Genomic DNA, 57,671 nt, shown 5'->3' on the forward strand with positions numbered 1-57,671 from the left:
ATCCCGGCCGAGCAGATCACCACGTACTTCCAGGCCGCCTCCACGGAGGCGCGCGTGTGGCGGTGGCCCACGAGGAAGGCGGTGACGATCGTGGTCGCCTCGACCGCAACCCACAGCACGCCCACGTTGGCGGTGACCACGGCCGGGCACATGGCGGCCAGGAACGCCTGCACGAGCACGTGGTAGTGCCGGACCGCACGGTCACTCGCCCGTCCGGCGGCGCGTTCGCCCGCCAGATACGCCGGGGCCGAGCCGCAGGCGATCAGGGCGATCGCACCGACGACCAGCAGCATCCAGGCGGTGAGCGCGTCCGCGCGCAGCAGCCCGGAGTACGCCCGCTGCGGTCCGTCGGCGACGACGGACATCGCGAGCAGGCTCCCGCAGACGAGGATCACGGCGGGCGAGACGAGTGCGGCCCAGTCCATGGGGTGCCGCCCCGGGACCGGCGGGGGCGGCGGTGCTTCGGCCACCAGGACCGCCACCCCACCCCCTCACCCGTCGCCGTAGGCCGGTGAGCCGCCGGCACCACAGCCGGCAGTGGTCGCCTGGTGCGTACTCCCGTCAGGGCATGCGCGCCGGCGACGAGCACCGGCGCGACGACGGGTGCGGTCAACAGCAGCGCGGCGCGGGCTCGCCGCCGGGCGACCGTCGCGGGCCGGGGCGCAGGGTTCGACGGCCGACGCTACGCCGGTGGCTTCGCCTCCGACTGGGTCGCTTTCAGGTCGGCGAGCAGCTCCGCCTGCCCCGCCAGCACGCCCGACAGGATCGAGCGTGCCACCCGCAGCAGCTCCGCCACCTCGGGACTGGTCAGCGAGTAGTACACGTTCGACCCCTCTTTGCGGGTCCGCACCAGGTTCGCCCGCCGGAGCACGGCCAGCTGCTGGGACAGGTGCGCGGGCTCGATACCCACCTCGGGCAGCATCTCCGCGACCGCGTGCTCGCGCTCGCTCAGCAGCTCCAGGACACGGATCCGGGCCGGGTGGCCCAGCGTCTTGAAGAACTCGGCCTTCAGCTGGTACAGCGGCGCGCTCATCGAGCCGCCTCCTTCTCGGCGCGCCACGGCCGCACGGGCCCGACCACACGGCGTCGCCTCCACCCACTCGTCACGTACATGCGACACATCCTCGCGCGTGGCACCGGCAGAACCGAACCCGCATCCAGGATTCAGGCCTCTTTGACCACGCCGGACATCAGCTGCATGGCGCCGAACCCGTCGGTCCTGCAGTCGATGTCGTGGCCGTCCACGCCGTCGACGCGCCGGATGCGCACCTTGGTGCCCGCCTTGACACCGGCGACCACAGTGGCGTGCTGATCCGCGCCCGCACCACTCGGGCCGACAGAGATCTCTTACTTCTGCGTGTGCTCCAGCAGGGCGGCGGAACCTACGAGTGGCCGCCGGGAAGATGCGGGGGAGGCGGTTTCGGGGCACGGTAGGGAACGAGGGGGGCGGGGCCGCTTTGGCCCGATGTCATGCGAGCATCGCCCTATCCGAAGGAAACGTGATGGCCGTAGCCACAGACATGCTCGTTCCTGCGCTGCGCGAGGTCCGTGAGTCCCAAGCCGCGCTGGCCGACCGATTCAAAGCCGACCTCGCGGTCACGCCCTCTGGGGAGTACCGGGAGATCCTGGAGCGCCGCGCCGGCGACGCCCGAGGGCACGTGTACGTCATCGACGAGCGTCTGGCCGCGTTGAAGCCACGCCGGCGCGTGCAGAACGTTCTCGGCAATGCCTGGGACATCACCAGGCAGGCGGTCCGGTTGCCCTTGGACGCGGCCATGGTCGCACCGGGCGCCCTGTTGCGGAGCCAGCAGGGCAAGGCGACGGAACAACGGCTGCTGAAGAACGTCGAGGAGGAGTACGCGGCCACCGCCTTCGCCGTGGCCATCTGCCGGGCCGCCGAGCGCATCGCCCAGGAGGCGGAGGACGCCGCCACCGCGGACCTGCTCAGCGCCGTCCGCAGTGATGGCGAGGAGACGCTGGAGGAACTCGCCGGCTGCCTCGAGCAGCAGGCCGAGGCAGCGGTGCTGGCCGCCCAGGCGGCGCTGGTCACTGATGGAGTGAGCGTCGGCGGCGCCGGCCAGACGGTCCGCGACTGGAGCACCTGGCTGAGGGAGACGGCCGAGCGCATGCCCGGCGTGGACCTGCTCCAGGGCGTGCCGGAGGGGGCCCTCATCTCGGCCGATGCGCTGCCGATCGCCGACTACCGCAGGCTCAGCGCCAGGATGATCCTCGATCGGCTCCCGCAGCTGTCGCAGACGGAACTCGCCATGGTCGGCGCGTACGAGCGTTCCCACGCGGCCCGTCCCGCGGTCCTGAGCAGGATCGCGGACCTGCTCGGGCCCGAGCCCTGGCCCGGCTACGACAGCATGAACGCGAGCGACATCCGCAAGCGGCTCGCCGATGCCGGAGAGGGCCTCACCCGCCGGGTGCTGGACTACGAGCGCCGTCATCAGGCGCGTTCCACCATCCTCGCGGCCGCCGAACGAGTGCACGCCTGAGCGCCGACGGTCCGGGCGGGGCCGGCCGCCGGACCCTCGGGCTCACGTGTCGGCGTCAGGCCGCGGCGGGCCGGAGTGTCGGTGCTGGTAGGTCCACAGCTCGTCCACGACGGCGAAGCCGAAGGAACGGAAGAGCCGGGTGGCGGCCTGCTCCTCGGAGCTGGGCCGCCGGGCGTCGTCGAGGACGAGCGCGACCTCGCCGGCGCCCTGCTCGGCCAACAGGACCAGGGCCTGACGGAGCACCTTGCGGCCCAGGCCGCGGCGCCGGCGGGCGGGCGTGGTCTCGAGCCAGTAGAGCGTCGCGGTGCGGTCGGGACCCATGCTGACCACTGCTTCGGCGACCGGTTCACCGTCCTCACGGATGATCAGCCGGTGGCCCGGGGGAAAGTCGCAGGGCAGGACGTCGGCGAACACTTTGCCCGGCGGCGGTTCGGCAGGAAGCCCGAGGTGCATGTAGCAGCCCTGGCAGCAGCCTGTGAAACCGGTCTGCACCAAGGCGTCGTGCGTGGCCCGGCGCCGAGTGCGGGGCAGACCGCCCGGCCCCAGGGCACCCGGCGGAGCGCTCACGAACGCCTCGATCCGCGGGCAGTGGGCCAGAGCGGACAGAGCGTGCCCGAGCAGGGCGCGAAGACTCGACCGGTCCTCGTGCGCGTGGATCCAGCAGATGAGACCGGTCCGCGCATCGGCCCAGGACAGATACGCGATGGTCCCGCAGGGGCGGTCCCGGGCATCGGTGAGAACGCTGATCTGCGGCCTGGCCGTCATCTCCCGCCCGACCAGGGGGAGGGGCCGCTGCCATGCCACGGCCAGCTTCTCGGGGACGCAGTGCGGTTGCCCGGGAAGCCGGTCGGCGTCGATGAGTTCTCGTACCCCCGGTACGTCCTGGGGGCGAAGGGGGCGTACGGTCGTCCCGTTCTCGGGGCTGGGCGAGGAGGTCATGCTGTCCGTCCGCGCTCGTGCTGACGTTCCTACCGGCTCCCTTTCAGCGTCCTCCGTTTGGGACGGGCTGTCACGGGAACGTCTGCGGTGCTTCGGGGCTGCCCGTTCTTCCTCGGACCGTGGCCGTGCGGAAGGGATGCGGCGGCAGAGGTCTGCCGAGCCGCGGTCAGCAGCGAGCGCACCTGGTCGATGACCGGCTGGTGCAGCGGCAGCGTCAGATGGCCGACGCCGGGCACGAGCACATTGCGGGCCTTGAGGTCGGGGTGGTCGATGCGGCCCCTGGACGCCGGAATCACGACCTCGTCGAAGTCGCTGTAGAAAGCCACGAACCGGGTGCGGCATCCCGGGGCCGGCTCGGCGAGCTCCTCCAGCAGCCCGCTTCCGGGCCGTAGCTGGCGCAGCAGCGGATGCGGCGGTGCCAGCAGGGCCGCAGCCGTCCCGCCGTGCGGTGTCGCCAGCGTGATCACCAGTGGCACATGTACGTCACCGCCCAGCGCCTGCACGTAGTACCGGGCGATCAGCCCTCCGAGGCTGTACCCGATCACGACGGCGCTCCGCCCGGGGCTGCGGGCACTCGCCAGCTCCACCTGCTCGCCCAGGACTCGTGCGGCGGCGCGGATGTCCGGGCTGAAGGCGTGGTAGCTCACCGTGACGAACGGCCCGGCGCTGAGACCGTCCAGCCCCCGCCGCAGCGGCGCGACGATCGACTCCCCGTCGCCGAGACCATGGACCAGCAGCACGGGGATGTCCCCCTGCGGCGACGGCGGTTCGTCGCTGCCGGTGCCCGGCTCGGACAGGGCGCGCACGAAGTGCCCGGCCAGCTGTCCGACGCCTCCCGCGGCGATGTCGAGCGGGAGCCGTACCAGCCGCCCGGCGGCTCTGCTTGCCTCGATACCCACGCCGCGTACCGGTGACATCCCCGGCACCGACAGATGGGGTCCGAAAGGAATAGCCGTGGCCGTTCACCTTCTCCGGCTGACCCCCCGTTTGCCCTACATAGGAAACATTGTGCGCGTGAACATCATTCCCTGACCACCGCAGCGGCTTCCCCGCAGGTCACACCCGACGCTCCGGTTCATCGGTGTCCCGGGAAGGGTGCGGGAGCGGCGGCCGCCGTGGGTTCCGGCGGGAGCGGTCGATGTCGTGCGCCGTGATGATCCCGCAGAGCCGGCCGTCGTCCATGACGAGGATGGGCAGTCCGCCCCCGTTGGCGAGGCGCTCCAGCACGGAGATCAGCAGCTCCTCCCGTGCGGCCAGCGTGCACTGGGACAGGGGCGTCGCGAGGTCTCGTACCCGCAGTGACTCGTGCCGGTCGGCCGGTACGGCGGCCAGCCGGCTCAGCTGGACGACACCACTGGGACGGCCGCCGAAGTCCACCAGCGGCACTACGGAGTGCCGCGTCCGGGCGGTCACCTCGGACAGAAAGCGGTCCACGGTCAGCCAGTCGGGACCGGTGACCACCGGAGTGGTCATGGCCTGCTCAGCCCGTACCCCACGCAGGGCCGTGACCAACTCGGCCCACCGCCGCTCGGCCGCGGCTGCGGCCGCCACGAACAGGCCGATGACCATCAGCCACAGTCCGCCGGTCATCCCCCTCAGGAACGCCAGCCAACCCACCACGCCCAGCGCCGTACCCAGGACCTGTCCGGCCCGCCCGGCCGCCCGCTGGGCTCGATCGCGATCCCCGGTACGCCACCACAGCACGGCCAGCAGCAGCCGGCCTCCGTCCAGGGGCGCGGCCGGCAGCAGGTTGAAGACGCCCAGCAGCAGGTTGGTGCCACCCAGCCAGCCCAGTACGGCAACGCCGATCCGCCAGCCCAGTACGGCTTCCACCGCGTACGCCGCGCCCACTCCGAGGCCGCCGAGGAACAGGCTGGCGAGCGGCCCGCTGACCGCGACGGTGAACGCGGCCCGTGCGGTCGTCGGCCGCTCCATCCGGGTCATTCCACCGAGCGCCCACAGCGTGACGTCCCGCACGGAGAGCCCTGCCCTGCGGGCCGTCAGCGCATGGGCCATCTCGTGCGCCACGAGGCTCACCAGCAGCAGTGCGGCGCCGGCGACCCCGGCGACCGCGTACAGGACCGGCGCCTGGCCCGGCGCGTAACCGGGGAGCGTCCGGGTGGCCAGGCCGTAGGCGAAGAGCAGCATGATCAGCGGCACACTCCAGTGCGCCCGCACTGCCAGTCCCCGGACAGTCCCGAGCAAGATCGAACCCCTCATCGCCATCACCGCCGATGGGCCGCCCTTTCGCCGCCGGCTCCCCTCCCTCCCATGGTCCGTCACCGGCCCGGACGACCGGAAACGCCCCGCCGCGCGGGGCGCAGGTCCAGTCGCAGCAGGTGTACGGTCGGCGGTCTGACCGGCCGGACGATCGCCGCCGGGCTGGTCACACGTCACGTCGACCCGGCCGACCACCGTGTCTCGGTCGTCGCCACCACTCGTGCGGGACGGGCCAGGCCGTTCTCGTCAGTGAGCGGGCCGGGTGCCGTCGGCGGATCCGTAACCGCCTCCGCCGGGCGTGCGGATCATCAGCACGTCGCCCTCCGTGACGTCCGACGTGTCGCAGCCGCGCAGCCGATGGACGCTGCCGTCGGCGCGTTCGATCAGGTTCTCGCCGAGGGCGCCGGGTTCGCCGCCGGCCATGCCGTAGGGCGGGACCCGGCGGTGACCGGAGACAACCGCGACCGTCATCGGCTCGGCGAACCGGAGCCGTCGCTCCACTCCGCACCCGCCGTGCCAGCGGCCGTTGCCGCCACTGCCCTCGCGGATGCGGAACTCCTCCACACGCACCGGGTAGCGCCACTCCAGGATCTCGGGGTCGGTCAGGCGGGAGTTGGTCATGTGGGTCTGCACGGCATCCGCGCCGTCGAAACCCTCGCCCGCACCGGCGCCGGAGGCGACCGTCTCGTAGTACTGGAAGCGCTCGTTGCCGAAGGAGACGTTGTTCATCGTGCCGGAGCCCTCGGCCTGGGCGCCCAGGACGGCGTACAGGGCGCCGGTGACGGCCTGGGAGGTCTCGACGTTTCCGGCGACGGTCGCGGCCGGACAGGCGGGCGAGAGCATGGAGCCGGCGGGGATGCGCACGTCGAGGGGCTTCAGGCAGCCGCTGTTGAGCGGGATGTCATCGGCGACGAGGGTGCGGAAGACGTACAGCACGGCTGCCATGACGACGGAGGTGGGGGCGTTCAGGTTGCCGGGCTGCTGGGGCGAGGTGCCGTTGAAGTCCAGGACGGCGCTGCGCCGTTCGCGGTCGATGCGCAGGGCGACCTGGATGACGGCGCCGTTGTCGGTCTCGTAGCGGTGCTCGCCGTCCTCGAGGGTGGCGATGATGCGGCGTACGCATTCCTCGGCGTTGTCCTGGACGTGGCGCATATAGGCGTGGACGACATCGAGGCCGAACTGGTCGATGATGCGGCGCAGTTCGTGGATGCCCTTCTCGTTGGCGGCGATCTGGGCGCGCAGGTCGGCGAGGTTGGTGTCGGGGTCTCGTGAGGGATAGCGGGCCGTGGTCAGCAGATGGCGGGTCTCGTCCTCGCGGAAGTGCCCGTCGCGCACCAGCAGCCAGTTGTCGAAGAGCACACCCTCCTCGTCGATGACGGTGCTGAACGCGGGCATGGATCCGGGGCTGATGCCGCCGATCTCGGCGTGGTGGCCGCGCGAGGCGACCAGGAAGAGGAGCCGCTCGCCCCCCGTGTCGAAGACCGGGGTGACGACGGTGATGTCGGGCAGGTGGGTGCCGCCGTGGTACGGGTCGTTGATGGCATAGACGTCGCCGGGCCGGATCGACCCCCGGTTGCGGCGCAGGACCTCCTTGATGGACTCGCCCATGGACCCCAGGTGCACGGGGATGTGGGGCGCGTTGGCGATGAGGTTGCCGTCGGGGTCGAAGAGCGCGCACGAGAAGTCGAGGCGTTCCTTGATGTTGACCGAGTGGGCGGTGCTCTCCAGCCGTACACCCATCTGCTCGGCGATGGACATGAACAGGTTGTTGAAGACCTCCAGCATCACCGGGTCGACGGTGGTGCCGACCGCCGTACGGGACGGGCGGGGGCGGGAGCGGGTGAGGACGAGGTCGCCGTGCTCGTCGGCCGTGGCCCGCCAACCGGGGTCCACGACCGTGGTCGCATCCGCCTCGGCGATGATCGCCGGACCCTCTACGCCGTCACCGGGGCGCAGGTCCTGACGTCGGTAGAGCCGGGTGGGCTGCCAGCGGCCCTCGGTGAACATCCTTACAATGTCGGCCACTTGCAGTGCGCCGGTCCGCGGCGGCAGGACGGTCGTCGTGGCGGTGCGCGGGCCGGAGGAACCGGTGGCCTCGACGGCGATGGCCTCGACGACCAGCGGCTTGTCCATGGTGAAGCCATAGCGGTCGCGGTGGTCGTGCGCGAAGTGGCCCCGCATCTCCTCGGCCGGGCCCAGCGGCACGGGCAGCGAGAAGTCGGTGCCCTCGTAGCGCAGCAGGGCGCGGGCGGCCGTGCGGACGGTGGCGTCCGGCACGCCGTCCTCGCGCAGTTGGCGGCGTGCCTGCTCCTGAAGCTCCGCGCGGACGGCCTCGACGCGGGCTGCCGTGTCCGGATGGTCGAGGGCGGCCTCGAGGGAGCGTTCGCGCAGCGCGACCGCGTCCGCCACCCCGATGCCGTAGGCGGACAGCACCCCGGCGAGCGGCGGGATCACGACGGTGTCGATGCCGAGCCGGTCGGCGACCGCGCAGGCGTGCTGGCCGCCCGCGCCACCGAAGGCGACCAGCGCGTAGCGGGTGATGTCGCGGCCGCGCTGGACGGAGATCCTCTTGACCGCGTTCGCGATGTTGAGCACGGCGATGTCGAGGAATCCCGCCGCGACCTCCTCCGGGCTGCGACGCCGCCCGGTCGCGGCGGCGGTTTGCTCGGCCAGCTCGGTGAAGCGGGCCCGGACCGCGGCCCCGTCCAGCGGCTGGTCGCCGCCCTTGCCGAACACCCGGGGGAAGAAACCGGGTTGGATGCGGCCGACCATGACGTTGGCGTCGGTGACGGTCAGCGGCCCGCCGCGCCGGTAGCAGACCGGGCCGGGGTCGGCGCCGGCCGAGTCGGGGCCGACGCGGTAGCGCATCCCGTCGAAGTGCAGGATCGAGCCACCGCCCGCGGCGACGGTGTGGATGTCGGTCATCGGCGCCCGCATCCGCACTCCGGCCACCTGGGTGCCCAGGACCCGCTCGATCTCGCCCGCGTAGTGGGACACGTCGGTCGAGGTGCCGCCCATGTCGAAGCCGATCGCCCTGTCATGGCCCGCGCCGGTGGCGGCGCGCGCCATGCCCACGACCCCACCCGCCGGGCCGGACAGCACGGCGTCCTTGCCCCGGAAGTGGCCTGCCTCGCGCAGGCCGCCCCCGGACTGCATGAACATCAGCCGCACACCGTGCAGCTCGGCGGCCACCTGGTCCACGTACTGGCGCAGGATGGGGGAGAGGTAGGCGTCGACCACGGTCGTGTCGCCCCGCGGTACCAGCTTGATCAGCGGGCTGACCTCGTGCGAGCAGCTGACCTGCGAAAAGCCGATGGCGCGGGCCGCTTTGGCGACGGCGGCCTCGTGCGCGGAATGGCGGTAGCCGTGCAGGAGGACGACCGCGGCACTGCGGAACCCGTCGGCATACGCCGCGGCCAACGCCTCCGCTGCGGCGTCCAGGCCGAGCGGGCGGATGAGTTCGCCGCGCGCGCCCACCCGCTCGTCCACCTCGATCACCCGGGCGTACAGGGCCTCCGGAAGCAGGATGCGCCGGTCGAAGATGCGGGGGCGGTTCTGGTAGGCGATGCGCAGGGCGTCCCTGAAGCCCCGGGTGACGACCAGGACGGTCGGCTCGCCGGTGTGTGTCAGCAGTGCGTTGGTGGCGACGGTGGTGCCCATCTTCACCACCTCGATCCGGTCGCCCGGAATCGGCTCGTCCGCCTCCAGGCCCAGCATGAGACGGATCCCGGCGACCGCCGCGTCCCGGTAAGCCTCCGGCTGCTCCGACAGCAGCTTGCGGCTGACCACCTCGGAATCCGGCGTCACCGCCACGACGTCGGTGAACGTGCCACCACGGTCGATCCAGAACTGCCAGCGACCACTCATGCACCCATTGTCCGCCGTCGACCGGTGACCGGCCGGTCAGTGACAGGCCTCTTACGAGGTATTTCTGACGAAATGTGATCAAATAAATGCGTATGGTGACGCACGCGCGGTCTGCAGGCAAGGAGCACCGGAGAGTGAAGCTTCAGCAGAAGGGCGGACTGTCCACCCTGGCGGTGGGCTCGGCGCTCGTCTCCGGCGCGCTGGTCCTGACGGCCTGCGGCTCGAAGGGCAGCCCACAGCCCTCCGGGAGATCGTCCACGGCTGCCTCACCCGCCGCCACGGCTGCCATCGGTGTCAAGTGCGGCACGGCGGCCGCTGTGTCGGCCTCCGGTTCGACGGCGCAGGAGTTCGCGATGCAGTTCTGGATCAGGAACTACACGCGGGTCTGCCCCGGCACCCGGATCAGCTACGACGGCAACGGCTCCGGCGCCGGCCAGAACGACTTCCTCAACGGAAAGACCGCCTTCGCCGGTTCCGACTCCGCACTGAGCGCCGCCCAGATCAACCAGTCCAAGAGCGTCTGCTCCCACGGTGGCCACGCCATCGATCTGCCCGTGGTCGGCGCACCGATCGCGATCGGCTACAACCTGCCGGGGATCAGGAAACTGGTCCTGGACGCCCCCGCCCTCGCCAAGATCTTCGACTCGCAGGTAACCACGTGGAACGATCCGGCGATCGCGAAGCTCAACCCCGGCACCAAACTGCCGTCCACGCCGATCCAGGCCTTGCACCGCTCGGATTCCTCCGGCACGACGGACAACTTCACTTCCTACCTGAGCGCCGCCGCCGCGAGCGCCTGGCCGTACGGACACAACAAGGAGTGGGCGGCCAAGGGCGGTCGGTCCGCGAAGGGTTCCTCGGGTCTCGCCGAACAGGTGAAGAAGACGGTGGGCGCCATCGGCTATGTCGAGCTGACCCATGCGGTCACCCGCAACATTCCCATGGTGTCGATCGCCACCGGAGCCTCCACCCCGGTCGCCCCCAGTGTCCTCACGGCGTCCAAGGCGATCGCCGATGCCAAGATCACGGACTCCGGCGCCGATCTGGTGCTGAAATTCGACTACACGACCAAGGCCCCGGGCGCCTACCCCATCGACATGGTCACGTACGAGATCGTCTGCGACAAGGGCAACAAGCCGGCCACCTTGTCCGCCACCAAGGCGTTCCTGACGTACATCGCCGACTCCCAGGGCCAACAGGACCTGAGCTTCCAGGGCTACGCGACGCTCCCGGCCACCATCGTGGAGAAGGTGCGCAACGAGATCAGCACCTTGTCCTGACCGCGACGTGGTCGCACCCCACGTCGGCCTCGGCGACCATGCGCGCGCGAACAGCAGGGTTCATGGAGCAACCGGCTCGTGGGCCGGCACGGCCATCGTCGTACCTGACATCAGTACGGCGAGCCCGCGTCCCTTCCGGCGAACGCGGACCCCAGCGCCTTCCAGTACTGCTTGGCCAACCTCCGGGCCGGTCTTTCCCTCTTCCTCAGTGAGTGAGAGGGGGGCACCATGAGGGCGAGCTGGCAGCGGGTGGTGGCCGTCGGTGTATGTGGGGGAGTGCTCGGATGCGGGGGCCTGACGCAGTCGGCCGTGGCCGGGCAAGACCCTCCGACGATCAGCCAGGCGTATGCGAACCCACGCCCCGGTGAGGCCATCGGGATCGATCTGCTCAACTACGAACGGAAACCGGGCGTGCACCTGGTGGCCGAATCGCCGGTCTTCGCGGCCCCGGTCCCGATGGACGACCGCGCGGGGGACACCGGTGGCGAGGGCGTCAAGGCGCCCATCCCGGTGTCGGCCAAGCCCGGATCGTATCCGCTCGTCGTCAAGGCCGGTCGCAAGGTCGTCGCCCGTGACACCATCAACGTCAAGCCGCCGAGGCGTCCGTCCATCGAAGTGGACGGAGTCGGCGCGGTGCGCCCGGGTACCAAGGTGAACCTGTTCTTCGACGACCTGTTCCCCGGAGAGACCGGCACGTCCTTCACGGCCCATTCCACGGCGTTCGCCACGCCCGTCCGCCTCGCCCACGACAAGGAGTCCTGGAACAACACCCGTTCGTTCAACGCTTTTGGCGTGCAGCTGCGGCACGCCCTGCGCGATGGGTCGTACCCGGTGTGGGTGACCGGTGCGGGCGGGACGCGGAAGGCGGAGACCCGGCTGGACGTCCGCTCGGCCCGTCCGGGCGACGACGACTATCTGGGCAAGGCCAGGGGCCCGGCCTTCTTCGGGCAGCAGGGATATGTGTTCAGCGCCCGGCTCAGGGGCTTCACGGTCGGGGCGGGCCGGACGGTGTATGTCAGGTGGCAGGACGCGCATCCGGACCCCGGGGAGGAGCAACTGACCGCGACCTCACCGGCGTTCCGTTCCCCTGCCAAGCTGGCGCCCGACGTCGTCAAGGGCCATGAGGGCGAAGACCCGCTCTTCTGGGGCCCGGCGCGGATCAAGCCCGACCTGGCGCCCGGCGCGTATCCCGTCACTGTCGTCAGCCACCACGGGCGCGTGACGAAGACCAGCTACCTCACCGTCACCCAGGACCCTGCTCGCCGCGGCGGCGAGGACGGACCGCCTGCCTCCGTGTGGCTGGGCGCGGGCATCGGAGCCGTCGCGGTGGGCGCCGCCGCTGCCGTGCTGCTGGTCAGGAGGCGCGGTAGGACGTCCCTGTCCTGACCCGGCGAACGGGGGACGGCCACCGACGACAACCACCACTGCGGCATGGTGCACAGCGGCGCCACCAGCGCAGTCATCGGTATGTCAACGGGATGTGAACACCGGTGCCTAGCGTCTGATGCGTTCGTTGCCCGGCAGGTTCACAACCCCAGGGGGAATTCACGCAATGTCGAAAACGAGCAGGATCGCACGGGTCGTTCGCACCGCCGCCGTAGCTGCCGCGATGAGCGCCGGCACCGCCGTCGCGTTCCCCTCCGCCGCGCACGCGGCCGACGCAGAGCACTACTACATCGAGATCGGCGGTACCGGCCCCACGTCGCACGTGCCGGAATGCGCCACCACGACGACCTCCTACGACAACGCGAACAACGCTCTCCAGCTCGGCGACCACGCGATCAAGGTGTGCTACCCGGCCACCGCCGGCCCCTTCATCGGCCCCAACGGCCCCCTCGTCGACCTCACGAACCTACAGTTCCACCCCGACAGCGCCACCGCACCGAACTACGACTCCAGCGTCCAGCAGGGCTACCAGGAGGGGTTGCGCGTGGCGGAGGGGACCCACCGCGACCACCCTGAGGCCACCATCACGATCACCGGCTATTCGCAAGGCGCCCAGGCGGCCGACGAAGTCCTCCGGACCATCGCGAACGGAGGCACGAGCATCCCGCTCTCGCAGGTCGACGGCATGCTCTACGCCGACCCGATGCAGCCCGGCACGGGCTTCACCGCACAGGTCCCGAAGGGGTGGGGCGTGCCGGGGTTCACCTCGCCCGGCGCCGGGCCGGCCGAGTTCAACGGCATCCCCGTCACGCGGTACTGCATCCACGGCGACCCGGTCTGCGACGCGTCCCTGCTGAACGCGCCCGGGTACTTCAGCCTGCACCCGAAGTACCCGGAGGCCGGTAACGTCATCGCCCAGACCCTCGCCGATCACGGTGGCGACGGGATCCAGTGGCGGAACGCCGACGGGAACCCCGCGTAGGGCTCCTGACGCAGGGGGCCACGGGGAGAGCCGGGGGGAGAGGGAGCGTGGTCCGGCCGGGGGTGCCCCGGCCGGACCGGCTTCGCTCGGGACGCTATGACTCGTCGGCTCCCGGTTGTCGTTCCTGCCGGCGGCGGTCGAGGTCGTCCAGAGCGCGGGAGATGCGCGCGCGGTGGGCATCGCCGACCGGCAGGTCGGTGGCGCGCTCGAAGAAGTCGCGCGCCCCGGCGAGTTCTTCCGCCACGGCGCCGTGCCAGATCAGCCGATGGCGTATCGCGATCTCCGAGGCGGTGCCGGTCTGCTCGTCCAGTACCGCGTGTGACCGGCGACGGAGTTCGGCGGCCGCCTCCGGGTGGCCCAGGTCGGCTTCCGCCGCGGACAGCCTGCCCAGGACCGCGGAGTACAGGGGGATGTCGCCAAGCCGCCTGGCCAGGTCCTCGGCCTTCCCTAGGGTGCCGACGGCCTCGGCCGGCCGCCCGAGGTCGAGTTGGAGACGACCGAGGCGGAGCAGCGTCTTGCCGAGGAGCCTGGGACTGCCCCCCTTCTCGGCAAGGGCGATCGCCTCCAGGTAGCGGTTGTAGGCCTTGTCGTACTCTCCGAGCTGGTGGTGTACGTCGCCGACGCGCGTCATGACCGAACCGGTGAGCCAGTCGTCGTGCGTCAACTCCCCTGCCAGTCGGAGGACTTCGGCGAAATGGCCCATGGACTCGGCGATCCGCCCCTCGAGATTGGCGAATGTTCCGAGACCGGCCGCGGCTCTGGCCTGCTCATGCCGGTCACCGGTCCGGCGACTGATGTCCAGCGCTTGCGTGAACCAGGTGCGGGCCTGCCGGTAACGGCCCTGCAGCCCGTTCAGGATGCCCAGAGCCGTGCGCAGCGCGGAGTCCATCCGCCGGTCGGTGGCCTGACCGGCCATCGGCAGCAGCATCTCCAGCGCGGTGCGGCACTCGTGGAACCGGCCCTGGCGGGTCAGGTAGTCGACCAGGCCCTCGGCGATCCAACAGGCCTCGTCCAGCCGGCCCACGGCCGCGGCCTGTCCGATCACGTCGACCAGTTCACCGCCCGCCTCGTCCAGCCAGGCCGTGGCCTCCTCCCAGTCCGCGAAGGGTCCGATGTCCTGCGGGCCGGTCGGAAAGGACGAGGTGCCCCAGTCGCTGGCGCGGCGGGCGGCTGCCACGTACAGCCGGAACACACCGCCCTGGGCCGCCGGGACCTCGTCGGGCGATGCGGTGGCGACGCGTCGGGCATAGACCGCCATCAAGTCGTGCAGCCGGTAGCGGTCGGCGGTCACCCGCTGCACCAGACTCGCCTCGGCCAGGCTCTCCAGGGCGCGCTCGGCGTCGGAGGGCGTCCAGTCGAGCAGGGCGGCCAGCGTCAGCCGGTCCAGCCGCACGGTGGGTGACAGGCCCAGGGCACGGAAGGCACGCCGCTCGGCGGCCGGAAGCTGCTCGTAGGAGATCCGGAACGCGGCTTCCACGCTGCGGTCCTCCACCGCCAACTCGTCGAGCCGGCGCTCGTCGTCGGCCAGTCGCACCGCCAGGGCGTCCACCGCCCACGACGGGCGGTCCTGTATCCGTGCCCCGACGATACGCAACGCCAGCGGAAGCCGACCGCACAACGTGGCGAGTTCGCGTGCGGCCGCACGCTCGTGGTCGGATGCGGCGACCCCCTCCTCGCCGCCGACGATCCGGGTCAGCAGGTCCGCCGCCTCGTCGACACCGAGAGGGGACAGCGAGACCCTGCGGTCCGCGTCCAGCCCCGTCAGGCGTCGGCGGCTCGTCACCATCACCATGCTGCCGGAACCAGCGGGCAACAGCGGTCGTACCTGCTCGGCGCGGGAGGCGTCGTCGAGTACGAGCAGCAGCCGAAGGGAAGCGGTCGCCGCCCGCCACGAGGCGGCCAACTCGTCCAGGTCCTCGGAGTCCTCCCCGTCACCGGCACCCACCGCCCGCAGCAACCGGCGCAGTACGCGTTGCCGCCCCATCGCCTCACGGTCCTCACGGTGGCCGTGCAGGTCCACGAACAGGCAGCCGTCGGGATACCGGTCCCGCAGCGCTCGCGCCGCGCGCACCACCAGAGCGGTCTTCCCGACTCCGGCCATGCCGTCCACCGCCCGGACGGTGACCGCCCGCGCGTCGGCAGGCGCGACGAGAAGTCGAAGCTCTCGGTCCCGGCCAGTGAAGTTGCCTGTTTCAACGGGCAGTTCATGCCGCATCCGGCGCTTCTGGCGAGCCTGATCCGGACGCCGAGGCCCGGTCGGCCGATGGGGCATGTGTTCCGTCGTCCGCCCCTGCCGTGGCGCGGTGTCGCCGAGCAGCAACGAGTCGTCGCCACGGAGGACCGCCTCGTGCACCCGTCGCAGTTCGACGCCGGGCTCCACCCCCTGCCCGTCCACCAGACGGCGCCGCACCGCGGCGTAGACGTCCAGCGCGTCGGCCTGCCGGTTGCCGGCATGCAGGGCACGCATGAGCAGGGCGGCCAGCGCCTCGTTGTAGGGGTGGGCCGTCGTCAGGGAGAAGAGTTCCCCCACGGCCCGGGCGTGGTGTCCCGCTCGGAGCTGGCAGTCCGCCTTGTCCTGGAGCAACAGGAGCCGCTGTTCCGTCAGCCGCAACCGCTCCCCTTCCGCGAAGGGCCCCACGATCCCGGCCAGGGGCTCGCCGCGAAACAGTGCCAGCGCCCGGGACCACGCGTCCACCGCCGCGTCCAGGTCTCCGGAATCCCGCGCCGCGCGCCCTTCGGCCGCGATCTCCTCGCACCGCGCCACATCCGTGCACGCACTTCTCGGGGCGAAGCGGTAGCCGCCGCGGACGGTGTCGATCACGGAATTCGCCGAGCCGTTTCCACGAGCATCCAGGCGCCGTCTCAACCGGTGGACGTAGACCGGGATCACTCTGCTGCCCGTGCCGGGGGGCTCGCCACCCCACACCCCGTCGAGCAGCTGCTGCCTGCTGACCGTCCTGCCTGGCCGAAGCAGCAGGGCGATCAGGAGCGCCTGTTCACGCACCGGCCCGAGCTCCAGACTCGCGTCGCCACGCCAGGCCTGGAGCGGCCCGAGCAGAGCGAATCGAAGTTGCTGATTTGCATCCGTGGATAACTCGCGCGGAATCGGCACGCGGCGAGTCTATCCAGCCTCCACCCACCCCACGGCCACCCCCACAAGACCTGCGCCTATCGGATACGACGGCACCACACGGCTTCTGTGCAACAGAGCAAGAACTCCTTTGCTGTCAGGGCGACTTGCTCTCCCTCCACGGCCACGGGAGGGGCGGACGTCAGCGAGCCCGTCCCGAACAGGTGCCACAGCGCGTCACGGAACGCCGTCGCCACACTGATCGCGACGTACGAGCAGCCGCAGCCCGATCGCCAGCGCGAGCATCGGCACTCCGAACTGGGCCAGGGGCATCGTCACTCATGCTACCTGCCGCGTACTACGTGACAAGTAGTATCGCGGCTCGTATCATGAGAGGCCGGAGGCAAGGAGACCCATGCACAGCAACGATGCCCAGATGCTCGTGCTCACCGTCCTCGCGGACGGTCCGCTGCACGGATACGCCATCAACACCGCTATCGAAGAACTCACCGGTCACAAACTCGGCCCCGGCAGCCTCTACGGCGCGCTCTCCCGGCTGGAGGCACGCGAACTGATCCGGCCCGCGGAGCAGGGGCCCGAGACCCAGGAACGACACCGCACCATGCAGATCACCGATGCGGGCCGTGACCAACTGCGCGCCGAGCTCGAGCAGATGGCCCGCATCTCCGCCGCCGGCCTGCGCGCACTGGGGATCACCCCGGCATGAGCGCGGGCGTGCTGCTGACCCGGCTCTACCCGCCGGCCGTACGCGAGCGATGGGGCGAGGACATCAGCCACGAGGTGTCCGCCGCCGGAATCCGCTCCTGGCCCGACACCCTCGCGGGGGCCGCGCGGCTGTGGCTGCGCCCCGGCGACTGGCCGGAGACGTCCGCCGGCCAGACCCGCCGCGTGCTGACCGTCGCGCTGTTCGCGCTCACCGCGGCCACCGGGCTGCTGCTGCGCTCTGCCGAGCCCTCCACCACCCTCACGGCCGACATCCACCACCCCGCCACCAGCCTGTGGCTCGCCCCGCTCCTGCTCGGCATCGGCCTTGCCGTACCGCTCCCACCTCTGCGCGGCGCAGCACTGCGCACCCTGACCGCCACGGCGACGCGCACTCTGGCAGCCCCTGCCCTCGTCGTGGCGGCCCTGTGTCTGATGGCGTGGAGCGGCATGGCCGAACACCTCACCGGTCTCGCCGACGCCGCCGCGGTCACCTACTACTGGCTCTCGCTCGGATTCGTCGCACTGCGCCTGTGCGTCCTCGTCGCCCGCATCGCCGGAACCGCTCACCTGCCGACGACGCGCCGGCTGTCCACGGCCCTGCTGTACATCGGGACCGGACTGGCCCTCTCCGCGAGCCAGAATCTCCTCGCTGCCCTCCGGACCGCTCCTCGCCCCGGTTCCCTCGCCGAGGGCGTGGCGCTGGGCCTCCTGGCCGCCGCAGCCCTCAGCATCGGCCACGACCTGCGGCGCAGGAAGGCGTAGCCCCCGGCAGAAGCCCGATGTTGCAGTCTGCCCCGCATTGTTCCGGGGCGTCTCACCCCACCTGTCCATGGCTGATCGAGGAGCCGCAGATGGCCGTCGTAGCCCCGAAGGTCGTTGTCGTGGTGCCGACCTACAACGAGCGGGACAACCTGCCCGTCCTGGCCGGCCTGCTCGCGGAACTGCCCGTGCCGAACCTGCATCTGCTCGTGGTCGACGACAACTCACCCGACGGCACGGGCGAGGTCGCCGACGAACTCGCCGCTGGGGCACCGGACACCGTCGGCGTGCTCCACCGCACCGCCAAAGACGGGCTCGGGCGCGCCTACGTCGCAGGGATGGCCCGTGCCCTGGACGAGGCCGCCGATGTGGTGGTCCAGATGGACGCCGATCTCTCGCACCCGGTCTCGGCGATCCCCGCCATGGTCGACACGCTGCGGACGAAGGACGCCGCCGTCGTGCTCGGCTCCCGGTACGTGGCAGGCGGCTGCGTCGCCACCGATTGGCCGTGGCGCCGCAAGGCCCTGTCCGCCTGGGCCAACCTCTACGTCAACGCGATCCTGCGACTGCACGTGAGGGACGCCACCGCCGGATTCAAGGCGTGGCGGGCCGATACCCTGCGAGCGATCGACCTCTCGTCCGTCCACAGCAACGGGTACTCGTTCCAGGTCGAGATGAACTACCGCACCGTCAAGCGGGGCCTGACCATCCTCGAGGTGCCGATCCGTTTCGAGGAACGCACGCGAGGCGCGTCGAAGATGAGCCTCGGTGTGCAGCTCGAATCCGCACTCACCCCGTGGAGACTACGCTTCGGAACCACGCCGGGCTGAGACCTCCTGCAGGCCAGGCGGGCCCGGCCGACCGCCCCGGCCGCCGCTCTCGCCCCTCGTCACGGCCTACCCCGCGCGATCATGCCTGACGTGAGAGAGGCCGGGATCGGTGTGAGACTGGGCACGGAAGGGGTGATCTCCGTGCCGGACCCACCGCACGCGTCCGCCGGTCCCGTCACCGCTGTCGACGAGAATCGGCTGGCAGCGCTGATCACCGAGGCGCAGACGGCTCTGCCGGTCGAACTGCCCGACCTGGCGAACCGGTGCGCCGCGGCCCTCGGCCTGGACAGCGCGCTGATCTACCTCGTCGACCTCCGGCAACGGCTGCTCATCCCCCTCGACGAGGCCTTGGAGCCGCTGCCGGTGGAGGGCTCGTCGGGCGGCTGGGCGTACCGCACACTCTCCCCGCAGGTGGCCGACGCCCACGACGGCTCGATCGTCTGGGTGCCTCTGGTCGACGGTGCGGAGCGGCTCGGTGTGGTGGCGGTGGGAACCACCCTGCCCGACGAGGCGCGGATGCGCCGCAGCCGGATGCTGGCCGATGTGTTCGCCATGCTGATCACCTCCAAGCGCGCCTACAGCGACTGGCTCGCCGCCCGCACCCGCACCGCGACCATGGCGCTGCCCGCCGAGATGCTGCGGGCCTTCCTGCCGCCCCACACGGTCGGCAGCAGAAGGTGCGTCTCTACGGCGGTCCTGGAACCGGCGTACGACATCGCAGGCGACGCCTTCGACCACTCGGTGGTCAAGAACATCCTGCACACCATGATCCTCGACGGCATGGGTCACGATCTGACCGCCGGCCTGACCACGTCGGTGGCCATGGCGGCGGTGCGCAACGCCCGCCGCAGCGGTGGCGACCTCGCTGACATCGTCGGCTCCGTCGACCAGGCGCTCGCCCACTGGCTGCCCGATCACTTCTGCACAGGTGTGGTGTGCCGGCTCGACGCGGAAACCGGGGTACTGCGCTGGGTCAACTGCGGTCACCCGCCGCCCCTGCTGATCCGCGCCGAGCGAGTGCTCGAGGGGGCGCTGGACAGCCCCCCGCAGCCACCGATCGGCCTGGCTGGGGAACTCCCCGGAGCGCGGCACGTCCACGAGGTGGTACTGGAACCGGGCGACTGCGTCCTGCTCTACACCGACGGTGTCGTGGAGGCTCGCGATGCGGCCGGCGCGGAGTTCGGCCTCGACCGGTTCACCGACTTCATCATCCGCTCCTCCGCCGCCGGACAACGCCCGGCAGAGGTCCTGCGGTTGCTCATCCACGCCATCCTCGGCCACCAGCGCAACCAACTGCGGGACGACGTGACCATCCTGCTCTTCGAATGGCGCCCGCAGCTGTGACGCCGTACGGCGCCCACCGGCTGCCATTCGAGCGACCACGCTGAGCCGATCGGCGGCTCCTCGCGGCCACTCGCGAGTGGTGGCCTGATCACGCGCGTGGACGAGGGCGGGCGGGTGACGGAGCGGGGCCGTCCTGCGCAGGAGATATGCGGCTGGGCGGCCGAGGAAACCGTCGGCCGGTCCGTTGTGGTCCGGTGGCTGTCGCCGGTGCGGGCGAGGAGCGACCCTCGTGTCGTCACCGGTCGCTTTTGCGATGCAAGGGCCGTCGTACGGCGAGGAAGCGGCCGTTGCGCCGTCGATGACATCGGCGACTCCTCAACCTCATCGGCGTAGTGGAACGCAGCTGCGGGCAGCGCCTTGAAGTGCCGGGCCGGGCCGACCTGTTGGCCGTGTCGCCGGGGAGGCTGGGAAGCAACTCTGCTGTTGCCGCGCCGCGTTGGCGGGTGCGGGCCGTGAAGCCGTGGCCCGGGGGGTGGAACCTGGCGCTCGCCTGTGTCCGTGCTGGTGCACGCCCGCAACGGCGGGCGCGGAAGGAGTCTGGCGCCGAAGGGGCGCAACTGCGTCAGGGCTCAGTCCGGTTCCTAGTCGGCCCTCGACACCGGGCGCGAACGCTCCACCGGCCTCGTGGCCCCGCGTGAAGTCTGGATGGGACCGTCCTCCCCCGGATCCTCCGGGGGCCCGTGACCGCTTGCCGATACCCGCGGCGCGCTGCCGCAGGAATCCCGGCTGCGAACTTCGCACTCAGAAAGCTCTGTTGGCCTCGTTGACATGCCGTGAGCCCACGCGTTTCACTCGACACTCGTGAATGGCAACGTTGTCAGGCCGTCGCTCGAGGCGGTCGGCACCGTTGCCTGTCATGACGTCCCTGCCCTTCGGCACGTCAGCACCTGTGCGAAGCACGAACCGCTGCGGAGGCAACCGATGGTCCGACCCCGACGTTCAGCTGCGCCACGTAACCGAAAAAGACTCCGTCAACGCCTGGCCGTGATCTGCGTCCTGGGAATCGCCGCGCTCCCGCTCCCGGCGATCGGGGACGCCCATGCCGCGAGCGCCGCAACACCGGCCCTGGTGCAAGACCCGGCGTCCCTCGTCCACCCTCTGGTCGGCACTTCCGGAGAGGTGGACACCTTCCCCGGCCCCGACATGCCGGCCGGCATGGTGCAGTGGGGTCCCGACACGACGCCCGACCGCCCGGACGGTGGTGGCTACGAGTACAACGACAACAAGATCTCGGGCTTCAGCCTCACCCACCTTTCCGGACCCGGCTGCCCCGTCGCGGGCGACCTGCCCATCCTGCCGGTGACCGGCACGCTGTCGGGCGACCTCGGCAATGCGTCCGTCGGCTTCAGCCACGACGACGAGCAGACCGGCATCGGGTACTACAAGGTCACCGACGCGGGCGGGGTCACGACCCGGCTGACCGACACCGCCCGCGTCGGCCTGGGCACCTTCACCTTCCCCGCCGGCCGGCAGGCGAACCTGCTGTTCAAGCTCAGCGGCGGCGCCACACAGGTGGACGGCACCCGGGTCCAGGTGGTGAACAAACAGGAGATCAGCGGCTCGATCGACAGTGGTCACTTCTGTGGCGCGAACAACCGTTACACGGTGCACTTCGACATCAAGTTCGACCGGCCGTTCACCGGCAGTGGCACCTGGGTCGGCAGCACGATCAACCCCGGCGAGACGTCGCTGAAAGCGGGCAGGGTTCGACGGAACCCGCAGGCACGTCCGTCAAAGCCGCTGAAGGAAAGGCACTTCACCGTTCCCGCAGCTCCGTCCCCGACGGTGCACGGGAGTGCCGGCACGTCCTCCGGCACGCCATCTTCGGGCCCGAGCGCCGGCGCGGCGCCCCGGACGTCAGGCGCGGGCAGAACCGCCGCGAGCACGTCCGCCGAGCCGCCCACAACGGGCGCGAACGGGATGTACCTCACCTTCGACACCTCGTCCGACCCGACGGTGAAGGCAAAGGTCGGCATCTCCTACACGAGTGACGCCGGCGCGGCGAACAACCTCGCCACCGAGATCAGGAACTGGAACTTCGACGCCGTCCAGCAGGCGAACCACGACGCCTGGAACGCGGTGCTGAACAAGATCCAGATCGGCGGCGGCTCCTCGGACCAGCAGGTGCAGTTCTACACGGCGCTCTACCACGCGCTCCTGCACCCGAACGTCTTCTCGGACGACAACGGCCAGTACATGGGCATGGACAACCAGATCCACAAGCTGGCCAGGGGCCAGCAGGCCCAGTACGCCAACTACTCGGGCTGGGACACCTACCGCTCCCAGACCCAGCTCATGGCCATGGTCGAGCCCAAGGTCACCAGCGACGTCGTCACCTCGATGCTCAACGGCTACGACCAGACCGGCCTGCTGCCCAAGTGGGCCTCGAACAACGGCGAGAGCTACGTGATGGTCGGTGACCCGGCCGCCGGCATCATCGCCGACGCGTACGCCTTCGGCGCCCGGGGCTTCGACACGGACAAGGCGCTCGCCGCCCTCCAGCACGAGGCCACCGTCCCGAACAACGACCGCCCCGGCGAGTCGGTGCGGGACATCAAGGGCTACCTGCCGCTCGACGAGAACGACTACGGCTGCTGCAACTTCTACGGCCCGGTCTCCACGCAGCTGGAGTACGACTCCGCCGACTACGCCCTTGCCGCCTTCGCGAAGTCGCTGGGCAGGACGGACGTCTACACGAAGTTCGCCACCCGCGCCCAGGACTGGATGAACGTCTTCAACCCGCAGACCGGTTACCTGCAGGCGAAGAACAAGGACGGCCAGTTCGCGGGCGGCTTCACCCCGGGCACCTCCAACGGCTTCGTGGAAGGCACGTCGGCCCAGTACACGCCGATGGTCCCGTTCAACCTGGCGCAGCTCATCCAGGCGCGCGGCGGTGCCAAGGCGTACTCGTCCTTCCTGGACAGCCTCCTCGCCAACATCACCGACCCCGGCAACACCAACGCCAACCTGAGCAACGAGCCCAGCGTGGAGATCCCCTGGGAGTACGACTACACGGGCCAGCCGTGGAAGACCCAGGAAGCCGTCCGCCAGGCCCAGCAGAAGCTGTACTTCAACGCTCCGGTCGGCTCGTTCGGCAACGACGACCTCGGCGCCATGAGCTCCTGGTACGTCTGGTCCGAGCTGGGCATGTACCCCGAGACCCCGGGCACGGACACCCTGGCGCTCGGCAGCCCGGTGTTCCCGGTGGCCAAGGTGACCTTCGCGGGCGGCAGGACGGTGCAGATCAACGCGCCGCAGGCGGCACCCGACGCCCCGTACGTGCAGTCCGTCGGCGTCAAGGGCAAGGCGTGGACGACCTCCTGGCTGACGTACCAGCAGCTCAAGGGCGCCGGCACGGTCGACTTCACCCTCGGCACCCAGCCCGACACGTCCTGGGCGTCCGACCCGTCGGCCGTGCCGCCGTCGGACACCACCGGCGGAGACCGGGTGCTGGCCGCGACCGGTCCCTCCAGCGACGGCCTGGTGCTCCCGCCGAACGCGTCCGGTGACGCCACGCTCGACCTCACCAACCTCGGCAGCAAGGACGTCACCGTCGACTGGAAGACGACGGCGCCCTCCGGCGTCACCCTCGACCCCTCCTCCGGCTCGGTGAACGTGTCGGCCTCGGGCAGCGCCGAGGCGAAGGTCCATGTGACAGCGGGCGGGGCCGAAGGAACGTTTCCGGTCACCTTCGCACTCACCGACCACGGCACCGGGGCGGCACTGAGCGGCGCCGCCCTCCGTGTGGCCGTGGCGAAGGCCGGCGAGCTGTGGCCCTACGACACCAACGAAGGCATCTACCCCGACGGCACGAAGTTCTCGGGCGGCTTCGACAGCGACGGTTGGGCCTTCTCGCAGAACGCGCTGTCGGCGGCCGGCGTCACCAGCGGCTCCACCGTCACGGTCGACGGCATCTCCTACACCTGGCCAACCGTGACGTCCGGTCAGCTGGACAACCTGGAGATGGCCGGCCAGACCATCCCGATGCCGGCCGGCACGTCCGGTGCGTCACTGGGCCTGCTGGGCGCGGCGACCAACGCGCCGACCGACGGCAGCGGGGTCTCGGGCACGGTGACCGTCACCTACACCGACGGCACCACGTCCAGGGCGACGGTCGGCTTCTCGGACTGGACGCTGAACGGCGGGTCGGGCAAGCCGCTCGCGGGTGACACCACGGCCGTCACGACGGGCTACCGGAACACCGGAAGCGGGGGCCGGGACGGCGTGAAGACCTACGTCTTCGCCACGAAGGTCCCGCTCGACGCGTCCAAGCAGGTGGCGTCGATCACCCTGCCGGTGACGGGCTCCACAGGCACGGACCATCTGTTCGCCTACGGCTTCGGCCAGTGAGACACGGCGGAAACTGACGACGGCTTGGCCGGTCCCGGGAAGCACAAGCCCCGGGACCGGCCTGTCCGCTGGGCAGGACGCTGTGAGTGTGTGGTGGTGTCCCGGAGCACCCGAAGATGTTTCGACGGCTTGGAGATGCATCTGGCGCGGGCGGCCGGGGCCACCCATGCGACGGTCGCCTGCCTGGGTGCGCCGGGGTATCCCAAGGCGCGTGGGCTGTTCTACGGCGTCGGATTCCGCGAGCTGTCACGGGACGCGCCGCTCATCGAGGTCGCCTGACACGCCACGTCCTGAGGCCCGGCAGGCCTACGACAGTGCGTGCCACGCCTTGGACAGTGCCTGGCGGAACTGGTCGGCCTGGTGCGGTGTGAGGTCGCGGATCATCCGCTCCTCCAGATCCCGTACCGGACCCGCGAACCGGTCGAGCAGTTCGCGCCCGGCGTCGGTCAGCAGGATCAGCAGTTCGCGGCGGTTGCGCGGGTTGCGCTCCCGCCGTACGAGCCCCCGCGCCTCCAGCGACCGCACGAGATCCGCCATGGACTGCGCCGTGACGAACGAGTCCCGGGCGAGCTGGGCCGCCGACAGCCCGTCATGACGTTCCAGCACCGTGAGGGCCGTGTACTGCAGAGCCGTGATCCCCGCCGGCTTGACCAGCTCGTCCAGGTGCGAGCGCACGACGAGTTCCACCTGCTTGACCATGTAGAGCAACGACGGGCGTGTCCGTGTACCGACCATGCGTGCACCCTAGACCATTGACAGGAATCCTGTCCGTATCCAGACTGCAGAACCATCAGGAAACCTGTTGGTTGAACGTTTGGTGAACGATGCTGGGGAGTCGGCCATGGCCACCACCTTCGACACCGGTCCGGGGCAGCTGTTCATCGGCGGTCAGTGGCGCGAAGCTGCGGACGGCGCCCGCATGGACGTCCTCGACCCGTCCACCGGCCGGGTGATCACGACCGTCGCGGAGGCCGACGCCAGTGACGTCGACGCCGCCGTACGCGCGGCCAGGGACGCCTTCGACTCCGGGCCGTGGCCGCGGATGAGCGGGCGCGAGCGCGGGCGCGTGCTGCACCGGGTGGCGGAGCTGATCCGGGCGAACGCCGAGGAGATCGCGGCCCTGGAGAGTCTCGATGTCGGCAAGCCGATCTCCCTGTGCACCGCGGTCGACGTGACGAACGCGGCCAACGACTACGAGTACTACGCCTGCCTCGCGCAGAGCCAGGACGGCGCCACCCGCGACACCCCCCTCAACGCCTTCGCCTACACCAGGCGCGAGCCGCTCGGCGTCGTCGCCGCCATCACACCGTTCAACTTCCCCCTGATTCTTGCCGGTTCGAAGCTCGCACCGGCCCTCGCGGCCGGCAACACCGTCGTCCACAAGCCCGCCGAGGAGACTCCCCTCAGCGCCCTCCTCATGGCCCGCCTGCTGAAGGAGGCGGGCGTCCCCGACGGTGTGGTCAACGTCGTCACCGGCACGGGTCCGGTGGCGGGCGAGGCTCTGCTGCGCAACCCCGGCATTGACAAGGTCGCCTTCACCGGATCCACCGCGGTCGGCCGGCACGTGGCGAGCGTGGCGGGTGCGGGGCTCAAGGCCGTCATGATGGAACTGGGCGGCAACGCGGCGCACATCGTCTTCGAGGACGCCGACCTGGAGAAATCGGTCGGCGCGATCATCAAGGCGTTCGTCTTCAACACCGGCCAGTTCTGCATGGCCGGCCCTCGACTGCTGGTCGCCCGCCCGGTGCACGACACCCTGGTCGGCATCCTCGCCGAGGCCGTCGCGCAGGTGCCCGTGGGTGATCCGCGCGATCCGGGTACCGTCGTCGGGCCGATGGCGGGCCACAAGCACCTGGAAAAGGTCGAGGAGCACGTCGAACTGGCCCGCAAGGAGGGCGCCAGGGTGGTCGTCGGCGGCGAGCGGCTCGACCTGGGCGGCGGCTACTACTACAAGCCCACCGTGATCACCGGCCTGGCCGACGACTCCCGCGTCGTCCGGGAGGAGATCTTCGGCCCCGTCCTCACGGTCCAGCCCTTCGACACCGAGGACGAGGCGGTAGCTCTCGCCAACTCCACGCCGTACGGCCTCGCCGCAGGCATCCAGACCACCGGCCTCGCCCGCGCCCACCGGGTCGCCGAGCGGCTGCAGGCGGGCATCGTCTGGATCAACGACTGGGCCATGCTCGACCCGGCGGTCCCCTTCGGCGGCGTCAAGGACTCGGGCTTCGGCCGCGAGTACGGCCCCGAGGCTCTCGCCGCCTACACCAAGGTCAAATCCGTCGTCGTCTCGCTCGACTGAGCGGCTGCGCAAAGGAGTTCACCGCATGACCACCATCACGCGCGCCGCCGTGGTCGAATCCGGGGGAGCGCCCTTCACCCTCTGCGACGTCGAACTCGACGCCCCGGGACCGGGGGAGGCCCTCGTCCGCATGGTCGCCGCCGGCCTGTGCCACACCGACCTCGGCGTGGCGAGCGGCGGCCTGCCCTTCCCGCTGCCAGGCGTGCTCGGCCACGAAGGTGCCGGTGTCGTCGAGGCCGTCGGCCCGGACGTGACCGGCGTCGAACCCGGCGACCACGTCGTGCTGTCCTTCACCTCCTGTGGCAGCTGCCGCAACTGCCGCGAAGGCCACCCGGCGTACTGCGCCACCTGGCTGCCACGGAACCTCATCGGCGGCCGGCGCGCCGATGGCACCAGCACCATCAGGCGCGACGGCAGCCCGCTCGGCGGGCACTTCTTCGGCCAGTCCTCCTTCGCCGAACGCGCTTTGGTGGACCGGCGGAGCCTGGTGAAGGTCGACCCCGATGTGCGGCTCGACCTGATCGCCCCGCTCGGCTGCGGTGTGCAGACCGGGGTCGGTGCCGTGTGGAACGTCCTCGCTCCCCGGGCCGGCAGCACGCTCGTCGTCCTCGGCGCCGGAGCCGTCGGCCTGTCCGCGGTGATGGCCGCCGCCCTCACCCCGGGTGCCCGGATCATCGCCGTGGACCGGTTCGCCGAACGGCTCGCCCTTGCCGAGGAGTTGGGCGCCACGCACACCGTCAACGCCGCCGAGTCCGACCTCGGCGACACGCTCGCCGCGCTGACCGACGGGCAGGGAGCCGACGGCGTCGTGGAGACCACGGGCAACGTCGCCGTGCTGCGCCAGGGCGCCGACGCGCTCGCCGCGCGCGGCACCCTGGTCGTCGTCGGCGCCCCGCCCTTCGGCACCGAAGTGGCCCTGGACGTCAACGGGTTGCTGCCGGGCAAGCGGATCGTCGGTCTCACCCTGGGCGACAGCGAGACCCAGACCTTCATCCCCGCCCTCGTCCAGCTGGTCAAGGAGGGGCGGCTGCCGCTGGACCGCCTGATCAGTACGTATCCGTTCCCGGACATCGACCGGGCGGTGCGGGACATGAATGAGGGCAAGACGATCAAGCCAGTGCTCACTTTCTGAGCGGGTGTGGTAGGCGCCACACATCTCGTCCGGAACTCGGGTCCCTCCGGCCCCGACTCCTGAAGCGCTACGGATCGATCCGAGCGACTCCGTACGACGTGATCTGGAGACGCGGTTGATGAACGAGCCCCGGCAATTCTCCTCCGGCGCGGAAGCGGTGCCGCGAAAGCCGGCGCCCCCGCCTGCCCTGTGCGGATTCCTTCTCCTGCTGGCGCTGGTGTTCGCGGTGTCGTACGCCGTCGGTGCCGCCGCGGGACCCGTCGCGCCCGGCATGCACGGCACCGGCACGAGCCGGGGCGACGGCGATCCCGGCGGCAGCGGTGGCAGCGGTGGCATGGGGGACATGCACGGGGTCGGCCACTGATGGGCGCGGAACCCGTGATCGCACTGGTGACGACCGATCTGAACGTCGGCGGGATGACCTGCGCGGCCTGCGTGAAGCGGGTCGAGAAGAAGCTCGCCAAGCTGGAGGGGGTGACCGCCACCGTCAATCTGGCCACCGGGCGGGCCCGGGTCAGCCATCCGGCGCAGATCAGTCCTGAGGAACTCGTCGAGACGGTCGAGCAGGCCGGTTACACCGCCGCCCTCCCCGAGCCGCCCAGCAAGCAGCAGCCCGAGCACGGCGGCGAAGCCGAGGCCGCGACGGGGGAGCGGCACCGGCTCCTGGTCACGGCACTGCTCGCGGTGCCGGTGCTCCTGCTGTCGATGGTGCCCGGCCTGCAGTTCCGCTCCTGGCAGTGGCTGTGCTTCGCGCTGGCCGCGCCGGTCGCCGTGTGGGGTGCGTGGCCGTTCCACGCGCGGGCGGTACGCGGGCTGCGGCATTCGGCGGCGACCATGGACACCCTGGTGTCGCTGGGCGTGGTTGCCTCGTTCGCCTGGTCGGCGTACGCCTTGTTCCTCGGCGGCGCCGGAGAGCCGGGGATGCGCATGCCCTTCTCTCCCGTCCCGTCCGCGTCCGACGGCGCCGCGCACCTCTACCTCGAAGCGGCCGTCGGCGTACCGCTGTTCGTCCTCGCCGGGCGGTACCTGGAGGCCCGGGCCCGGCGCGGCACCGGCGCGGCGCTCAGGTCGCTGGCCCGACTTGCCGTCAAAGAGGTGGCGGTCCGCGAGGACGGCTCCGAACGGCTCGTTCGCGGCGAGCAGTTGAGCCGGGGGCAGGTGTTCGTCGTGCGGCCGGGAGAGCGGGTGGCCACCGACGGCGAAGTGGTCGAGGGCAGTTCCGCGGTGGATCTGTCCCTGGTCACCGGGGAGAGCGAGCCGGTGGAGGTCGGGCCGGGCTCGGCGGTGGTCGGCGGCGCCGTCAACGCCGGCGGGCTGCTGCTGGTGAAGGCCTCGGCCATCGGCGCCGACACCCAGCTCGCCCGGATCACCCGGCTGGTGACCGAGGCACAGGCCGGCAAGGCGAGGGCGCAGCGACTGGCCGACGCGGTGGCGGGTGTCTTCGTGCCCGTCGTGCTGGCGCTGGCCGTCACGGCGCTCGGATTCTGGCTCGGCGCCGGAGCCGACCCGCAGGCCGCGGTCACCGCGTGCGTGGCGGTTCTGGTCGTGGCCTGCCCGTGCGCGCTGGGCCTGGCGACGCCGACCGCCTTGATGGCGGCGACCGGGCGGGGCGCCCAGCTCGGTGTGCTCGTCAGCGGGCCGCAGGCGTTGGAAGGCCTGCAGCACATCGACGCCGTCGTGCTGGACAAGACCGGCACGCTCACCTCGGGGCACATGACCGTCGCCCGGGTCACGGCCGTGCCCGACGGGCTGGGAAAGGAGGCGGTGCTGCGGCTGGCCGGCGCGGTCGAGCGGGGCTCGGAGCACCCCCTGGGCCGGGCCATCGCCGCGTACGCCGGGCGAGCAGCGACGGAACGGCCGTTGCCGGAGGTGAGCGAGTTCAGCGCGCTGCCGGGGCGGGGCGTGCGCGGACGGGCCGAGGGACGACAGGTGGAAATCGTCGCGCCGGACGGTGAGTTGCCCGCCGCCCTCGCCGACGCCATGCTCGCGGCCGAGACCGCCGCCCACACACCCGTCCTGGTCCGCGTGGACGCCGTACCCGAGGCCCTGGTCGAGGTCGGGGACGTCGTACGACCCGGAAGCTACCGTGCCGTGGACCGTCTGCGGCGCCTCGGTGTCCGGCCGGTACTCGCCACGGGTGACCGGGAGGCACCCGCGCAGGCGGTGGCGTCGGCCCTGGGGATCCGGGAGGTGCACGCCCGCTGCACACCCGAGGACAAGGCCGACCTCGTACGGAAACTCCAGGAGCAGGGCCACCGGGTCGCGGTCATCGGCGACGGTGTCAACGACGCCGCCGCGCTCGCCGGTGCCGATCTGGGCATCGCCATGAGCAGCGGCACGGACGTGGCCATCGGAGCGGCCGACGTGACCTTGGTGCGCGGGGACATCGAGGCGCTGGCGGACGCGGTCCGGCTCGCCCGGCGCACGCTGGGCACGATACGCGCCAACCTCGTCTGGGCCTTCGGATACAACGTCGTGACCGTGCCGCTCGCCATGGTCGGCCTGCTCAACCCCATGCTCGCAGGGGCAGCCATGTCGGCCAGTTCCCTGCTGGTCGTCGGCAACAGCCTGCGGCTGCGCGCATGGCGGCCCTCGCCCGCGCGGAGGCGCACCCGATGAGCGAGCAGAAGCTCTGGCGGCCCACTCGCCGTCGGCTGACCGAAACCCTCCTTGCCGCGCTCGCGCCCGTGGCCGCGTGCGGCGTCGCACTGGGCGGGCTGACGACCTGGGCCGGGACCGGGAAGGCGGGCAGCCCGGCCCGCATCTCCGTCACATCCGGGCGCGTCTACCTGCCGTACGGAGACACCACGGAGACCGCCGCGTTCTTCGACGTCTCCAACCTCGGCGGCGCGGACGACCGGCTGGTGAAGGTGACCTCGTCCGCCACCGGTGGCGAGATCACCCTCAGCCGTCACCGTATGACCAGGGGCGGAGCCGGCCCAAAGGCCGGCGTGGCATCGGCGACCGTCCCGGCAGGTGGCGAGCTGTCCATGTCGCCGCACGGTATGGACGTGACCCTGCGGGCCCGGGCGGGATGGCAGGCGGGCGACCTCGTGCCGTTCACCCTGCACTTCGCGCACAGTGCACCGATCGAGACGGTCGCCCTGGTGATCCGCCCGGCCGACAGCGGCTGGTGACCCCCCGCTTTCCGTACCCCTGCACGACGGCCGAAGCCCGGATGCGAGGATGAGGCGTCATGACAGCAGGGTGGTGTGCTCGCACGATACGGGCCGCGGTGTTCGCGGCCTTGTGCGTGCTGCTCGCGGCCCTGGGCCACGTCCTGATGTCCGGCAGCGACGTGCCCGGCTGGGCGCTGGCCGCCGGCGTGGCCGTGACCGGTGCCGTGGGCTGGTGCCTGGCGGGGCGTGAGCGCGGACCGGCGTCGATCGTGACCGTCGTGGTCGCCGCCCAGGCCCTGCTGCACGAGGCGTTCTCCTCCGCACAATCGGCGTCCGGGGCGTCCGATCACTCGGCCTCCATGGACATGAGCGGCATGGACGCCATGGACATGAGCTCCATGGACATGGGCTCCACGCACATGAGCCACATGAGCATGAGTCACATGAGCATGAGTCACATGGGCATGGACCACATGGACCACATGGACCACATGGGGCACTCCATGGACGGCGGATTCCCGTCGTTCGGCATGCTCGTCGCCCACCTGCTCGCCGCGGTGCTGTGCGGTCTGTGGCTCGCGTACGGCGAGAGGGCCGCCTTCCGGATCCTGCGGGCGATGGCCGGACGGCTGGCAGCCCCGCTGCGGCTGCTGCTCGCCCTGCCCGTCACCCCCGACCGCCCGCGCGTCCACATGCGGCGCCGCCGCTCGGACCGGGCGCCACGCCTCCTCCTCCTCGTCCACGCGATCACCTCTCGGGGCCCGCCCGTGGGAACGGCTGTCGTCTGAAGACAGCTGGTTTCCCGAGGCTGCCCGCCGGCGCCTCGGGCCACGGCCGTACGACCGCACGGGCGTCGTAGCGCCACGGTGGCGACGTAGGGCCGTCTGCCCACTTCACCGGACCGCCCGTGTCTTGGCGCGCGCCGGTCCGGATCACGGTTGACCCGAGAAGGACATCAGGTGATGACCTCTGCCCTGCCCACCTCGCGCGCCACACGCGAGACGACGAGCCGCACAACGTCGGCACTCGACGAATCGATCACCGCATGGGCGCTGGCCGCCCGAGGCGGTGACGCGGATGCCGTCGACCAGTTCGTGGGCGCCCTGCACCGGGACGTGCAGCGCTATGTCGCCCATCTGTGCGGCGATCCGCAGGCCGTGGACGATCTGGCGCAGGACACGTTCCTGCGTGCGCTCGGCAGCCTGCACCGGTTCGAGGGGCGTTCCTCGGCCCGGGCCTGGCTGCTGTCCATCGCGCGCCGCGCGGTGATCGACAGCTACCGGTACGCCGCCGCCCGGCCGCGCCTGACCGACGTACCGGACTGGCAGCTCGCCGTCGAGCTGGCCCAGCCCTGCGACCTGCCCGGCTTCGACGACGGCATCGCGTTGCTGGATCTGCTGGCCGCACTCCCCGACGACCGCCGGGAGGCGTTCGTCCTCACACAGCTGCTCGGCCTGCCGTATGCGGAGGCTGCCGAGATGAGCGGCTGCCCGATCGGCACGGTCCGCTCTCGCGTGGCCCGCGCCCGCGCGGCGCTGGTGGACCTGCTGGACGAGGCGGAAGAGTCCGCCGCGCTGGTGGGCTGACGAATCCGGGAGGGTGTCGGTGCCGACCGGAGATGCGGGACCGACACCCTCCGATGCCGCGAGTGGTTCACCTGAGCCGGACAGCCGACTGGCGGGAACTCAGAGGACCTTCGCTCCGACTACTGGACCGGGCGACGGAGGTTCGCCCGTGGTACCGAGTGGATCCGGGAGTTGTTCGATGCGTTCTCGTGTGTGGGGCTCTGCGGCGGCCGTCGCGCTGGGCGGCCTGCTCGTGGCGGGCTGCGGAGGCGGGGAGAGGAGCACGGCGGACGACAACGCGGGCCGGAGCGGCAAGGGTGCCTACCCGGTGTCCGTCAGCGACTGCACGGGCGCCCGGACCACGTTCTCCGCCGCCCCGAAGAGAATCGTCACCAGCAACGCCTCCGGCCTGGAGCTGCTGCTCCGCCTCGGCGTCGGCGACAAGGTGATCGGCACGGGCTTCCCACCCGGCAGGGGCACCCTGCCCGGCGCGTTCGACGCACAGGCGCAGAAGGTCAAGGTGCTCAGCCGGACGGTGATCCCGAAGGAGAAGCTGCTCGGCTCCGGGGCCGACCTGTACATCGACACCTTTGCCTCGATGGGAAGCATGGGCGGCGGCGGGACGGGCGACGCGCCGACGCCGGAAGAGTTCCACGCGGCCGGGATCAAGCACATCTTCCTGAAGTCCACCGCCTGCGCGGCACAGCGCAAGAGCCCGGTGACCGACCTGTCCGCGGTCGAGGCCGACATCACCTCCCTCGGCGCGGTCACCGACACAAGCGCGCGGGCGAAGGAACTGGTCGCGGGGATGCAGGAGAAGGTGGACGCCGTGCAGCGGGCGGTCGGCGGTACGGCCGAGAACGCGCGGCCGACGTACTTCTTCTTCGACTACGACGCCGGTACCAAGCAGCCCACTGTCATCTGCAACCGCCAGGTCGCCAACGCCGTGATCACCCTGGCCGGTGCGCGCAACGTCTTCGCCGACTGCGACGGCGACTACAAGCAGGTCGGCTGGGAGGACGTCATCGCCAGGAATCCCGACTGGATCCAGCTCGGCGTCCGCAACCGCGGCAGCGAGGCGGGCAACAAGAAGGCGTTCGACGAGGCCGAGCAGTGGCTGAGGTCCAACCCGGCGACCAAGGGCCTGAAGGCGGTGAAGGAGGGCCACTTCCTGCGCGTCGGCTCCGAGCAGACCACCATCGCGGGGGTGGAGAACGCCGACACGGTCGAACAGATCGCCAGGACCCTCCACCCGGGCAAGGTCGGCTGATCGTGGCCTTCACACGGGTGCGCCGGAAAACCGCGGTGCCGGAGGAACGCGGGAGCGTGCCCGCCGGCCCTCTGTCGGCAGTCCTGGCCGTGGTGCTGCTGGCCGCGCTGACGGCGGCCGTGGCCCGGGGCTCGACGTCCATCCCGCCCGGCGAGGTGTGGAGCGTGGTGTGGCGGCGGCTGTCCGGCGAGGCGCCGCGCCCCGGCACGGACGACCTCATCGTCTGGCAGCTGCGCGTTCCCCGTGCCCTGCTCGCCGCCCTCGTCGGCGCCGGCCTCGGGCTCGTCGGTACGGCCGTACAGGCGCTGGTGCGCAACCCGCTGGCCGATCCCTACCTGCTGGGCATCTCCAACGGCGCCTCCCTCGGCGCGGTCGCCGCGATCGTCCTCGGCCTGGGCGCGGGCGGGGCGCTGGGACTGGGCCTGTCCGGCGCAGCCTTCGCCGGCGCGCTGGGCACGCTTGCGCTGGTCTGGGCGGTGGCCCGGCGCGGCGGCGGATTCGCCCCGCTGCGGCTGGTGCTGGCCGGGGTGGCGATCGGCCAGTTCCTGTCCGGGTTCACCAGCTACCTGGTGTTGCAGGCCGGGGACGAGCAGCAGACCCACAGTGTCCTGTTCTGGCTCATGGGCAGTCTCGGCGGAGCGACCTGGGAACTGCTCGCCGTGCCCGCGACGGCCGTTCCGCTCGCCACGCTGTGGCTCCAGGCACGCGCCCGCGGCCTGAACGCCCTTCTGATGGGCGACGAGACGGCCGCCGGACTGGGCATCGACGTCACCCGGCTGCGCCGCGAACTGTTCACCGTCACCAGCGTGCTCACCGGTGTCCTGGTGGCCGTCTCCGGCGCCATCGCGTTCGTCGCCCTGATGGTGCCGCACGCCTGCCGCCTGGTCGTCGGCGGCGACCACCGGCGCCTCCTGCCGGTCTCCGCACTGTTCGGCGCGGTGCTGCTGGTGGTGGTCGACATCGTGTGCCGTACGGCGATGGACACGCAGGAGCTGCCGGTCGGCGTGGTGACCTCGCTGCTGGGAGCGCCGGCCCTGCTGTACCTGCTGGACCAGCGCCTGGGGAGCGGCAGTTGAGGATCGACATCGAAGACCTGGACGTCGCCTACGCCGGCCGCACGGTCGTCGCGGGCGCCCGGCTCGTCGCGGCCGAGGGCGAGATCACGGGCCTGGTCGGCCCGAACGGCAGCGGAAAGTCCACGCTCCTGCGCACCGTCTACCGGCACCTGAAGCCCACCGCGGGGCGAGTGCTGGTGGCCGGCACCGACCTGCGTGAGCTGACCCCGGTTCAGTCCGCGCGGCACGTGGCGGCCCTGCCCCAGGAGCGGGGTAGTGACTTCGAGCTGACCGTGCGCGAGGTGGTCGCCATGGGCCGCACTCCCTACAAGCGGGCCTTCGCCCGAGAGGACTCCGCCGACCGGGACATCGTCGCGCAGGCGCTCACGGATGCCGGTGTGGCGGAGCATGCCGGGCGCCGCTTCACGGCCCTGTCCGGCGGAGAACGCCAACGCGTGCTGCTGGCCAGGGCGTTCGCCCAGAACCCCGACGTCCTCGTGCTGGACGAGCCGACCAACCACCTCGACGTCCGTCACCAGGTCGACCTGCTCGCCCTGCTCCGCACCCGGCGTCGTACGACCCTGGTGTCGCTGCACGATCTCAACGCCGCCGCCTCCGTCTGCGACCGTCTCCACGTCCTGCACGCCGGATCGGTCGTGGCCTCCGGCCCGCCGCGCGAGGTCCTCACACCCACCCTGATGGCGGAGGTGTTCGGCGTGCGCGCGGCGGTCGTCGACCATCCCCTCACCGGTGACCCCCTGATCGCGTTCGACCACCGGGCGCCGGTGGACGGGACGGCGCGGGCGGCTGCGGAGTCTCGCGCGCGGGGATGAACGCGGTCGGGCAGGACGGTGGTCGCGTCCTGCCCGCTCAGCCGTCGGTCCGGCTTCCTCGATGCGGTGCAGGCATGCCCGAACGCGCATGTCGAGGCCGACGCCGTCGCCTCGGGGTCGGCCCACGATTTCTGGCCGCACCCGGGAACTCGCCTGCGATCCCTCCCGACTTGTGGGACGAGGCTGCCGTCCGGCAGCCCATCCACGACCGTGAGGGGCGCCAACGGTGACACGCCACAGTCCCGGTCCGGGACAGCCCGGGCCCATACCCGTCGGCGAGGACCGCTGGCTGCTCGTTGCCGTGGCCGGCCTGTTGTCGTTCGTGGCGATGCTCGACATGAACATCGTCAACGTGGCCCTGGCGGACATCGCCGACGGTCTGCACGTCTCCGCCGCGACCGCCCAGTGGGCCGTCCTGGGCTACCAACTGCCCGTGGTAGCACTGCTGTTGCCGGTCGGGCGCTGGCTGGACGAGACCGGTGTGCGCTCCGCCCTACTGGTCGCGACCACCGGATTCGGCGTGTGCAGCGCGCTGGCGGCCGCCGCACCCTGGGCGTCCTGGCTGATCGCCGCCCGCCTCGCGCAGGGCGCGTTCGGGGCCGTGCTCTTCGTGCTGATGCCGGTTCTCGCCCTGCGTTCGGTACGGCCGGAACTTCGCGGGCGGGCCATGAGCGTGCCCGCGACACTGGGCCCGCTGGGCGCGGTGACCGGCCCGGCGGCGGGCGGACTGCTGCTGGACCACCTCGGCTGGCGCGCCGTCTTCCTGGTCAAGATCCCTTTCTGCCTGCTCGCCCTGGTCGTGGCATGGAGGGCGATGCCGAGGGACGGGGGCCTGCGCCTACCCGACCGGCGGGCGGTGGCGGATGCCCTGCTGGTGGGTTCCGGAGTGGCCGCCTTGCTGCTGGCGCTGACCTTGGCGTCGGCAAGCCCGGGGTGGCTGGTGCTCGTGCTTGCCGCCGTGCCGCCGCTGTGGTGGTGGCTGCGGGGGCCGGGCGGCCGTCCCGTGCTCGGCGTACTGCGGGCAACGGCACTGGTCCGGGCGCACACGGCGGTGCTGGCGCTGGCGGCCGGGTTCGCCGCGACGCACTATGTCGTCGCCCTGCACCTCCAGCGCGACGACGGCGTCAGCGCGACCACGACCGGGCTGACCGTGCTCGCCTTCCCCCTGGGCATGGGACTGGCCGGACCGGTCGGCGGTCGCCTCGCCGACCTCCCGCACGCTCGGCTTCGCAGGAGCGGGCGGGGCTCCCAGCGCGGGAGCACCCCCACCGGGGCCCGGCCGGTCGCGGTCACCGGTGCCGCGCTGACCGCTGTCGGACTCACCCTGCTCATCCCGCTGGGCGACAGCTGGACACCACTCGACGTGGCCTGGCGGCTGGCGCTGGCCGGTCTCGGCATGGGCCTGAACGGTGGCCCCACCCAGGCCCTGGTCATGGGCGCCGCCCCACCCGACCGCACGGCGACCGTGGGCTCGTCGGTTCAGCTGGCCCGCGGCCTCGGCTTCACCCTCGGCCCGGCCCTGGCCACCGCCGCCTGGGGCCTGGCCGGAGGCGACAGCAGAGTGACAGCCGGCCTGGCCCTCGCGGCGACCGCCGCCTGTCTGGCCGTACCGCTGCTCGCCCTGCACGGACGCAGGAGCGCGCCCACGCCCGAGAAGACCGCCGACGCGGCACCCGCCGCCCACCACCCCTGACCGAGGAGTCGTCCCCATGTGCGGAATCACCGGCTGGGCGTCCTTCCACCACGACGCCCGTACCCAGGCCGCCGTCATCGAGGCCATGACCGCCACCCTCACCCCGCGCGGCCCCGACGCCGGAGGCGTCTGGCTGGGCGAGCGGGCCGCGATCGGCCACCGCCGACTGGCCGTCCTCGACCTCGAAGGCGGCGTCCAGCCGATGACCGACCGGCCCGACGAGCCGGACATCGTGCTCACCTACAGCGGCGAGGTCTACAACCACCACGCAATCCGGGCCGAACTGCGCGGCCGGGGCCATGAGTTCCGCACGCGGAGCGACACCGAGGTGGTGCTGCGGGCCTACGCGGAGTGGGGCGAGGATCTCGCCGGGCACCTGGAGGGCATGTTCGCGTTCGCCGTCTGGGACCAGCGCGCCCAGCGGCTGGTGCTGGTCCGTGACCGGCTCGGCGTCAAACCCCTGTTCTGGTCGGCCGTCGACGGCGGCCTCGCCTTCGCCTCCGAGCCCAAGGCCCTCTTCGCCCACCCGGGGGTACGGCCCCGCGTGGACGCCGACGGACTGCGGGAGGCCTACAGCCTGCTGTTCAGCACCGGGCCGACGGTCTGGGCCGGGGTACGGGAGGTCGAGCCCGGCGGGCTGCTGGTCCTCGACCGCGGCGGAATCCGCGAACGCCGCTACTGGCAGCTGGAGGCCGGCGACCACACCGACGATCAGGAGACGACGGTGGAGCGGATCCGTGCGCTGGTCGGCGAGGCGGCCCGCAGCCGGCTGGAGGCCGACGTGCCCCTGTGCAGCCTGCTGTCCGGCGGCATCGACTCCACCGTCCTGACCGCCCTGATCGCCGACGAACTACGGCTGCGCGAAGGTGCGGGGGCGAGGATCCGTTCGTACGCCGTCGACTACAGCGACCAGGCGGAACGGTTCACCGGCGACGTCCTGCGCACCGGCCACGACACCCCGTACGCCCGTGAAGCCGGCGCCCACATCGGCACCGACCACAGCACGGTCATCCTCGACCCCCGCGCCCTGCTCGACCCCGAGCACCGCAAGGCCGTCGTCGTGGCACGCGACTCACCCATCGGGGTCGGGGACATGGACACGTCGCTGTATCTGCTGTTCGGCGAGATCCGCAAGCACTCCACCGCGGCCCTGTCCGGCGAAGCCGCCGACGAGGTCTTCGGCGGGTATCCCTGGTTCCACGATCCGAAGGCGCTGGCAGCGGAGACCTTCCCGTGGCTGCTGGTCACGGGTGACGAGGCCGCCATGCCGCTGAACCCCGAACTGGACCTGCACATAGCCGAGTTCCGCGACGACACGTACCGCAGCGCCCTGGCCGCCGTACCGCATGCCGACGGGGAGACGCCGACCGAGCACCGGCAGCGCGAGATGCAGCACCTGTCGCTGACCCGCTGGCTGCGCCAGCTCCTGCACCGCAAGGACCGGCTCAGCATGGCCCGGGGTCTGGAGATGCGGGTCCCGTACTGCGACCACAGGCTCGTCGAGTACGCCTTCAACACGCCCTGGTCGCTGAAGAGTTTCGACGGCCGCGAGAAGAGCCTCCTTCGTGCGATGGGTGCCGGTCCGGCTCCGGATTCGGTCCTGTACCGCCCCAAGAACCACTACCCGGCCACCCACCACCCCGACTACAACCGCGGCCTGCAGAACATGGCCCGCGACGCGCTCACCACCCCACAGGTCCGGGCGCTGGCCGACGAGACCCGCATCAAGCCCTGCCTCGACGCCCCGCCCGGCCGGCTGGAGTGGGGCCACCGCCTGCGCCTCGAACGGGTGGTCGACCTCGCCCTGTGGCTGGACCACTACCGGCCCGAACTCGCCCTCTGAGGAGCCTTCGCATGACCCTCCAGGAACAGCAGCCGGCCGCAGACCCGGACACCCTGCCCGACCCGGTTCCGCTCATGGGCTGCCCCTACAAGGCCAACCCCTACCCCCTGTACGAGCGGATGCGCGACGCCGGCCCGGTCCACCGCGTGCTGTTTCCCAGCGGCGTACAGGCCTGGCTCGTCACCGGTTACGACGCCGCGCACGCGGCGCTCAACGACGACCGCCTCGGCAAGAACCACGACCGCGGCAACGACCGCTGGCGTGCCCGCGCCTCGATCATGCCCGAGCCACAGCACTCCCAGCTCCAGGTCCACCTGCTCCACCAGGATCCGCCCAGGCACACCCGCATGCGGCGTTTCGTCACCGACGCCTTCACTCCGCGCCGGATCGAGAGCCTGCGCCCCCGCCTGCAGGAACTGGCCGACGCGCTGATCGACGCCCTGCCCGAGAGCGGCCCCGCCGACCTCGTCACCGGGTTCGCCGCCCTGTTCCCCTTCCAGGTCCTGGCCGAGGTCATCGGCCTGCCGCAGGAACTGGCGGCGCGCTTCGACCGTGACTGGGGCAAGGTCGTCCAGCCGGTCGGCCCCACCGACCCGGGCCGCCCGCGGTACGAGGCCCGGCTGCACGCACTGCAGCGCTACATCGCGGACGTCGTCGCCCACAAGCGCGAACACTGCGACGACGACCTGCTCAGCCGCCTCGTCGTGGCCCGCGACCATCGTGAACTGTCCCAGGAGGAGCTGGACTCCATGATCTTCCAACTCCTCGTCGCAGGCCAGGAGCCGGTCACCAACCAGATCACGACCGCCCTGATCGCCCTCTTCCGTAACCCGGAACAACTCGCCCGTCTGCGCGACGAGCCGGAGCTCCTGCCCCGCGCCGTGGAGGAACTCCTCCGCTACGACAGCGCCTTCGAGCTCACCACGTGGCGCTTCCTCGACCAGGACGGCGACCTGCACGGCACCGTGGTCCCGGCCGGTGACTCCGTGATCGTCTCCCTGTGCGCCGCCAACCGCGACCCGCGACGCTTCCCCGACCCCGACACCCTGGACCTCGACCGCTCGCCCAACCCCCACCTCGCCTTCGGCCACGGCATCCACTTCTGCCCCGGCGCCGCCCTGGCCCGCGCCGAACTCCAGATCGCCCTCGGCGCCCTCCTGGCCCGCCTGCCCGGCCTCCACCTGGCCATCAGGGACGAAGACATCGAGTGGATCCCGGCCGTCCTGGGCCGCGGCACGCACCGCCTGCCCGTCGGCTACGGCCGACGGCTCTGACATCGACGTACCGCTGACCGGAGCGGCCCACACCGGCCGCCCCGGCCCCGCCTGACCCACGCCCACCGACGCCCCGGCTGACCCACGCCTACCGACCACAGGCGCCTGGCCACCCGCCACGGCGCCATGTCGACGTGCCCTCGTACGTCCCGTGCTCCAGGAGAGACGACATGCCACTGACCACCGCGCCGGACACCCTCCCCACCCGCATCGGCACCGCGATCCTGAACCTGCTTCTGCCCCATCACCGCACGACCGACCGCGCTCCTGTTCCTGTCCCCGCGGAAGCGTTCCCCCATCAGCTGCACCGCATCGCCGACTTCACCCGCGACGGCGTGCCCGTCGTCTTCACCCTGCCCGGCTTCCCGTGCAAGTCCCCCCATCTCGCCAAGGTCCTCGGGCACCTCCCTGACCAGGGCGAACGTCTCTCCCTGACCTTCCTGAACACCCTGTGCACCGAGATCGAGCGGGTCTACCCGCCCGGTGCCCGCGTGATCATCTGCTCCGACGGCCACGTCTTCGGCGACCTCATCGGCGTGCCCGACGAGCACATCGACGCCTACGCCGACGGCCTACGCATGCAGATACGCCAACTGGGCCTGGACAGACTGTCCGTCTTCGACCTGCGCGACGCCCTCGGCGACCTCCCGAACGGCACGAAACGCGCCCGCATCCAGGAGCGCCACGCCCCCTCCCTGGAGGCCCTGCGCGCCGAGGTCCGGGCCGATGACCAGACCCTCGCCCTCTACCGGGGCATCACCCGCTTCCTCGTCGAGGACACCGCCGACTGGACGGGCACCCGCTCCGCCCTCCAACGCGCATGCCGGCAACGGGCGTACGGCGTGATCCAACGCAGCCGCGCCTGGGGCGCCCTGATCGCCGAACACCACCCCCGTGCCGTACGCCTCTCCATCCATCCGCAGCCCGTCGGCGCCCCGAAGTTCGGCATCCGCCTCCTCGACGCGCCGGACGCCTGGACCACTCCCTGGCACTCGGCCGCCCTCCGCCGCGCCGACGCCACCTGGACGCTCATGCCCCGGGCCAAGGCCGCTGAACTCGGACGCCTGGTCGAGCTCGGCGGACGGCCCAGCCACTACGAAACCGAGGTCTGCGGCCATGGTGTTTCGGGGCCTTGACGACGTGCGCACCGGGGGCATGCCCGCGCGTAAGGGCACCGGGCCCGCACCTTCGGCCTGTTGCAGCACCCGGCGCGGACCCGGTGGGCCGCTCGCCACGGCCAGCTTGCCCCGGCCCTGCTGGCCGAGGCGTGTGCCGGTGGCGGCGAGGGGCGCTGTGGCGTCAGGCCGTGTCCGCCGCACGGGCGCGCCAGCGCTCCTCAACCTTCGCCAGACGCCAGTAGCCGATGGCCGCGGCCCAGACGACCACGAACAGGCCGGCGATGACGTAACCGACGTTGTCCAGGTTCAGGCCCGCGATCCAGCCGGAGACGTCATCACTCAGGCCCAGCTTGTCGTGCAGCACCCCGACCAGTTCGATCGTGCCGACGAAGAAGGCCACCGCGATGGAAAGGCCGGTGATGGTGAGGTTGTAGAACACCTTGCGCACCGGGTTGGAGAACGCCCACTGGTAGGCGAAGTTCATGAAGGTGCCGTCGAGAGTGTCGAACAGGCTCATGCCGGCGGCGAAGAGGAGGGGCAGGCACAGGACTGCGTACCAGGGCAGGCCCGCGGCGGCGCCGTTGCCGGCGAGGGCCAGGAGCAGCACCTCGGTGGAGGTGTCGAAGCCGATGCCGAAGAGAAAGCCCAGCGGGAACATCTGGCCGGGGCGGCGGACGGACTTGGTGAGCCGGCCCAGGATGCGGTTCATGAAGCCGCGCGAGTCGAGGTGGGCCTCCAACTCCGCCTCGTCGTACTGCCCTTCCCGCATGGCCCTGAAGACGCGGACGATGCCGAACAGCGCCACGAGATTCAGGGCGGCGATCAGGTAGAGGAAGCCGCCGGAGACCGTCGTGCCCACGGTGCCGAGGACCTGGTGGGTCCGTGAGCCGTCGTTCATCAGGGTGCCGGCGAGCTTGGCGCCTCCGGCGACCAGCGCGGCCATGACGACCACCACGCTGGAATGCCCGAGCGCGAACCAGAAGCCCACCGACACCGGCCGCTTGCCGTCGGCCATCAGCTTGCGGGTGGTGTTGTCGATCGCGGCGATGTGGTCCGCGTCGAAGGCGTGCCGCATGCCGAGGGTGTAGGCCGTGATGCCCAGCCCGACCCCGAACGCCTTGCTGCCGACCTCGTAGTGGCGCGGCACCACGAGCAGGAACAGGATTCCGAAGGCGACCACGTGCAGAGCGACGATCACGGTCAGGAGGCCCGCGGTTCGGACGGTGTCCTCACGCCGCCAGCGGAAGGAAGGGGCGGCGGCGGTTTCGGGCACGCCTTGGGGCACGGTCATACGGTCACGCTCCAGCACCTCGTGGATCAGCTTCGTGGTGCCGTGGCCGGTCTCCTGGCTGACGGGTCACCGCGCCCGCCCCTGCCTTCCCGGCCGCGAGGCCAGTGGCAATGCATGGGGCGGGAGCTCCCCGATCACAGTGGCGAGGGCCGCGCCGGACTGAGCCCCTGAGGGACTGTCACCGGTCTTCCCGAACACCACGGCCTGCCCACCCTAGAAGGCCGGAGGTTGAAGCTGCAAGGCTGCACAACTGATCAGGTATGTTGGTCGGCGTCAGCGGCTGCGATGATGAGTGCATGCATCTCGTCCCCGCGGAACGTGCCGGGCAGCGGACCATCGACGGCCATCGGGTCTGCGACGCCATCGCCGCCGTCGGCGAGCCCGAGCGGGTACGCGCCTGGGCCGACCGCTTCTCGCTGCTCTCCGACCCCGGGCGCCTGTCCCTGCTGCTGGCCCTCCACGAGGCGGGCCCCATCGCCGTCTCCGACCTGGCCGTCGCCACCGGCATGCGGGACACCGCCGTATCCCAGGCACTGCGTCTGCTCCGGGCAGCGGGCGTCGTGGAAGGCGAGAAGGACGGCCGGATCGTGCGCTACCGACTCGTCGACCCCTCGATTTCCGCATTGCTGAAACACTGCGGGTCCCAAGAGGCGGGAGCGGGCGACCTTCTCCCTTAGGAACTGACGGACGACCAGTTCCGCGTCCGACCTGGTTCCGGCTGTCGACAGGGCGGCCCATGACCCTCCTGGCCTGCTTCTTTTTGTGACTCCACGCGCCTTCTCTTGCCGGTCTCCATCGCGCGACCAGCGGCGGCGTGCTCCCGCCCTTCCTGCCCGGCCGGCTGGAACCTCTTGCCTCGGTGATGCCCGCGGGTGTCGGCGTTCGTGCGCTCAACGGGCTGGCCTACTTCCACGAGGACGCAGTGGCGAGCGGCTTCACGGTCCTGTCCGTCTGGGGGGCGTCTGCGTGCTGGCGATCTTCGGACTGGACCGGATCGCTTCCACGACGGCGATCGCGTACGCCGCGTACCGCGTCAGGCCGGCCTGAGCCCGCTGAAACAGATGGGACCAACTCACCCAAATCATTTGTATACGGTATATATCAGACATCGCGCATCTAAGAAGGGAAACTTGCATGAAATTCGCGGTGATCGGCGGAACCGGACTGATCGGGTCACAGGTCGTGGAGAACCTCAGGGCGGCAGGACACCAAGCCGTACCGCACTCCCTGTCCACCGGCGTGAACATCATCACCGGCGAGGGCCTGGAGTGGGCCGTTTCGGGCGCCGACGTGGTCATCAACCTGACGAATTCCCCGACGTTCGACCACGCCTCGCTCGCCTTCTTCCAGACTTCGATGGACAACCTCGTCGCCGCGAGCGAGAAGGCAGGGGTCGGACACTTCGTCATCCTCTCGATCGTTGGCGTGGATCGGGTGCCCGAGCTGGACTACTACCGGGCGAAGGTGCTGCAGGAAGACGTCCTCAAGGCCGGGTCGATCCCCTATTCCATCGTCCGTGCCACGCAGTTCATGGAGTTCATGGACGCGACCCTGGCCATGACCGCCGAGGGCGACACCGTCCGCCTGCCGCGCACACCGATCCAGCCGATCGCCGCCGCGGACGTCGCCGGCGTCGTCGCCGAGGTCGCCGCAGGCAGTCCTCTGAACGGCGTCCTCAACATCGCAGGTCCCGACGTGTACACCCTCGACGAACTCGGGCGCCTCACCCTGACCGCCAAGGGCGATGCCCGCTCAGTCGTCACCGATGACAGCGCCGGCATGTTCGCCGCAGTCCAGGGCGACGCCATCACCGCCCCGAAGGGCGCCCGGATCGCACCCACCCACTACACGGACTGGCTCTCCTGACGGACGCAGCCGGGACACTTTCGATGCCCCGGCTGCGTCATCGCCAGGGTGATATCGGCACCCGGCGCCGCCATCCTCGCCCTCGAATCACTCGATCATGCGATGCGTCTCGGCACCGCCGCGCCCCACGCTGGCGGGGTAGGACTTTCCGGGCGAGGCACCCACCGCACGGTGACCCGTCAGACAGCATCCCGGTACGGCTGCCAGTGGGTCGAGACGCGAGTGGACGAGGGAGACGGGCGATCTTGGACGACTATGAGGCGGTCACCAGCCGACGGGCCGTGCGCGGATTCACCGATCGGCACGTGTCGAATGCGGTACTGGAACGCGTGCTGTCCGCCGCGGCCTGGGCACCGCCCGGATCGAACCTTCAGCCGTGGCACGTCTACGTACTGACCGGCCGGCCACTGGCGGAGCTCAAGAAGCGCGTCGGTGAGCGCGTGGACGCGCCTTCGGCGAGCAGCGCTACGGCGCACTCGGCATTCCCCGCGAGGACTTGAGGCGCGTCCGCATCAACTTCATCAACCGGCAGCCGGCTGGCAGTTACCAGGGCATCCGGTCCGACCGTACCGACTCCGTGTCGCCCCGCCCACTGCGGCGACACGCCATCTCGCGCCCAGGGTAAGGCCGTTGAGGCGGGAGGTAGAACTCGGCCGCGGTAGCGGTTGCGTGGACGCCGAGTTCGGCGGCGACCGCGGCGATCCTCTTGTGGCTGACGGTGAGGCGGGCCTGCCCGTCGGTGCCCAAGGTCGTGCAGCGGGCGTTTCGCACTTCTCGTCGCTCCGTCCGTCTATCAGCCGTACGGCGTCCGGCGCCGATGTTCCAGGACGGCAACGTCCTCCATGATGCCGCCGCCCGGTGCCGTCGGGCGGGCCCAGGTTGCGGCGTTGACGGAGGAACCGGACGCGAAGGCCAGGATGTGCGGGACTGCTTCGCGCAGGCCCTCGAAGCGGCGGTGCACCAGGCAGTTTCCCGGCTCGGCGCCCAGTCGCGCGGCGGCCCGCAGGTACGGAACGGGAGGGGGCTTGCCCTCCGCGACAGCGGCCGAGTCCACGATCAGGCCCGGCACCGGCAGTCCCGTCCGCAGGAAACGCCCGCGCATCCGGTGCTCGTAGTTCAAGGTCACCAGCGCCCACGGCCGCTTCGCCAGGCCGCACAACACCTCTGCCGCACCGTCGAAGGCCGCGTAGCGGCCGGACCGGGCGTCCTCGTCCTCCAGCCGGTGCAGCCTGGCCAGGCTCTCCCGCCGATGGCGACGCGCAGGCCCAGGCGGTCGATCAACGTGCCGTCGACATCGAATACGACGCACCGCGTCTGGCCGGGCTGCACAGATTCACTCGTCAGACATGGATCAGGCCAGACGCTCGGCATCCAGTTGCGGGACAGCTCTGGAAGCGCGGTCCTGACACCTTGGCCGCGCGGCAAGAGGAGTGCGCTGCAGCCCGGTGCAGGCTCCCGTCCTCAGCGGCTCGCTGCGGGACAGGCGCTGAGCAGGTCAGTTGTCGGCTTCGTCCTCCGGGCCGGGCGCGTCGCCGATGGCGACGCGCAGGTCATGCATGCCCTGCAGGATGTCGATGAGGGCTTCTTCCGCCCCGCTCAGAGCGCGTCGGGTTCCCTCCGCATCGCCGCCGTCGGCGTGCACCTGGGCGCTGAGCGCGTACACCGCTGTCATGACGGCGGCGAAGGCGGCCTCCCGGCCGGGAGGCAGTTCTTCCGCCTCGGGTTCGGAGACCTGCAGCGCGGTGCGTTGCAGCCGGTTCGTCAGGACGTTGACCGCGAGGCCGGGATCCGCTCCCACCTGTTCCCCCCAGCCGAGCAAGGTCTCCAGGACATCTTCGATCTCCTCTTCCTCGGTGGTCAGACGGGTTGCGGCGGTGATCTCGAGCTCCACTTTCGCCAACAGACTGCCCAGCAGGTGCAGACGGTCTTCTTCCCGTGGCCCCTCGGGCCGCCTCTCCGGAGCTGCCTCCGGCTCAGCCGCCAGTGCGGCCAGCGCTGCGTAGATCTGCTCAGCATTCACAGGGCGCTCACTACTGATACTCACGCCTTCAGCTTCACCCAGCGAAGCCGTCCCTCCCGCCCAGACACCCTCGACTCCCAGCCGACTTCCACCACCCAGACCAGCGCATGGTCGAGCAGACCGGAGACAGCCAGACGCTGTGGCCCTGTATCGGTTCGACTCTCGCCTTCACCGCGGATGATGTCGACGCGACTGCGGTGGTGCCACTCCCGCACTCGGGGAGTTCACGGCACCGCCATCCAGGCCGAGCACACCCAGAGTCACCCAGCCGGGTCAGAGGGTGCTCCGAGCCATTCCGGAGGCCGCTACCCAGCGGCCACAACCTGGCCGGCTGTGACCTGAGGTGGGTTGGGAAGCAGCGACGCGAGGTTGTCCCGTACGAAGTCCGCCGCCCTGGTGACCGACTCTTCGGCTCCGGCGCGGTCTTCAAAAACGCTGGTGGAAATCATGACTCCGCCCCCGGCATCAACCCAGTAGTAGGCCACGAATCCGGGAACCTGTCGGAGAAGAGGAACGAATCCCTCGTTCACTCGGCGTCCTGCCTCGGCAGGGTCCGTCACCCCTTCGTACCGCCGAACCACTGCGTACACGGCTGATCTCCTCAGGCATGCAAGGTCACCTCATGCAAAACGACATACCCCCCGCTGTGTCCCTCGCTCGCGGGGTGCCCCGAAAGACACTCGGATAGGTGCATTGGTGTCTCACACAACGCGCTTGATCGCGGACCTCCTTGCGGACAGACTGCCCCCATGGGATCAGTAGGCATGGCCACCAGGGCGCAGGCAGGGAAGCGGCGGTGAGTGCCAGCCTGCCCTTCTTCCGCTATCACCCAGACCCTCTCGCAAGCGGGTCCATCCGTGCGGCCGCCGAGACGTGTGCCTGCTGCGAGCGCAGCACGGGCTGGATCTACACGGCGACCTTCTACACGGCCCACGAGGTCAACGGACATTTCTGCCCATGGTGCATCGCAGACGGGAGCGCGGCTGAACGTTTCGCGGGTGAATTCACCGACTCCTACGGGCTTGACGGAGTCAGCGAGGAAGTCTTGCAGGAGGTCACCCGCCGCACCCCTGGCTTCCACGCCTGGCAGGATCCGCACTGGCTCGTCCACTGCCAGGACGCGGCCGCCTTCGTGGGTGAAGTCGGGTACACCGAGCTGGCGGAGCATCCCGAAGCCCTCGACCAGCTGCGGGCCGGCATGCGCGGCGAAGGCTGGCACGACGAAAACCAGCTTGAGCGCTTCCTGACCCACCTGGGCAAGGGGGCAACCGCCATGCTCTTCCGTTGCACCGTCTGCGGGGCGTACATCGCCTATGCCGACGCATCCTGAGGGTCGCCTGTGTTGGGGAGGGCCTTGCGTTCGTGCCAGCACCTCTCGGCTACCGTGCAGACGTAAATGAGATGACCTGCAAGCGGTCCGGACATCGCGGCCATTGCGTCCTTCACGCACTGAACGTTCTGCCGTCCGGCAGAAGCACTGGGCGCAGGCCTTCTGTTGCGGTCGGCAGGGCGGTCAGTGAGAAGGATCGCGCCCTGCTCCTGACCGCCCTGGGGATGGGTGGGTCGACTTCTTCGATATGCGGTTGTGCGGTTGACGGGCAGGAACTACCGTCCCGGGCGCCCGTCAGTTGCAGAAGTTGAGGATGGGGAGGAGACCGTTGCCGCACTGGTTTTCTTCCCCCCCGCCGCCGCCGTGGCCGTAGACCGGCGCGGCCTTTGTGGCGACGTGCGTGGCGGGAGTCGCGGCCACGGCGGATGTGGCAGTTGCCACGCCCGCCGCACAAGCGATGCCCATGGCGGCACTCACCGCGAATACTCGCGGAATCCAGGAAACGGTCTTCTTGGGGTGAGGTGTAGTGTTCATGCACTCACCATGCACACCCTCGCAACTAGTTGCTCGCCGAGCGCATCCGAGCGGGTGAGCCACCCCTAAGGGCGGATCAGAATTCGTTTCGGGGGATGTGCCGACCTCGGCTGATCGCGATACCCAGTGCATCGCTCTGTGAGCATTTTAAGGGTCGCAACGGACAAGGCTCCCAGCCATTGAGTGAGGGTTTGAGACGTGGGGGACATATGTGAGCGAGCGGCAGCGACCGTAGGACACCGAAGTCCGAGGCGCTGAAGAAAGCCCGCTGGCCGCTGACCCGCATCGGTGCCCTTCGTCGGCGTCGGCAGTTGGTCGCCGCGGTCGTCGCGCTCCTCGTGCACTGACTCGTCGAGCGTGACAAAGAGCCGCCGTCGCCTGTTGGTCCTGTGCGGAGCACGCGGCGCTCTGATAGAAGTGCTCGAGGCACGCCATCTCATGAGCCGTTCGTGTCTCCAGCGACCGGCAGGGACCTCGGTCTGCTGGAGAGCTCATGGGCTCGCGAACTGCTGAGAGGTGGCCCCTGTCGGCGGGCTGAGGACATGAAAGCCGGTGATATTCGAGCTTCTGCCGGGCGGGACCGGTCTTTGACGAGAGATCAAGGTCCCGGAACTTCCGAAGGTCTCCGCCCGGCAAGGCGCGCGCAAGGCAGGGCCGGTCTGAACACAGGGATCCAGGTCCCAGAACGGCGGCAGGCTTCCACCTCACCTGGAAGTCCTTGCACTCCCGCGCTCAGGCTCACCGATGACCTATTAGAACCACCGGTACTCCACCAACCACCAGGTCGTCATCGACGCCGACTCCCAACTCGCTGTCGCCGTCGGCCGGCCGCTGCCCGGCAACCGCAACGACTGCAAGGCGTGGGAACGTTCCGGTGCGAAGGCCGCCTCGGCCGGGCCACCGTCATCGCGGACGGCGGCCATCGGGGCACCGGCCTGCTCATTCCGCACCGCCGCAAACGCGGCCAGACCGAACTGTCGGCTTGGAAATTGGAAAGAGGAGCACAACACCTCCCACCACGAGGTCCGGGCCGCGTCAAGCACGTCTTCGCACGGATGAAGGCATGGAAGATCCTCCGCGACTGCCGTGAAAGGCGACGACGTTCACATCGCCATGCTCGGCAATGCCCGGCTGCACAGCCTCGCCCTCGCGGGGTAACTCCCGCCTCATACGAGACCAGAGAAGCCCAAGGGAGGTGGCGCCCCACCTCCCCGGCTCAAAGAATGTTCAGTCGATACAGAACTCGTTGCCCTCGATGTCCAGCATCGGGATGCACGACTCGTTCTCCTCATCGGCATAAAGCGTTTGCACATGGGTCGCACCGAGCGCGACCAGTCGTGCACACTCGGCTTCGAGCGCGGCGAGGCGCTCGTCCCCCACGAGCCCGGTGCCGACCCGGACGTCGAGATGCACCCGATTCTTGACGATCTTGCCTTCAGGGACGCGCTGGAAATACAGGCGCGGGCCCACGCCTGAGGGATCACTGCAGGCGAACCATGATCCCTGTTTCTCAGGAGGGAGGGTGCGGTTGAAATCGTCCCAGGTGGTGAACCCCTCAGGTGGCGGCGGCATGACGTACCCCAACACTTCACACCAGAAGCGAGCGAGACGCTCAGGTTCTGCGCAGTCAAAGGTGACTTGGAACTTCTTGATCTCTGCCATCGGCGCACCGTACCGCGCACCAGGGGCACCCTGCCGCTCATTTCCCAGGCGGATCATCCCGCCACCCGTCGCATCCTGGGCCGCCTTGGACACCAAGTGATCAAACCGGCCAGTTCCATGAGAACGACGCGACCGCGGCGGCGGGGCGCCCAGTGGTCCCCAGGAGCCAGTCCCGACCAACCACCTTCAGGCCAAGATCAGTTGCGGGACAGTCCTGAGGTCGTACAACTCGATCCCGTTGGAGGGCCCTCAGGTCACCGGCCTCCCCGGTGAACAGGTGCGTGGTGGCGGTTGAGCGGACCAAGGGGCGCATTGTGTGTGGTCACTCTCTTCGGACAGACACACGACGGCCTGTCGTCGCGTTGGTGACGGTTCTCGACCCGAGGACCTTGTGCAGGATCGCTCGGGCCGGTCCGATGCGGGCGACAGCCGGGCAGGCGATGTCCGGTCCCGTCCGGGTGTCGACCCGCACGGTGAGGAGGACAGCCTCGGGGGTCTCGGATACCCATAGGTGAGGAGGGCTGTCGCATCCGCCCGACTCCGTCATGACGGTGAGGGTGCGACCGTCGCCACTCACTGTGACAGGTTGAGTGATCGCCTCGTTCCTCGTGACGGTCTTCGAACCTGCTGCTTCGGATGCCGAACAACCCGTCAGGACGACGAGGGCCGCGACGGTCACCGGCACCATACGACGATCAAGCGTGTGAGTCTTCACAGTAGACCGACGCCGGCGGGAGCGGATTCGTTCGCCAGCAGCGGGGCAGCGCGAGGATGAAGGTCACAGGCGATGCCTCCGGCCCTCCACCTCTACGACGTCGTGCCGCCGCTGTTCACGAAGAAGGGGAGGGGCATGGGATTGGGCTGGACCTGCACTCAGGGCTCACCCAAGTAAATGGGCTCGCCCCGGGCGACCTTGCTTCGAGGCTCTTCCGCACAGAGTGAAGCGTTGGCTACGGCGCTGACGACGCTCGACCGGCGCCGCTGAGCGCAGCACGCCCTCGCGGACGAAGCCGTTGCGCTCTGCGGAGCGCAGCATCGCGGCGTTGTCCGACAGCGTCTCGATCTGCAGTCGCTGCAGGCCACGTATGAGGACACCGTGCTGGCAGACGGCGTCGACCACGTCGGTGCCGTAGCCCTTGCCGCGGGAAGACGGCAGCAGCCCCAGCCCGAGGTGCGCGGACCGATTGTGGTTGTCGATGCCCACAGCGCCGCGGTGCCGACCAGCGTGCCGCCCTCCAGTTGCACCACGGATCGCCGGATTCGTCGTCCCGATGGTCTTCACGGTCCGCTATGTCGCCCACGTCCAGGCCAAGGCTCAGCAGGTGGCCCGCTGAACGCCACCCGAAGCACCTCTCGGGCAACTCGCCCCGGTCACCGAGGAACTGACATCGCCGACCGTCTGCGGTCGCTCCATGCGAGGGTCGACCTGTGTGACACAGGCTGGGCTCTCGCATGTCCGGCGTTGTGCAGGCAGGGCCTCCAGCGCGGCGCAGACGAGGCCGCCGGCTGAGTGCGGCTCAGTCGTTGATGAGCTCCAACTCCTGGCTGTTGTCTGCGCTCCGGCCAGGTCGACGACGATGTCCACGGGGTCGATCTCGTCCTCGAAGCGCTGATAGACGTAGTCGATGGCCGTGTTGGCTCCCAGTGATCGTACGAATGCCAGGTCGTTGGGGCCCATGGTGGCTGTGACGGCGGCGCCGAGGGCGGAGGCGATCTGGACGGTGAAGGATCCCACCCCGCCGGCGCCGCCGTGCATGAGTACGCGTTGACCGGGGCGCACGTGGGCGTGGTCGACGAGGGTTTGCCAGGCGGTGAGTGCGGCCAGCGGCACGGCGACGGCGCCGTTGCAGGTGAATGGGGCCAGTCCGTACGCCTCGTCACCTTCCTGCCAGCCGGTGGCTCCGTCGCCGAGGGCGGCCACCACGCCGGGGAACTCGTGCGAGGGAATGGTGGGGGTGCGGTCGTGGCCCGAGCCGTCAAAGCTGTCGGTCCAGATGGCGTCCCAGCCGAGTTCTCCGGCGGTCACCGAGGCAGCCCGCACGGCAACCAGGATTTCGCCGGGGCCGGTCTGCGGGCGCGGGGCCTTTTCGTAGGTGAGTTACGCCGGGCCGCCGCGGTGGTGTGCTCGGATTGCGTTCCTCTCGCTCATGAAGTCGGACGATGCGGACGAGGCAGGCGAGCGGCGGGAGGCAGTGGGGTGGCGGAACTCTGTCGCGCACCGCGTGGCGTGGATGCGACACGGTCCGGGCTGCAAGTCCAGCCACGCGTGTGTGTTTGTGTTGGGGGCATCCGCTCGACGTGACCGTCAGCTGCGGCTACCGCCGTTCCAGCCCCTCGTCGGCACACTCGGCCTCTTGATCCCTGTCGATGGCCTGGGGAAGCGCACGGCCTGGGACTGGTCGAACCACAGCCCGTCACCTGTCGATGGTGCAGCGAGCCTTGGACGGGCAGCGGCCCGAGCGGGCTGGTACGCAGGCGGTTTTCGTCCCGCAGCCCCAGGGGCATCCGCATACCCGGCTGCGGACTCGGTGTGCGGCAGCCGGCCGGTCAAGCCCAAGTCGCCGGCCGGAGCCGGCGGCTGCCGCCACCCTTGGTGCAGCAGTTGACGGCCTTCAAAGAGGACGGGTCGTCGCGCCGGGCCGCAACCTCTGGCGGCCGCTGCGCCTGATCACCACCCTCGGGACAAGGCGGACTTCGGCCCGGTCCGGCGCGCGACTGATCGTTTCGTTACTGCTTGCCACGCGCGGCGAACCGTTTGGTGACCTCGGCCTTGACCGTCTCGTGCAACTCGTCCGAGCTGAAACCGAGGTTGCGCAGGATCTGTGCGGCCGGGCTCTCCTTCACCCGGATCAGGCCCAGCAGCATGTGTTCCGTGCCGACCCAGTCGTGGCCGAGGTTGGCTGACGCTCGGAGTGCCTGCTGGATGGCCTCTTTGCTCTCGGATCGGAACGCGATGTGACCCCGCAGCGCCTTCTTCCCGGCCGGTGGCATCGCTTCCTCGATCGCGTCGCGGATGCGTTGCTCTGATTCGGTTTTGGCCGTCAGCACCTCGTACGCCAGGCCCCGCGATTCGCCGAGCAGGCCGAGCAGGATGTGTTCGGTGCCGATTAAGTCGTGCTTGTGCGTTCGTGCGGCCTCCTGCGCCAGCACGATGCTGTGCCGGTTGAGGTCGGTGAACCGCTCGAACGGGGCCGGTGCGTGGCGTTGCTGGGCGGCCTGTTTGGACACTCCGATGGCGTCGCCGATCTCGCTCCACGACGCGCCGGCCTGCCTGGCCTTGCCGACGTAGTGGTCGACGAGCTGGTCGCCGATGTCGGACAGGGTCAGGGCACGTAGTTGCGCTTCACTGATGCGGGCCAGGTCGTCGGCGTCGGGGAGTTCCTCGTCGAGACGGGCGATCAGGTCAGCGAGGTTGATGTTGAGTGGGCTCATGCGTCAATCGTAGATTGACGATTCCTAATCGTCAATCTGTAATTGACGGCTCGCGGGTCTGCTCGGCACGGGCCATGAGTGTGCCGCCTCGCGCGGGCGAATCCGCTCATATCAGGGGCCTCGCACGCCTGTTGGTGTCACAGAGCGGCCGGGCACAACCGTTGGGCCTTGCCTCCCTTGACCGTCGCGTCGGCGCAGCCTGCGGGCAGGCCGTCGTGGGTGTGGGCCGAGAAGTTGGCCGTGACGGTCAGGACGCCGTCGCCGAACGTCGTGCGCTGCACCAGCCGGTCGGGCGTCAGCCGCCGGAAGTCGGTCATGGGCTGGGTCGCCGCGGCCTTGTGCAGGGGCTCGAAGTACTTCTGCAGCTGGGCGATCTGCTTGCCGTGCGCGTCCAGTTCCGCCTTGTCGAGGACGAGGTTCAGCGGGACGTTGTACAGCATGGCCAGCAGCGCGCGGGTACGGCTCTGGTCGGGCAGCTTCGACCAGGACAGCTCCCAGCGCTCGGTGCTGATCACCGAGTCGTGCAGCACGGTCTGGTACAGCGGCACCCGGTACCTGGGGTCGTACATTGCCTTGGCGAGGTCGGCCGGCAACCGGACGGGCCGGAAGAAGATGCCGGGTGCGCCGGCTGGTGTGTAGCCGCCCCAGGCGGCGCGGTCCCGCTCCAGCTTCCAGAGCTGGTCGGGGACCGGGGTCCCGGAGCCGTGGCTGAAGGCGAGCGCACCGTTCGCCCAGGAACCGGCGCTCTCCGAGCCGAGCACCAGTTTGCGGTCGCCGGACAGCCAGGCCATCCGCCGCAGCCGGTTCCGACGGTCCTGTGCCTGCGTCATCGGATGCGTGGGGGAGTGGTCGGTGAACAGCTCTCCGGCGGCGTCCACGTCGAGGAAGTAGCTGTTCGCGCCGTTCGCGGTCATCTCGCGGGTGCGGTCGGCCAGATAGTGCCGGGTCGGCTCGGCGCGCCGCAGCGCCTCGGAGCTCACGTAGCAGCCGCGCCCGCCGAAACCGGTGACGACCTTGCCGTCGGCGCCCTGCACGCAGGCGTCCTGCCATACGGGCGCGGGCCACCTGGACACCGAGGTGTCGGCCGAGGCGGGGTCCTGGGCGTTGGCCCAGGAGTCGTACGGTCCGACGAGGTAGCCGGACCGCTCGGCCAGGCTCACGGCCGAGCGGTCCATGGGGGAACCGTCGGCGTCGTAGCCGAGCCACATCCTGTCGATGCCCAACTCCCGCAGGCGCTCTACACCCTGGGCGGTGCGGGCCTGGCCCCAGGTGTAGGCGTGGAAGGCGCCCACCAGCCTGCCGACCTCGGGGTTGCGGGCGATCTTCTGGCGCAGGGTGGTGATGCCGCCGTGGGACTGCAGCCAGGCCCGGTAGTCGCGGGCGGCGGCCACCGGCGAGCCGTCGGTGAGCGCGAAGGTCAGCGTGTAGTGCAACGTGTCCTCCGACGGCGAGAACGCGTGCTCGGTCTCGGTGTGCAGCCGGCCGTCGGCGGAGACGAACCTCAGCGTGGTGCCGATGTCGGACTCGGCTATGTAGCTCGCGCCGTGCCCGCCGCGCAGGCTGGTGCCCCAGAACGGCATGGTCAGACCGTCGGACATGCCCGCCTCCGAGCCCGCGAGCCCGGCCCCCGCTGAGTTCCACCAGCGGTCGGTGACCGGCACCGAAAGGCCCTCGCCGCGCGGGATCTGCAGGTCGCTCGTGTTCTGGTCGGTGGCGGTCACCGGCCAGGTCAGCGTGCCCTTCCGGGTGGAGTGCACGGTCACCGCCAGCCGTCCGTCGCGTGCGGCCGCTGTGACCAGGAGTCCCTTCGCCGGGTAGCCCCAGGTAGCCCGGTCCCCGTGCACCGAGACCTGCCCAGCCGGTCCGAGGGCGTCGGCCGCGGGAGCGGACAGCTGCCAGGCGTGTCCGTCGTCCGCCTGGGCGCGCACGGCCAGGGAGGTGGTGTCCACCACGGCGCGCCCACCGGCGACGGGTACGGTGACCCGGTTGCCGTGCGCCTCGACCCGCCGGCCGTCCCGGACCCCCGTGCCGAACGCGGTGGCCGTGCCGACCACCCCGATCACCGTGAGGGCGGCACTGAGCGCGACGATCTTCTTCTTGGTCTTCTTGATCTTCCTCGCCTTCATGGGGCGCCACTGTCACGGGGCGGTCTAAGAACTTTGTGAGAGCTCCCGGTGCCGGGCCGGGAGGCGGAGCCGGAACAGGGCGCCCCCGCCGGGGGCGTGTTCGGCGGTGAGGCCGGCCTGGTGGGCGTGGGCGATCTGGCGGGCCATGGCGAGGCCGAGCCCGGAGCCGGGCAGGGCGCGGGCCGTGCGGGCACGGTAGAACCGGTCGAAGACGTACGGCAGGTCTTCGTCGGCGATGCCGGGACCGTGATCGCGGACGGTGACCTCCAGCCGGTCTCCGCAGCCGGTGAGCGTCACTTCGACTGGTCGGCCGGGCGGGCTGAACTTCGCCGCGTTGTCGAGCAGGCACGCCAGCAGCCGGGAGAGCCGGGCCGGTACGCCGGCGACCGTGCCGCAACCCGCTCCCGGGTCGACGGACAGCTGGAAGGAAACGTCCGGCCAGTGGTCACGGGCCGCGTCCACGGCGTGCTCGACGACGCCCGCCAGCCGCACGTCCTCGACCAGGGGATCCGGCTCCTCCTCCCGGGCCAGCTCGATCAGGTCGTTGACGAGTACGGTGACCTCGCGCAACTGGCGGCCGAGCGCCCCGGCGGCCCGCTCGCGCTGGGCGTCGGTGAGGCGGGCGGACCGGGCGAGCAGTTCGGCGTTGGTGCGCAGCGCGGTCAGCGGAGTGCGCAGTTCGTGCGAGGCGTCGGCGACCAGCCGGCGCTGGGCGCTGACGGACTTCTCCAGCTCCTCCAGCATGGTGTTGAAGGCCGTCGCGAGCCGGGTGAGCTCGTCCTCGCGGCCAGCGCGGCCGGGCGGCAGCTCGATGCGGTGGCGGGCGTCACGGGTGGCGGTGATGCGCTCGGCCGTCGCGGTCAGCCGGGCGACCGGGGCGAGGCCCGCACGGGAGACCCAGAAGCCGAGGCCACCGGCCAGCAGGACGCCACCCGCGCCCACGGCGAGGAGCAGTTCCGCTGCCTGCCGCACGCCCTGGTCGACGGTGTCGGCGCGCACGGCGACCTGCAGGGCCCGACCGTCGTCCAGCCGCGTGGTGAACATGCGGGCGCGGTGGCCGGCGAGCCGCAGTTCGCTGTAGTAGGCGCCGTGGGTGCCCGCGGCGACCGCGCGGGTGGTGCCGGTGACGGGCAGCAGATAGGGCTTTGCGGGGTCGTCGCCGGGCCGGGCGGGTACCAGCTGGGCGCAGGCCGGGGCGGCGAGGTACCGGCACTCGCCCTGCACCACGCCGGCCGGTTCGTGCCGGTACTGCCGGGCGGCAAGCCGCGCCGACTGGGTCAGGTGCAGGTCGAGCTGACGCAGCAGCTGGTACCGGATCACCAGGAAGGCAGCGGCGCACACCCCGACCACGACGACCGCCACGGCGAGCGAGGCGGCCAGGGCCAGCCGGGTCCGCAGGGGTCGTCGAGGCCACCCGGAGCGCAGGTCTCGGCCCCGCCACCGGACCGGCCGTGGGGCGGTCACGCCAGGTCCAGCCGGTAGCCGACTCCGTGCACGGTGTGCACCAGCCGTGGTTCGCCGTCGGACTCCAGCTTGCGCCGCAGGTAACCGACGTACACAGCCAGCGAGTTGGACTCGGGCCCGAAGGCACGCCCCCAGACCCGCTCCTGAATCGTCTCCCTGGTCAGGACCTGGCCCGGATTGCGCAGTAGCAGTTCCAGCAGCGTGAACTCCGTCCGGCTGAACTCGATGGCGCGTGCTCCGCGCCGCCCGGTCCGGGTGGCAGGGTCCACCACCAGATCGGCGAAGGCGAGCTCGCTGGCCTCGGTCGGCTCGGCGGGTGCGCTGCGGCGCAGCAGCGCCCGGATGCGTGCCACCAGCTCGTCCAGCGCGAAGGGCTTGACCAGGTAGTCGTCGGCGCCCGCGTCCAGACCGTCCACCCGCTCGCTCACCGAGCCCAGCGCCGTGAGCACCAGCACGGGCGTACGGTCGCCCATCGCCCGCAGCCGACGGCACAC

General features: G+C 70.6%; 44 protein-coding genes, 5 pseudogenes and 1 riboswitch (1 of these 50 running past the window's edge). Of the genes and pseudogenes, 29 read left to right on the forward strand and 20 right to left on the reverse strand.

Features of this window, described 5'->3' with window-relative positions:
* The 3 genes and pseudogenes from ACWC2T_RS36915 to ACWC2T_RS36925 all read right to left on the reverse strand — a co-directional run.
* A pseudogene (locus ACWC2T_RS36915) lies at positions 1-470 on the reverse strand (proton-conducting transporter membrane subunit); the annotation flags it as partial.
* A gap of 212 nt (positions 471-682) precedes the next feature.
* Positions 683-1,033, reverse strand: coding sequence for an ArsR/SmtB family transcription factor (locus ACWC2T_RS36920; protein ID WP_450674706.1), 351 nt, complete (start codon positions 1,031-1,033; stop codon positions 683-685).
* Between the two features lie 131 nt (positions 1,034-1,164).
* Positions 1,165-1,293 (reverse strand): annotated as a pseudogene (locus ACWC2T_RS36925) (PhnA domain-containing protein); the annotation flags it as partial.
* 209 nt (positions 1,294-1,502) lie between these two features.
* Between ACWC2T_RS36925 and ACWC2T_RS36930 the strand changes: the two are divergent.
* A complete protein-coding gene (locus ACWC2T_RS36930; protein ID WP_450674707.1) occupies positions 1,503-2,498 on the forward strand; it encodes a hypothetical protein in 996 nt (331 codons plus the stop codon).
* A gap of 42 nt (positions 2,499-2,540) precedes the next feature.
* Here ACWC2T_RS36930 and ACWC2T_RS36935 read toward each other — a convergent pair whose 3' ends face one another.
* From ACWC2T_RS36935 to ACWC2T_RS36950, 4 genes are all read right to left on the reverse strand, one after another.
* Positions 2,541-3,437, reverse strand: a complete 897-nt coding sequence (locus ACWC2T_RS36935; RefSeq protein ID WP_450674708.1) for a GNAT family N-acetyltransferase — start codon at positions 3,435-3,437, stop codon at positions 2,541-2,543.
* 29 nt (positions 3,438-3,466) lie between these two features.
* A complete protein-coding gene (locus ACWC2T_RS36940) occupies positions 3,467-4,336 on the reverse strand; it encodes an esterase/lipase family protein (RefSeq protein ID WP_450674709.1) in 870 nt (289 codons plus the stop codon).
* A 157-nt stretch (positions 4,337-4,493) separates the two neighbouring features.
* Complete coding sequence (locus ACWC2T_RS36945) at positions 4,494-5,657, reverse strand: site-2 protease family protein (RefSeq protein WP_450674710.1); 1,164 nt, start codon at positions 5,655-5,657, stop codon at positions 4,494-4,496.
* A 246-nt stretch (positions 5,658-5,903) separates the two neighbouring features.
* The gene (locus ACWC2T_RS36950) at positions 5,904-9,524 is read right to left on the reverse strand and encodes a hydantoinase B/oxoprolinase family protein (protein WP_450674711.1); all 3,621 of its coding nucleotides are present in this window, start codon (positions 9,522-9,524) and stop codon (positions 5,904-5,906) included.
* A 134-nt stretch (positions 9,525-9,658) separates the two neighbouring features.
* On the opposite strand from ACWC2T_RS36950, the gene pstS reads away from it, so the two are divergent.
* From pstS to ACWC2T_RS36965, 3 genes are all read left to right on the forward strand, one after another.
* The gene (pstS, locus tag ACWC2T_RS36955; protein ID WP_450674712.1) at positions 9,659-10,804 is read left to right on the forward strand and encodes a phosphate ABC transporter substrate-binding protein PstS; all 1,146 of its coding nucleotides are present in this window, start codon (positions 9,659-9,661) and stop codon (positions 10,802-10,804) included.
* Between the two features lie 309 nt (positions 10,805-11,113).
* Positions 11,114-12,190 carry a hypothetical protein gene (locus ACWC2T_RS36960; protein ID WP_450674713.1) on the forward strand — a complete coding sequence of 359 codons (1,077 nt, stop codon included), beginning with the start codon at positions 11,114-11,116 and terminating at the stop codon, positions 12,188-12,190.
* Between the two features lie 223 nt (positions 12,191-12,413).
* Entirely contained in the window at positions 12,414-13,172 is a 759-nt protein-coding gene (locus ACWC2T_RS36965) for a cutinase family protein (RefSeq protein ID WP_450674714.1), read from the forward strand.
* 94 nt (positions 13,173-13,266) lie between these two features.
* On the opposite strand, the gene ACWC2T_RS36970 is transcribed toward ACWC2T_RS36965, so the two are convergent.
* Positions 13,267-16,176 (reverse strand): AfsR/SARP family transcriptional regulator, encoded by a 2,910-nt coding sequence (locus tag ACWC2T_RS36970; RefSeq protein WP_450674715.1) that lies wholly within the window; start codon positions 16,174-16,176, stop codon positions 13,267-13,269.
* Between the two features lie 481 nt (positions 16,177-16,657).
* Here ACWC2T_RS36970 and ACWC2T_RS36975 point away from each other — a divergent pair, with 481 nt between their 5' ends.
* From ACWC2T_RS36975 to ACWC2T_RS37000, 6 genes are all read left to right on the forward strand, one after another.
* A complete protein-coding gene (locus ACWC2T_RS36975; protein WP_450674716.1) occupies positions 16,658-16,969 on the forward strand; it encodes a PadR family transcriptional regulator in 312 nt (103 codons plus the stop codon).
* Positions 16,966-17,730 (forward strand): hypothetical protein, encoded by a 765-nt coding sequence (locus ACWC2T_RS36980; protein WP_450674717.1) that lies wholly within the window; start codon positions 16,966-16,968, stop codon positions 17,728-17,730. Before ACWC2T_RS36975 ends, ACWC2T_RS36980 begins: the two co-directional genes overlap by 4 nt.
* An 89-nt stretch (positions 17,731-17,819) precedes the next feature.
* The gene (locus tag ACWC2T_RS36985; protein WP_450674718.1) at positions 17,820-18,557 is read left to right on the forward strand and encodes a polyprenol monophosphomannose synthase; all 738 of its coding nucleotides are present in this window, start codon (positions 17,820-17,822) and stop codon (positions 18,555-18,557) included.
* An 81-nt stretch (positions 18,558-18,638) separates the two neighbouring features.
* A complete protein-coding gene (locus tag ACWC2T_RS36990; RefSeq protein ID WP_450674719.1) occupies positions 18,639-19,901 on the forward strand; it encodes a PP2C family protein-serine/threonine phosphatase in 1,263 nt (420 codons plus the stop codon).
* A gap of 984 nt (positions 19,902-20,885) precedes the next feature.
* Entirely contained in the window at positions 20,886-24,251 is a 3,366-nt protein-coding gene (locus ACWC2T_RS36995; protein ID WP_450674720.1) for a GH92 family glycosyl hydrolase, read from the forward strand.
* A 129-nt stretch (positions 24,252-24,380) separates the two neighbouring features.
* The gene (locus ACWC2T_RS37000; RefSeq protein ID WP_450674721.1) at positions 24,381-24,530 is read left to right on the forward strand and encodes a hypothetical protein; all 150 of its coding nucleotides are present in this window, start codon (positions 24,381-24,383) and stop codon (positions 24,528-24,530) included.
* A gap of 27 nt (positions 24,531-24,557) precedes the next feature.
* On the opposite strand, the gene ACWC2T_RS37005 is transcribed toward ACWC2T_RS37000, so the two are convergent.
* Entirely contained in the window at positions 24,558-24,986 is a 429-nt protein-coding gene (locus ACWC2T_RS37005) for a MarR family winged helix-turn-helix transcriptional regulator (RefSeq protein WP_450674722.1), read from the reverse strand.
* A gap of 106 nt (positions 24,987-25,092) precedes the next feature.
* Here ACWC2T_RS37005 and ACWC2T_RS37010 point away from each other — a divergent pair, with 106 nt between their 5' ends.
* From ACWC2T_RS37010 to ACWC2T_RS37075, 14 genes are all read left to right on the forward strand, one after another.
* A complete protein-coding gene (locus ACWC2T_RS37010; protein ID WP_450674723.1) occupies positions 25,093-26,550 on the forward strand; it encodes an aldehyde dehydrogenase family protein in 1,458 nt (485 codons plus the stop codon).
* 25 nt (positions 26,551-26,575) lie between these two features.
* Positions 26,576-27,682: an NAD(P)-dependent alcohol dehydrogenase gene (locus tag ACWC2T_RS37015; protein ID WP_450674724.1), complete on the forward strand. Its 1,107-nt coding sequence runs from the start codon at positions 26,576-26,578 to the stop codon at positions 27,680-27,682.
* 118 nt (positions 27,683-27,800) lie between these two features.
* Positions 27,801-28,046 (forward strand): hypothetical protein, encoded by a 246-nt coding sequence (locus tag ACWC2T_RS37020; RefSeq protein ID WP_450674725.1) that lies wholly within the window; start codon positions 27,801-27,803, stop codon positions 28,044-28,046.
* Positions 28,046-30,301: a heavy metal translocating P-type ATPase gene (locus ACWC2T_RS37025; protein ID WP_450674726.1), complete on the forward strand. Its 2,256-nt coding sequence runs from the start codon at positions 28,046-28,048 to the stop codon at positions 30,299-30,301. The genes ACWC2T_RS37020 and ACWC2T_RS37025 overlap by 1 nt, the downstream gene beginning before the upstream one ends.
* Positions 30,298-30,819: a copper chaperone PCu(A)C gene (locus ACWC2T_RS37030; RefSeq protein WP_450674727.1), complete on the forward strand. Its 522-nt coding sequence runs from the start codon at positions 30,298-30,300 to the stop codon at positions 30,817-30,819. The genes ACWC2T_RS37025 and ACWC2T_RS37030 overlap by 4 nt, the downstream gene beginning before the upstream one ends.
* Positions 30,820-30,878: 59 nt before the next feature.
* Complete coding sequence (locus ACWC2T_RS37035) at positions 30,879-31,589, forward strand: hypothetical protein (RefSeq protein WP_450674728.1); 711 nt, start codon at positions 30,879-30,881, stop codon at positions 31,587-31,589.
* A gap of 171 nt (positions 31,590-31,760) precedes the next feature.
* A complete protein-coding gene (locus ACWC2T_RS37040) occupies positions 31,761-32,387 on the forward strand; it encodes a sigma-70 family RNA polymerase sigma factor (protein WP_450674729.1) in 627 nt (208 codons plus the stop codon).
* A gap of 178 nt (positions 32,388-32,565) precedes the next feature.
* Complete coding sequence (locus ACWC2T_RS37045; protein ID WP_450674730.1) at positions 32,566-33,636, forward strand: ABC transporter substrate-binding protein; 1,071 nt, start codon at positions 32,566-32,568, stop codon at positions 33,634-33,636.
* Positions 33,637-33,692: 56 nt separating this feature from the next.
* The gene (locus ACWC2T_RS37050) at positions 33,693-34,712 is read left to right on the forward strand and encodes a FecCD family ABC transporter permease (RefSeq protein ID WP_450674731.1); all 1,020 of its coding nucleotides are present in this window, start codon (positions 33,693-33,695) and stop codon (positions 34,710-34,712) included.
* Positions 34,709-35,524, forward strand: a complete 816-nt coding sequence (locus ACWC2T_RS37055; protein WP_450674732.1) for an ABC transporter ATP-binding protein — start codon at positions 34,709-34,711, stop codon at positions 35,522-35,524. The genes ACWC2T_RS37050 and ACWC2T_RS37055 overlap by 4 nt, the downstream gene beginning before the upstream one ends.
* Positions 35,525-35,750: 226 nt before the next feature.
* Entirely contained in the window at positions 35,751-37,217 is a 1,467-nt protein-coding gene (locus tag ACWC2T_RS37060) for an MFS transporter (RefSeq protein ID WP_450674733.1), read from the forward strand.
* A gap of 16 nt (positions 37,218-37,233) precedes the next feature.
* Complete coding sequence (asnB, locus tag ACWC2T_RS37065; protein WP_450674734.1) at positions 37,234-39,060, forward strand: asparagine synthase (glutamine-hydrolyzing); 1,827 nt, start codon at positions 37,234-37,236, stop codon at positions 39,058-39,060.
* Positions 39,061-39,071: 11 nt separating this feature from the next.
* Positions 39,072-40,334, forward strand: coding sequence for a cytochrome P450 family protein (locus ACWC2T_RS37070; RefSeq protein WP_450674735.1), 1,263 nt, complete (start codon positions 39,072-39,074; stop codon positions 40,332-40,334).
* Between the two features lie 170 nt (positions 40,335-40,504).
* The gene (locus ACWC2T_RS37075) at positions 40,505-41,470 is read left to right on the forward strand and encodes an L-tyrosine/L-tryptophan isonitrile synthase family protein (RefSeq protein WP_450674736.1); all 966 of its coding nucleotides are present in this window, start codon (positions 40,505-40,507) and stop codon (positions 41,468-41,470) included.
* A gap of 163 nt (positions 41,471-41,633) precedes the next feature.
* Here the strand turns inward: ACWC2T_RS37075 and ACWC2T_RS37080 are convergent, their stop codons facing one another.
* A complete protein-coding gene (locus ACWC2T_RS37080) occupies positions 41,634-42,743 on the reverse strand; it encodes a HoxN/HupN/NixA family nickel/cobalt transporter (protein WP_450674737.1) in 1,110 nt (369 codons plus the stop codon).
* A gap of 27 nt (positions 42,744-42,770) precedes the next feature.
* A riboswitch (cobalamin riboswitch) is annotated at positions 42,771-42,960 on the reverse strand.
* Positions 42,961-43,039: 79 nt separating this feature from the next.
* Here ACWC2T_RS37080 and ACWC2T_RS37085 point away from each other — a divergent pair.
* From ACWC2T_RS37085 to ACWC2T_RS37095, 3 genes are all read left to right on the forward strand, one after another.
* Positions 43,040-43,420, forward strand: a complete 381-nt coding sequence (locus ACWC2T_RS37085) for an ArsR/SmtB family transcription factor (protein WP_450674738.1) — start codon at positions 43,040-43,042, stop codon at positions 43,418-43,420.
* A gap of 457 nt (positions 43,421-43,877) precedes the next feature.
* Entirely contained in the window at positions 43,878-44,609 is a 732-nt protein-coding gene (locus ACWC2T_RS37090) for an SDR family oxidoreductase (protein WP_450674739.1), read from the forward strand.
* Between the two features lie 245 nt (positions 44,610-44,854).
* Positions 44,855-45,109: a nitroreductase family protein gene (locus tag ACWC2T_RS37095; RefSeq protein WP_450674740.1), complete on the forward strand. Its 255-nt coding sequence runs from the start codon at positions 44,855-44,857 to the stop codon at positions 45,107-45,109.
* A 293-nt stretch (positions 45,110-45,402) separates the two neighbouring features.
* On the opposite strand, the pseudogene ACWC2T_RS37100 reads toward ACWC2T_RS37095, so the two are convergent.
* Positions 45,403-45,953, reverse strand: a pseudogene (locus ACWC2T_RS37100) (phosphatase).
* A 151-nt stretch (positions 45,954-46,104) separates the two neighbouring features.
* Complete coding sequence (locus ACWC2T_RS37105) at positions 46,105-46,629, reverse strand: hypothetical protein (RefSeq protein WP_450674741.1); 525 nt, start codon at positions 46,627-46,629, stop codon at positions 46,105-46,107.
* Between the two features lie 796 nt (positions 46,630-47,425).
* On the opposite strand from ACWC2T_RS37105, the gene ACWC2T_RS37110 reads away from it, so the two are divergent.
* Positions 47,426-47,959: a CbrC family protein gene (locus ACWC2T_RS37110; protein ID WP_450674742.1), complete on the forward strand. Its 534-nt coding sequence runs from the start codon at positions 47,426-47,428 to the stop codon at positions 47,957-47,959.
* A gap of 294 nt (positions 47,960-48,253) precedes the next feature.
* Here the strand turns inward: ACWC2T_RS37110 and ACWC2T_RS37115 are convergent, their stop codons facing one another.
* Entirely contained in the window at positions 48,254-48,493 is a 240-nt protein-coding gene (locus tag ACWC2T_RS37115) for a hypothetical protein (protein WP_450674743.1), read from the reverse strand.
* Between the two features lie 756 nt (positions 48,494-49,249).
* Between ACWC2T_RS37115 and ACWC2T_RS37120 the strand changes: the two are divergent.
* Positions 49,250-49,651 (forward strand): annotated as a pseudogene (locus ACWC2T_RS37120) (transposase); the annotation flags it as partial.
* 69 nt (positions 49,652-49,720) lie between these two features.
* Here the strand turns inward: ACWC2T_RS37120 and ACWC2T_RS37125 are convergent.
* The 7 genes and pseudogenes from ACWC2T_RS37125 to ACWC2T_RS37155 all read right to left on the reverse strand — a co-directional run.
* Positions 49,721-50,155, reverse strand: coding sequence for a VOC family protein (locus tag ACWC2T_RS37125; protein ID WP_450674744.1), 435 nt, complete (start codon positions 50,153-50,155; stop codon positions 49,721-49,723).
* A gap of 976 nt (positions 50,156-51,131) precedes the next feature.
* A pseudogene (locus ACWC2T_RS37130) lies at positions 51,132-51,406 on the reverse strand (GNAT family N-acetyltransferase); the annotation flags it as partial.
* Positions 51,407-51,470: 64 nt separating this feature from the next.
* A complete protein-coding gene (locus tag ACWC2T_RS37135; protein WP_450674750.1) occupies positions 51,471-52,208 on the reverse strand; it encodes a zinc-binding dehydrogenase in 738 nt (245 codons plus the stop codon).
* 674 nt (positions 52,209-52,882) lie between these two features.
* Positions 52,883-53,587: a Clp protease N-terminal domain-containing protein gene (locus tag ACWC2T_RS37140; RefSeq protein ID WP_450674745.1), complete on the reverse strand. Its 705-nt coding sequence runs from the start codon at positions 53,585-53,587 to the stop codon at positions 52,883-52,885.
* Positions 53,588-53,724: 137 nt separating this feature from the next.
* The gene (locus ACWC2T_RS37145) at positions 53,725-55,713 is read right to left on the reverse strand and encodes a glycoside hydrolase (protein ID WP_450674746.1); all 1,989 of its coding nucleotides are present in this window, start codon (positions 55,711-55,713) and stop codon (positions 53,725-53,727) included.
* A 24-nt stretch (positions 55,714-55,737) separates the two neighbouring features.
* Positions 55,738-57,177, reverse strand: a complete 1,440-nt coding sequence (locus ACWC2T_RS37150; RefSeq protein WP_450674747.1) for a sensor histidine kinase — start codon at positions 57,175-57,177, stop codon at positions 55,738-55,740.
* Positions 57,174-57,671, reverse strand: partial view of a response regulator transcription factor gene (locus ACWC2T_RS37155; protein WP_450674748.1) — the 3' portion only. 213 nt of this gene lie beyond the right edge of the window; 498 of the gene's 711 nt are visible here — the last part of the coding sequence; its start codon lies beyond the right edge, outside the window; the stop codon is at positions 57,174-57,176. The genes ACWC2T_RS37150 and ACWC2T_RS37155 overlap by 4 nt, the downstream gene beginning before the upstream one ends.

Source organism: Streptomyces sp. NPDC001393, assembly GCF_053597455.1.

Bases quoted from the DNA above. Each gene is read 5' to 3' on its own strand.
- ACWC2T_RS37070 (WP_450674735.1), top strand. From the start codon at position 39,072: ATGACCCTCCAGGAACAGCAGCCGGCCGCAGACCCGGACACCCTGCCC.
- ACWC2T_RS37125 (WP_450674744.1), bottom strand. From the start codon at position 50,155: ATGGCAGAGATCAAGAAGTTCCAAGTCACCTTTGACTGCGCAGAACCT.
- ACWC2T_RS37015 (WP_450674724.1), top strand. From the start codon at position 26,576: ATGACCACCATCACGCGCGCCGCCGTGGTCGAATCCGGGGGAGCGCCC.
- ACWC2T_RS36950 (WP_450674711.1), bottom strand. From the start codon at position 9,524: ATGAGTGGTCGCTGGCAGTTCTGGATCGACCGTGGTGGCACGTTCACC.
- ACWC2T_RS36945 (WP_450674710.1), bottom strand. From the start codon at position 5,657: ATGAGGGGTTCGATCTTGCTCGGGACTGTCCGGGGACTGGCAGTGCGG.
- ACWC2T_RS37010 (WP_450674723.1), top strand. From the start codon at position 25,093: ATGGCCACCACCTTCGACACCGGTCCGGGGCAGCTGTTCATCGGCGGT.
- ACWC2T_RS37090 (WP_450674739.1), top strand. From the start codon at position 43,878: ATGAAATTCGCGGTGATCGGCGGAACCGGACTGATCGGGTCACAGGTC.
- ACWC2T_RS37030 (WP_450674727.1), top strand. From the start codon at position 30,298: ATGAGCGAGCAGAAGCTCTGGCGGCCCACTCGCCGTCGGCTGACCGAA.
- ACWC2T_RS37115 (WP_450674743.1), bottom strand. From the start codon at position 48,493: ATGAACACTACACCTCACCCCAAGAAGACCGTTTCCTGGATTCCGCGA.
- ACWC2T_RS37045 (WP_450674730.1), top strand. From the start codon at position 32,566: ATGCGTTCTCGTGTGTGGGGCTCTGCGGCGGCCGTCGCGCTGGGCGGC.
- asnB (WP_450674734.1), top strand. From the start codon at position 37,234: ATGTGCGGAATCACCGGCTGGGCGTCCTTCCACCACGACGCCCGTACC.
- ACWC2T_RS37145 (WP_450674746.1), bottom strand. From the start codon at position 55,713: ATGAAGGCGAGGAAGATCAAGAAGACCAAGAAGAAGATCGTCGCGCTC.
- ACWC2T_RS36990 (WP_450674719.1), top strand. From the start codon at position 18,639: ATGCCTGACGTGAGAGAGGCCGGGATCGGTGTGAGACTGGGCACGGAA.
- ACWC2T_RS36935 (WP_450674708.1), bottom strand. From the start codon at position 3,437: ATGACCTCCTCGCCCAGCCCCGAGAACGGGACGACCGTACGCCCCCTT.
- ACWC2T_RS37035 (WP_450674728.1), top strand. From the start codon at position 30,879: ATGACAGCAGGGTGGTGTGCTCGCACGATACGGGCCGCGGTGTTCGCG.
- ACWC2T_RS36930 (WP_450674707.1), top strand. From the start codon at position 1,503: ATGGCCGTAGCCACAGACATGCTCGTTCCTGCGCTGCGCGAGGTCCGT.
- ACWC2T_RS36975 (WP_450674716.1), top strand. From the start codon at position 16,658: ATGCACAGCAACGATGCCCAGATGCTCGTGCTCACCGTCCTCGCGGAC.
- ACWC2T_RS36965 (WP_450674714.1), top strand. From the start codon at position 12,414: ATGAGCGCCGGCACCGCCGTCGCGTTCCCCTCCGCCGCGCACGCGGCC.
- ACWC2T_RS36980 (WP_450674717.1), top strand. From the start codon at position 16,966: ATGAGCGCGGGCGTGCTGCTGACCCGGCTCTACCCGCCGGCCGTACGC.
- ACWC2T_RS37140 (WP_450674745.1), bottom strand. From the start codon at position 53,587: ATGAGCCCACTCAACATCAACCTCGCTGACCTGATCGCCCGTCTCGAC.
- ACWC2T_RS37005 (WP_450674722.1), bottom strand. From the start codon at position 24,986: ATGGTCGGTACACGGACACGCCCGTCGTTGCTCTACATGGTCAAGCAG.
- ACWC2T_RS37025 (WP_450674726.1), top strand. From the start codon at position 28,046: ATGGGCGCGGAACCCGTGATCGCACTGGTGACGACCGATCTGAACGTC.
- ACWC2T_RS36985 (WP_450674718.1), top strand. From the start codon at position 17,820: ATGGCCGTCGTAGCCCCGAAGGTCGTTGTCGTGGTGCCGACCTACAAC.
- ACWC2T_RS37085 (WP_450674738.1), top strand. From the start codon at position 43,040: ATGCATCTCGTCCCCGCGGAACGTGCCGGGCAGCGGACCATCGACGGC.
- ACWC2T_RS36920 (WP_450674706.1), bottom strand. From the start codon at position 1,033: ATGAGCGCGCCGCTGTACCAGCTGAAGGCCGAGTTCTTCAAGACGCTG.
- ACWC2T_RS37020 (WP_450674725.1), top strand. From the start codon at position 27,801: ATGAACGAGCCCCGGCAATTCTCCTCCGGCGCGGAAGCGGTGCCGCGA.
- ACWC2T_RS37075 (WP_450674736.1), top strand. From the start codon at position 40,505: ATGCCACTGACCACCGCGCCGGACACCCTCCCCACCCGCATCGGCACC.
- ACWC2T_RS37080 (WP_450674737.1), bottom strand. From the start codon at position 42,743: ATGACCGTGCCCCAAGGCGTGCCCGAAACCGCCGCCGCCCCTTCCTTC.